Source organism: Aureimonas sp. D3 (genome assembly GCF_001463805.1).
In the GTDB taxonomy this organism is placed as follows: domain Bacteria; phylum Pseudomonadota; class Alphaproteobacteria; order Rhizobiales; family Rhizobiaceae; genus Aureimonas; species Aureimonas ureilytica_A.
Genome location: NZ_BBWM01000002.1, coordinates 54755 through 110914 on the forward strand (window position 1 = coordinate 54755; position 56160 = coordinate 110914).

At 65.2% G+C, this 56160-nt stretch carries 53 protein-coding genes, 2 tRNA genes and 1 other RNA gene (2 of these 56 only partly in view); 27 read left to right on the forward strand and 29 right to left on the reverse strand.

Going from position 1 to position 56160, the window contains the following annotated elements; all coding sequences use genetic code 11:
• The 6 genes from AUL36_RS00420 to AUL36_RS00445 form a co-directional block, all read left to right on the forward strand.
• Nucleotides 1-498 carry the 3' portion of a DMT family transporter gene (locus tag AUL36_RS00420; RefSeq protein ID WP_062216786.1) on the forward strand. Its footprint begins 414 nt before the window's first position, so the window shows 498 of its 912 coding nt (coding positions 415-912); its start codon lies beyond the left edge, outside the window; it ends in the stop codon at nt 496-498.
• Nucleotides 495-1115, forward strand: coding sequence for a molybdenum cofactor guanylyltransferase (mobA, locus tag AUL36_RS00425; RefSeq protein ID WP_062216789.1), 621 nt, complete (start codon nt 495-497; stop codon nt 1113-1115). The genes AUL36_RS00420 and mobA overlap by 4 nt, the downstream gene beginning before the upstream one ends.
• Nucleotides 1116-1221: 106 nt before the next feature.
• Nucleotides 1222-2019, forward strand: coding sequence for an ABC transporter substrate-binding protein (locus tag AUL36_RS00430; protein ID WP_062216792.1), 798 nt, complete (start codon nt 1222-1224; stop codon nt 2017-2019).
• A 219-nt stretch (nt 2020-2238) separates the two neighbouring features.
• Nucleotides 2239-2961: an ABC transporter permease gene (locus tag AUL36_RS00435; protein WP_062216795.1), complete on the forward strand. Its 723-nt coding sequence runs from the start codon at nt 2239-2241 to the stop codon at nt 2959-2961.
• A complete protein-coding gene (locus AUL36_RS00440) occupies nt 2958-3752 on the forward strand; it encodes an ABC transporter permease (RefSeq protein ID WP_062216798.1) in 795 nt (264 codons plus the stop codon). The genes AUL36_RS00435 and AUL36_RS00440 overlap by 4 nt, the downstream gene beginning before the upstream one ends.
• Nucleotides 3753-3804: 52 nt before the next feature.
• The gene (locus AUL36_RS00445) at nt 3805-4674 is read left to right on the forward strand and encodes an NAD(P)-dependent oxidoreductase (RefSeq protein WP_062216801.1); all 870 of its coding nucleotides are present in this window, start codon (nt 3805-3807) and stop codon (nt 4672-4674) included.
• A gap of 40 nt (nt 4675-4714) precedes the next feature.
• Here AUL36_RS00445 and AUL36_RS00450 read toward each other — a convergent pair whose 3' ends face one another.
• Both AUL36_RS00450 and AUL36_RS00455 read right to left on the reverse strand, forming a co-directional pair.
• Entirely contained in the window at nt 4715-5200 is a 486-nt protein-coding gene (locus AUL36_RS00450; protein ID WP_058598993.1) for an Lrp/AsnC family transcriptional regulator, read from the reverse strand.
• A 55-nt stretch (nt 5201-5255) separates the two neighbouring features.
• Nucleotides 5256-5897, reverse strand: coding sequence for a uracil-DNA glycosylase family protein (locus AUL36_RS00455; protein WP_062216804.1), 642 nt, complete (start codon nt 5895-5897; stop codon nt 5256-5258).
• A 184-nt stretch (nt 5898-6081) separates the two neighbouring features.
• On the opposite strand from AUL36_RS00455, the gene AUL36_RS00460 reads away from it, so the two are divergent.
• Genes AUL36_RS00460 through AUL36_RS00470 form a run of 3 tightly spaced genes read left to right on the forward strand, consistent with a single transcriptional unit; the run spans nt 6082 to nt 8524 of the window.
• The gene (locus tag AUL36_RS00460) at nt 6082-7587 is read left to right on the forward strand and encodes a sensor histidine kinase (RefSeq protein ID WP_062216807.1); all 1506 of its coding nucleotides are present in this window, start codon (nt 6082-6084) and stop codon (nt 7585-7587) included.
• A gap of 48 nt (nt 7588-7635) precedes the next feature.
• On the forward strand, nt 7636-7839 hold the full coding sequence (locus AUL36_RS00465) for a DUF1289 domain-containing protein (RefSeq protein ID WP_062216810.1): 204 nt from the start codon (nt 7636-7638) through the stop codon (nt 7837-7839).
• 1 nt (nt 7840) lies between these two features.
• Nucleotides 7841-8524: a retropepsin-like aspartic protease family protein gene (locus AUL36_RS00470; RefSeq protein WP_062216813.1), complete on the forward strand. Its 684-nt coding sequence runs from the start codon at nt 7841-7843 to the stop codon at nt 8522-8524.
• A 191-nt stretch (nt 8525-8715) separates the two neighbouring features.
• Here AUL36_RS00470 and dusA read toward each other — a convergent pair whose 3' ends face one another.
• Nucleotides 8716-9738, reverse strand: coding sequence for a tRNA dihydrouridine(20/20a) synthase DusA (gene dusA, locus AUL36_RS00475; RefSeq protein ID WP_062216816.1), 1023 nt, complete (start codon nt 9736-9738; stop codon nt 8716-8718).
• 316 nt (nt 9739-10054) lie between these two features.
• Here dusA and AUL36_RS00480 point away from each other — a divergent pair, with 316 nt between their 5' ends.
• From AUL36_RS00480 to AUL36_RS00510, 7 genes are all read left to right on the forward strand, one after another.
• The gene (locus AUL36_RS00480) at nt 10055-10336 is read left to right on the forward strand and encodes an acyl carrier protein (RefSeq protein WP_019996367.1); all 282 of its coding nucleotides are present in this window, start codon (nt 10055-10057) and stop codon (nt 10334-10336) included.
• A gap of 130 nt (nt 10337-10466) precedes the next feature.
• Nucleotides 10467-11663, forward strand: a complete 1197-nt coding sequence (locus AUL36_RS00485) for a beta-ketoacyl-ACP synthase (RefSeq protein WP_062216819.1) — start codon at nt 10467-10469, stop codon at nt 11661-11663.
• 66 nt (nt 11664-11729) lie between these two features.
• Nucleotides 11730-13016, forward strand: a complete 1287-nt coding sequence (locus AUL36_RS00490) for a beta-ketoacyl-ACP synthase (RefSeq protein WP_062216821.1) — start codon at nt 11730-11732, stop codon at nt 13014-13016.
• A gap of 18 nt (nt 13017-13034) precedes the next feature.
• Nucleotides 13035-14084: a zinc-binding dehydrogenase gene (locus AUL36_RS00495; RefSeq protein WP_062216824.1), complete on the forward strand. Its 1050-nt coding sequence runs from the start codon at nt 13035-13037 to the stop codon at nt 14082-14084.
• The gene (locus AUL36_RS00500; protein ID WP_062216827.1) at nt 14081-15001 is read left to right on the forward strand and encodes a lipid A biosynthesis lauroyl acyltransferase; all 921 of its coding nucleotides are present in this window, start codon (nt 14081-14083) and stop codon (nt 14999-15001) included. Before AUL36_RS00495 ends, AUL36_RS00500 begins: the two co-directional genes overlap by 4 nt.
• A gap of 101 nt (nt 15002-15102) precedes the next feature.
• Complete coding sequence (locus AUL36_RS00505; protein ID WP_082655380.1) at nt 15103-17058, forward strand: putative bifunctional diguanylate cyclase/phosphodiesterase; 1956 nt, start codon at nt 15103-15105, stop codon at nt 17056-17058.
• A gap of 251 nt (nt 17059-17309) precedes the next feature.
• A complete protein-coding gene (locus AUL36_RS00510; RefSeq protein ID WP_058600639.1) occupies nt 17310-17639 on the forward strand; it encodes a response regulator in 330 nt (109 codons plus the stop codon).
• A gap of 229 nt (nt 17640-17868) precedes the next feature.
• Here the strand turns inward: AUL36_RS00510 and AUL36_RS24115 are convergent, their stop codons facing one another.
• Complete coding sequence (locus AUL36_RS24115; protein WP_192843391.1) at nt 17869-18015, reverse strand: hypothetical protein; 147 nt, start codon at nt 18013-18015, stop codon at nt 17869-17871.
• Between the two features lie 324 nt (nt 18016-18339).
• On the opposite strand from AUL36_RS24115, the gene AUL36_RS00515 reads away from it, so the two are divergent.
• Together AUL36_RS00515 and AUL36_RS00520 are read left to right on the forward strand one after the other, a co-directional pair.
• Nucleotides 18340-19290, forward strand: a complete 951-nt coding sequence (locus tag AUL36_RS00515; RefSeq protein ID WP_062216831.1) for a lysylphosphatidylglycerol synthase transmembrane domain-containing protein — start codon at nt 18340-18342, stop codon at nt 19288-19290.
• A gap of 527 nt (nt 19291-19817) precedes the next feature.
• Nucleotides 19818-21491 carry a hypothetical protein gene (locus AUL36_RS00520; RefSeq protein ID WP_062216834.1) on the forward strand — a complete coding sequence of 558 codons (1674 nt, stop codon included), beginning with the start codon at nt 19818-19820 and terminating at the stop codon, nt 21489-21491.
• 80 nt (nt 21492-21571) lie between these two features.
• Here AUL36_RS00520 and AUL36_RS00525 read toward each other — a convergent pair whose 3' ends face one another.
• The 12 genes from AUL36_RS00525 to AUL36_RS00580 form a co-directional block, all read right to left on the reverse strand.
• Entirely contained in the window at nt 21572-23020 is a 1449-nt protein-coding gene (locus tag AUL36_RS00525; RefSeq protein WP_062217160.1) for an aspartate aminotransferase family protein, read from the reverse strand.
• A 29-nt stretch (nt 23021-23049) separates the two neighbouring features.
• Complete coding sequence (locus tag AUL36_RS00530; RefSeq protein WP_062216837.1) at nt 23050-24063, reverse strand: NAD-dependent epimerase/dehydratase family protein; 1014 nt, start codon at nt 24061-24063, stop codon at nt 23050-23052.
• Nucleotides 24060-24503, reverse strand: a complete 444-nt coding sequence (locus tag AUL36_RS00535; protein ID WP_058600644.1) for an EamA family transporter — start codon at nt 24501-24503, stop codon at nt 24060-24062. Before AUL36_RS00535 ends, AUL36_RS00530 begins: the two co-directional genes overlap by 4 nt.
• 86 nt (nt 24504-24589) lie before the next feature.
• The gene (locus AUL36_RS00540; RefSeq protein ID WP_062216840.1) at nt 24590-25945 is read right to left on the reverse strand and encodes an FAD-binding oxidoreductase; all 1356 of its coding nucleotides are present in this window, start codon (nt 25943-25945) and stop codon (nt 24590-24592) included.
• Nucleotides 25938-27380 (reverse strand): UbiA family prenyltransferase, encoded by a 1443-nt coding sequence (locus AUL36_RS00545; RefSeq protein WP_062216843.1) that lies wholly within the window; start codon nt 27378-27380, stop codon nt 25938-25940. Before AUL36_RS00545 ends, AUL36_RS00540 begins: the two co-directional genes overlap by 8 nt.
• A gap of 235 nt (nt 27381-27615) precedes the next feature.
• Nucleotides 27616-27918 (reverse strand): YkgJ family cysteine cluster protein, encoded by a 303-nt coding sequence (locus AUL36_RS00550; RefSeq protein ID WP_192843755.1) that lies wholly within the window; start codon nt 27916-27918, stop codon nt 27616-27618.
• A gap of 180 nt (nt 27919-28098) precedes the next feature.
• A tRNA-Lys gene (locus AUL36_RS00555) sits at nt 28099-28174 on the reverse strand.
• Between the two features lie 139 nt (nt 28175-28313).
• Nucleotides 28314-28389: transfer RNA gene (locus tag AUL36_RS00560), tRNA-Lys, on the reverse strand.
• 126 nt (nt 28390-28515) lie between these two features.
• A complete protein-coding gene (locus AUL36_RS00565; protein ID WP_062216849.1) occupies nt 28516-28935 on the reverse strand; it encodes a PilZ domain-containing protein in 420 nt (139 codons plus the stop codon).
• Between the two features lie 190 nt (nt 28936-29125).
• Nucleotides 29126-30145 carry a ketol-acid reductoisomerase gene (gene ilvC / locus AUL36_RS00570; RefSeq protein WP_062216852.1) on the reverse strand — a complete coding sequence of 340 codons (1020 nt, stop codon included), beginning with the start codon at nt 30143-30145 and terminating at the stop codon, nt 29126-29128.
• Nucleotides 30129-30812, reverse strand: a complete 684-nt coding sequence (locus AUL36_RS00575) for a TetR/AcrR family transcriptional regulator (protein ID WP_062216855.1) — start codon at nt 30810-30812, stop codon at nt 30129-30131. Before AUL36_RS00575 ends, ilvC begins: the two co-directional genes overlap by 17 nt.
• Nucleotides 30813-30912: 100 nt before the next feature.
• A complete protein-coding gene (locus tag AUL36_RS00580; RefSeq protein WP_058634343.1) occupies nt 30913-32040 on the reverse strand; it encodes an ATP-dependent DNA helicase in 1128 nt (375 codons plus the stop codon).
• A 191-nt stretch (nt 32041-32231) separates the two neighbouring features.
• Between AUL36_RS00580 and AUL36_RS00585 the strand changes: the two genes are divergently transcribed.
• A complete protein-coding gene (locus AUL36_RS00585) occupies nt 32232-33149 on the forward strand; it encodes a TIM barrel protein (protein ID WP_062216858.1) in 918 nt (305 codons plus the stop codon).
• Nucleotides 33150-33192: 43 nt separating this feature from the next.
• Here the strand turns inward: AUL36_RS00585 and AUL36_RS00590 are convergent, their stop codons facing one another.
• From AUL36_RS00590 to miaA, 5 genes are all read right to left on the reverse strand, one after another.
• Nucleotides 33193-33786 (reverse strand): LysE family translocator, encoded by a 594-nt coding sequence (locus AUL36_RS00590; protein WP_062216861.1) that lies wholly within the window; start codon nt 33784-33786, stop codon nt 33193-33195.
• Between the two features lie 78 nt (nt 33787-33864).
• Nucleotides 33865-34446, reverse strand: coding sequence for an acetolactate synthase small subunit (gene ilvN / locus AUL36_RS00595; protein WP_019996390.1), 582 nt, complete (start codon nt 34444-34446; stop codon nt 33865-33867).
• Nucleotides 34447-34508: 62 nt separating this feature from the next.
• Nucleotides 34509-36302 carry an acetolactate synthase 3 large subunit gene (locus AUL36_RS00600; RefSeq protein WP_062216864.1) on the reverse strand — a complete coding sequence of 598 codons (1794 nt, stop codon included), beginning with the start codon at nt 36300-36302 and terminating at the stop codon, nt 34509-34511.
• 204 nt (nt 36303-36506) lie between these two features.
• Nucleotides 36507-37355 carry a DUF1206 domain-containing protein gene (locus tag AUL36_RS00605; RefSeq protein WP_062216867.1) on the reverse strand — a complete coding sequence of 283 codons (849 nt, stop codon included), beginning with the start codon at nt 37353-37355 and terminating at the stop codon, nt 36507-36509.
• 71 nt (nt 37356-37426) lie between these two features.
• Entirely contained in the window at nt 37427-38356 is a 930-nt protein-coding gene (gene miaA, locus AUL36_RS00610; RefSeq protein ID WP_062216870.1) for a tRNA (adenosine(37)-N6)-dimethylallyltransferase MiaA, read from the reverse strand.
• A gap of 18 nt (nt 38357-38374) precedes the next feature.
• Between miaA and serB the strand changes: the two genes are divergently transcribed.
• Both serB and AUL36_RS00620 read left to right on the forward strand, forming a co-directional pair.
• On the forward strand, nt 38375-39256 hold the full coding sequence (gene serB / locus AUL36_RS00615) for a phosphoserine phosphatase SerB (protein WP_062216873.1): 882 nt from the start codon (nt 38375-38377) through the stop codon (nt 39254-39256).
• Nucleotides 39256-39816: a GNAT family N-acetyltransferase gene (locus AUL36_RS00620; protein ID WP_062216876.1), complete on the forward strand. Its 561-nt coding sequence runs from the start codon at nt 39256-39258 to the stop codon at nt 39814-39816. Before serB ends, AUL36_RS00620 begins: the two co-directional genes overlap by 1 nt.
• Here AUL36_RS00620 and AUL36_RS00625 read toward each other — a convergent pair whose 3' ends face one another.
• From AUL36_RS00625 to AUL36_RS00640, 4 genes are all read right to left on the reverse strand, one after another.
• The gene (locus AUL36_RS00625) at nt 39817-41490 is read right to left on the reverse strand and encodes a Do family serine endopeptidase (RefSeq protein WP_058600658.1); all 1674 of its coding nucleotides are present in this window, start codon (nt 41488-41490) and stop codon (nt 39817-39819) included. It abuts the gene before it with no gap.
• A 225-nt stretch (nt 41491-41715) separates the two neighbouring features.
• The gene (gene hflC / locus AUL36_RS00630; RefSeq protein ID WP_062216879.1) at nt 41716-42738 is read right to left on the reverse strand and encodes a protease modulator HflC; all 1023 of its coding nucleotides are present in this window, start codon (nt 42736-42738) and stop codon (nt 41716-41718) included.
• Nucleotides 42735-43928, reverse strand: a complete 1194-nt coding sequence (hflK, locus tag AUL36_RS00635; RefSeq protein WP_082655384.1) for an FtsH protease activity modulator HflK — start codon at nt 43926-43928, stop codon at nt 42735-42737. The genes hflC and hflK overlap by 4 nt, the downstream gene beginning before the upstream one ends.
• Before the next feature lie 184 nt (nt 43929-44112).
• A complete protein-coding gene (locus AUL36_RS00640; protein ID WP_062216882.1) occupies nt 44113-44652 on the reverse strand; it encodes a dihydrofolate reductase in 540 nt (179 codons plus the stop codon).
• A gap of 211 nt (nt 44653-44863) precedes the next feature.
• Here AUL36_RS00640 and thyX point away from each other — a divergent pair, with 211 nt between their 5' ends.
• The 5 genes from thyX to AUL36_RS23085 all read left to right on the forward strand — a co-directional run bounded on the left by thyX (nt 44864) and on the right by AUL36_RS23085 (nt 47933).
• Nucleotides 44864-45805, forward strand: coding sequence for an FAD-dependent thymidylate synthase (gene thyX / locus AUL36_RS00645; protein ID WP_062217163.1), 942 nt, complete (start codon nt 44864-44866; stop codon nt 45803-45805).
• A 270-nt stretch (nt 45806-46075) separates the two neighbouring features.
• Nucleotides 46076-46443: a transfer-messenger RNA gene (gene ssrA, locus AUL36_RS00650) on the forward strand.
• Nucleotides 46444-46495: 52 nt separating this feature from the next.
• Complete coding sequence (locus AUL36_RS00655; RefSeq protein ID WP_062216885.1) at nt 46496-47092, forward strand: SspB family protein; 597 nt, start codon at nt 46496-46498, stop codon at nt 47090-47092.
• Nucleotides 47093-47097: 5 nt separating this feature from the next.
• The gene (locus AUL36_RS00660; protein ID WP_062216888.1) at nt 47098-47283 is read left to right on the forward strand and encodes a DUF4169 family protein; all 186 of its coding nucleotides are present in this window, start codon (nt 47098-47100) and stop codon (nt 47281-47283) included.
• Nucleotides 47280-47933 carry a ribbon-helix-helix domain-containing protein gene (locus AUL36_RS23085; protein WP_082655386.1) on the forward strand — a complete coding sequence of 218 codons (654 nt, stop codon included), beginning with the start codon at nt 47280-47282 and terminating at the stop codon, nt 47931-47933. The genes AUL36_RS00660 and AUL36_RS23085 overlap by 4 nt, the downstream gene beginning before the upstream one ends.
• 127 nt (nt 47934-48060) lie before the next feature.
• On the opposite strand, the gene AUL36_RS00670 is transcribed toward AUL36_RS23085, so the two are convergent.
• Nucleotides 48061-51753: an AsmA family protein gene (locus tag AUL36_RS00670; RefSeq protein ID WP_062216891.1), complete on the reverse strand. Its 3693-nt coding sequence runs from the start codon at nt 51751-51753 to the stop codon at nt 48061-48063.
• A gap of 237 nt (nt 51754-51990) precedes the next feature.
• Here AUL36_RS00670 and AUL36_RS00675 point away from each other — a divergent pair, with 237 nt between their 5' ends.
• Complete coding sequence (locus tag AUL36_RS00675; protein ID WP_062216894.1) at nt 51991-54615, forward strand: ATP-dependent helicase; 2625 nt, start codon at nt 51991-51993, stop codon at nt 54613-54615.
• A 122-nt stretch (nt 54616-54737) separates the two neighbouring features.
• On the opposite strand, the gene AUL36_RS00680 is transcribed toward AUL36_RS00675, so the two are convergent.
• The 3 genes in view from AUL36_RS00680 to AUL36_RS00690 are tightly spaced (at most 50 nt apart) and all read right to left on the reverse strand, a layout consistent with a single transcriptional unit that may run on beyond the window.
• Nucleotides 54738-55334: a hypothetical protein gene (locus AUL36_RS00680; protein ID WP_062216897.1), complete on the reverse strand. Its 597-nt coding sequence runs from the start codon at nt 55332-55334 to the stop codon at nt 54738-54740.
• Nucleotides 55331-55804, reverse strand: a complete 474-nt coding sequence (locus AUL36_RS00685; RefSeq protein ID WP_058600667.1) for a hypothetical protein — start codon at nt 55802-55804, stop codon at nt 55331-55333. The genes AUL36_RS00680 and AUL36_RS00685 overlap by 4 nt, the downstream gene beginning before the upstream one ends.
• Before the next feature lie 50 nt (nt 55805-55854).
• Nucleotides 55855-56160, reverse strand: partial view of a chromosome partitioning protein ParA gene (locus AUL36_RS00690; RefSeq protein WP_153003757.1) — the end only. The gene runs 1080 nt beyond the window's last position; 306 of the gene's 1386 nt are visible here — the last part of the coding sequence; the start codon falls outside the window, past its right edge — the gene reads right to left on this strand; it ends in the stop codon at nt 55855-55857.

Here is a 56160-nt window from a genome sequence, read left to right on the forward strand (position 1 = left end):
TTCGTGGGCGTTCTGGTGATCTTGCGGCCGGCGACGGACGGGTTCAACACCTACGCCGTCTGGGTTCTGATCTCCGTCGTCTTCGCCGCGATGCGCGATCTCGTGACGCGCCGGATGCCGACCTCGATTTCCTCTCTGCAGGTGGCGACGGTCACATCGATTGCCGTCGCCATCACCGGCTTTCTGATGCTGCCGGCGGTCGGCTGGTCGCCCGTCTCCGGAGGGAGTTGGCTGATTCTTCTGTGTGGGGCGTTTGCCATTGGGGCCGGTTACATCATGATCGTCGCGTCGATGCGCGTCGGAGACATGAGCTTCGTCGCACCCTTCCGCTATTCGATCCTGATCTTCGCCATGGCTCTTGGAGCCTTGGTCTTCGAGGAGCGGCCGGACGGCTTCGAGATCCTGGGCTCGCTCATCGTGGTGGGTAGCGGTGCCTACACGATCCACCGCGAAGGGGTGGCCCGGCGCGCGGCGCGCGCGGGAAGCACGGGTCCATGAAGGTCTATGGCGCGCTTCTGGCGGGCGGCGCGGCCTCGCGCCTCGGCGGCGTCGCCAAACCGCTTCTCGATCTGGCGGGCTGCACCATGGCCGAGCGCGCGCTGATGCCACTGCGCGGTCACGTCGAGAGGATTCTCGTCTCGACGGATCGGCACGAATTGTTCGCGCCGTTCGGCTTCGAGACGGTGGAGGACGGACGGCCCGAGCGCCTCGGCCCGCTTGCCGGCCTCGCGGCGCTTTATCGCGCGATCCGACGCGAGGACGACGCGCCCTTCGCGCTTCTGACCGTGCCGGGCGACACGCCTTTTCTTCCCCGCGATCTCGCGCGGCGTCTCCTCAGCCATGCGCGGCCGGGCACCGTGCGCGTCGCCGCGTTCGGCCCGCATTGGCAACCGACTGTCGCGCTCTGGCCGGATACGGCCTTGGAAGACCTGCCAGCCTGGCTCGACAGCGATACGTCCAATATTTCGATTCGCCACTGGATTGCGCACCATCCGCACGAGGTGATCGAGTTTGCGCCGACACTCTCAGCCCCAGGCGGCGATCCCTTCTTCAACGTCAACACATCAGAAGACTTGGAGGCCGCACGCCGCCATCTGAGCGCGATCGAAAGATGAGGGTGATGGTACCGAAGACTTGCCAAGGCCGGAAGCTAAGCCTTATTGCTTGGATAATAGGCATGCTCTTTTGTCGGGCTGCCGCAGACTTGCAAGAAGGTTGACCATGCGATCCATCAAAACGGCTCTGTTCGCTCTGTCCGCCCTGGCCCTCACCACGTCCCTGGCGGCGGCGCAGGAGAGCGACGCCAACAAGACCTGGACCGAGGTCCGCATCGGATCGGAAGGCGCCTACCCCCCCTTCAACGTCCTGGACGCTTCGGGCAAGCTCAGCGGCTTCGACATCGACATCGCCAATGCTCTTTGCGACCATATGAAGGTGAAATGCACCTTCGTGACGCAGGATTGGGACGGCATGATCCCCGCCCTTCAGAACGACCGGTTCGACGCGGTGATCGCGTCCATGTCGATCACGCCCGAGCGTGAGAAGCAGGTTCTCTTCACCAACAAGTATTACAACACGCCAGGCGCGGTGGCCGTCCCCAAGGATTCGACCATTCCCGACACGTCAGCTGCTTCGTTCAAGGGCAAGACGGTCGGCGCTCAAGGGTCGACAACGCATTCGCAAGCCGTGGAAAAGTTCCTGCCGGATGCGGACGTGCGCATTTACCCGACGGCCGAAGAATACAAGCTCGACATCGAGAATGGCCGCCTTGATGCCGTCAGCGACGATATCGTCGTTCTGTCGCAGTGGATCGACAGCCCTGAAGGCGCCTGCTGCAAGATTCTCGGCTCGCTCCCGGCGGACGAAAGCATTTACGGCAAGGGCGCGGGCATTGCGCTTCGCAAGGGCGACACCAAGCTGAAGAAGATGTTCGACGACGCGATCGCCGCGATCCGCGCCGACGGCACCTACAAGAAGATCCAGGACAAGTATTTCAAGTTCGACGTCTACGGGAAGTGATCGCAGCCTGATCTCGGGAAAGCCGGATCGCCCGGCTTTCCCCTTCCACAAACGCCAATACCCGACCCGTCGCCGGTTCGAGAGAGTTTCCAGGCCGAGCTTGAACCTCGGGTGGGATACGCTTTCGCGGGGCTGCGAGAGGTGTTACCAGCAGCTTTCCATTTTGAAGGCCAGGGGAACGATGACATCAGTCCGCAAAGGCGCGTCTCGCCCTGACCGGTGCCCCTCGTGACGACCGATTATCTGTCTCTCCTCTCCTATGGTGCCGATGGCTGGGGCGACGAACTCCTCTCCGGCCTGTTCATCACCTTCTCGCTGGCTCTGGCGACCCTGCCTCTGGGCCTCCTGCTCGGCCTCGGTCTGGCGCTCGCCAAACGCGGCGGCGACCCGGCGCTGGCCCTTTCCGCCAATGTCTACACCACCCTGTTTCGGGGCCTGCCCGAGCTTCTGACGCTCTTCCTCGTGTATTACGGCGGCCAGAATCTCCTGAATTCGGTGAGCACGACGCTCGGCTGGGGCAATATCGAAATCTCCAGCTTTCTGGCCGGCATGATCGCGCTCGGCTTCGTCTTTGCCGCCTATTCGAGCGAAGTGTTCCTATCGGCCTTCCAGGCGATTCCGAACGGCCAATGGGAAGGCGGGCGAGCGCTCGGGCTGCGCGAGCGGCGCATCTTCCGGCTGGTGATCTTTCCCCAGCTTTTGCGCATCAGCCTGCCCGGCCTGTCCAATGTCTGGCTGAATCTTCTGAAGGACACGGCGCTCGTTTCGGTCGTGGGTCTCTCTGATATTCTGCGTCAGACAGGCGTTGCAGCACGTGTGACGCGCGAGCCGTTCTTCTTCTTCGCGCTTGCCTGCGTTCTCTATCTCATCCTCACCTTCGTTTCCTCGCTCGCCCTCGGGCGGCTGGAGCGCTGGACCCGGCGTGGGGAGGCCGCGCGATGACGTCACGGATCGCCGATTTCGCGAAGCGTTCGAGCTGGCTCGGCCTTGCCACGCTTCTTGTCTGGATCGTGGGCGGCATCGGCCTCGTCTGGTACCTTGTGGCCGTCTGGAACCCGGATCTCGTGGCGCGCTACGGCCCGCTTTATCTTCAGGGCTTGCGCACGACGCTGATCCTCGTGTCGCTGTCCTATCTCTGCGGCATGGCGCTGTCCGTGCCGCTGGCCGCCGGCCGTCTGTCGCAGAACCGATTGGCGCGCGGCATCAGCTCGGCCTATGTCGGCTTCTTCCGCGGCACGCCTCTCATCGCGCAGCTCTTCCTGATCTATTACGGCTTCGGCAGCTTCCGCCCGGCCTTCGAGACGGTCGGCCTCTGGTGGTTCTTCCGAGAGGCCTGGTACTGCGCGGTCTTCGCGCTGGCGCTCAACACGGCGGCCTATCAGACCGAAATCCTGCGCGGTGCGCTGCTCAGCATTCCCAAGGGCCAATGGGAAGGCGCGCGCTCCCTCGCCCTGCCGCGCCACGTGACCTTCCGCAAGATCATCGTGCCGCAGGCGCTCATGGTGGCGCTGCGACCCTATGCGAACGAGTTGATCCTGCTGGTGAAGGCTTCGGCCATCGTCGCCATCATCACCGTGTTCGATCTCTTCGGGGAAACGCGCCGCGCTTTCTCGCGCAGCTTCGACTTCCAGACTTATGTCTGGGCAGCGTTGTTCTATCTCGTCATCGTCGAGATCGTGCGCAATCTCACCGCGCTCGCCGAGAAGCGCCTGACGCGGCATCTCGTACGATAGCGCATCTTACGGCCGATCACGGCAGCATCCCATACAGCCAAAAGGACAGAGCATGGCGAAGACCGCTTTCATCGGACTGGGCGTGATGGGCTATCCCATGGCAGGCCACCTCAAGGCCAAGGGCGGGCATGAGGTCACGGTCTTCAACCGCACGCGGGAAAAGGCCGAGCGCTGGGCCGGCGAGCATGGCGGCGCGTTCCGCGAGACGCCGCGCGAGGCGGCCGAGGGCGCCGATTTCGTCTTCGTCTGCGTCGGCAATGACGACGACGTGCGCTCCGTCACGCTGGGCGAGACCGGAGCACTCGCCGGCATGAAGCCGGGCGCGGTGCTGGTGGATCACACGACCGCCTCGGCGGAGCTGGCGCGTGAGCTCGACAAAGCCGCGCGCGAGGGGGGCCAGCGCTTTCTCGACGCGCCCGTGTCCGGCGGACAGGCCGGCGCTGAGAACGGCGTTCTGACCGTGATGGTCGGCGGTGAGAGTGACACGTTCGAGGCCGCGCGCCCGGTGATCGATTCCTATGCTCGCATGGTCGGGCTCATGGGCCCGGCGGGCGCAGGGCAGCTTGCCAAGATGATGAACCAGATCTGCATCGCCGGTCTGGTGCAGGGCCTGTCGGAGGCCATCCATTTCGGGCAGAAGGCCGGGCTCGACATTGGGAAGGTGATCGACGTCCTCTCCAAGGGCGCGGCGGGCTCGTGGCAGATGGAGAACCGGCACAAGACCATGATCGAGGGGCGCTACGATTTCGGCTTCGCGGTGGAATGGATGCGCAAGGATCTCGGCATCTGCCTCACGGAAGCGCGCCGCAACGGCGCATCCCTCCCCGTCACGGCGCTGGTCGATCAGTTCTATGGCGAGGTAGAGAAGCTCGGCGGCCGGCGCTGGGACACGTCCTCGCTTCTGGCCCGGCTGACGCGCTGAGAGCTTGGCGCGCTGAGAGCTTGGGCCGTGCGGCGGGAGATCAACTCTCCCGCTGTTCCTTTTCAAGGATCATGTAATCGAGCGGCAGCTCGGTCGTGGTCTTGATCCGCTCCATGGCGAAGGCCGACGACACGTCGCGAATGTCGATCTTCGAGATCAGGCGCTTGTAGAAGCCGTCATAGGCGGCGATATCGGGCACGACGACGCGCAGGAGATAATCCACGTCGCCGCTCATGCGATAGAAATCAACGACTTCCGGAAACTCGTTCACCACTTCCGAGAAGCGCTTCAGCCACTCGGCCGAATGCGAATGGGTGCGGATCGAGACGAAGACGGTGACGCGCGTGTTGACCTTCTCGGGGTCGAGAATGGCGACGCGGCGCTTGATGACGCCCTCTTCCTCCAGCTTCTGAATGCGCCGCCAGCAGGGCGTCGTGGACAGGCCGACCCGCTTGGCGACATCCGCCACCGCCAGCGTCGCATCCTCCTGAAGCAGTCTCAGGATTTTCTTGTCCAAACGATCCATGGTTCGGCCTCACTCTCGCACAGAGACGTTTTGTACAACAGGACGCACGGCCTCGTCAGACCAGCGCAGCGATCCGGTGGCGCAGTTCGGGCAAAAACATTTCCTCGAACCAGGGATTGCGCAAAATCCATCCGCTATTGCGCCAGGACGGATGAGGCAGCGGCAGAATCACCGGGCCATTGCCGGCCTCATCCTTCCGATCCAGCCACGCATGGACGGTCTGCGTCATGCTTTGACCCGAGATGCTTACCCCGGCACGCGGCAGGTGCCAGCTTTGCGCGGCGCGGCCCACTGCCAGAATCAGGTCCAGTTGCGGCATGGCGGCGAAGACAGATGGATGCCACTGCCGACACTCCGCCCTCGGCGGCCGGTCTCCGCCCTTTGGGTCCGTGCCGGGAAAGCAGAAGCCCATCGGCACGATGGCGACCCGGCTGGCATCGTAGAACACGTCTTCGCCCACTCCCATCCACGCGCGCAGCCTGACGCCGGACGGGTCGGTGAAGGGCCGGCCGGAGCGGTCGGCGAGATTGCCCGGCGCCTGCCCCGCGATGCAGATTCGCGCGGTGTCGGATAGAACGAAGACCGGGTTGGGCTCGCGCTCCAGCGGTGGTCCGATGGGCTGGTCCCGACAGATCCGACATGCGCGAATGTCACGCCGGAGCGCATCGACGCTTGGCCTCGTTCTGCCGTTGTCCATGTTTTTCAAAGGCCTGCCTGCTGTTCGACCCGTCTCGTCCGGGCTTTCGAGGACGCCGCTCGTGCCGCATTTCGAGCGGCAATCGGGGGAAAGACGACTTCTTAATCCAATTTTTTAAGCTTTTCGCAAGAGCATGAGACTCCCGCGCTCCGGTCGCTCGAAACCTCGCTGTGTCTCTCGGTTCATGTCTCTTGCGCCTCCCCCTTCCCTGAACGAGACGCTGCCGCATCGCGGGCCGGCGACGCGTCGCGGCGATGTGACGGAGACCGTGCGTTCGGCGCGAGACCGGCTTCTGTCGCCCGCCGGCCTGCCGCCGCGCATTGAGCTGGCGCTTCTGCGTCAGCATGTCGGGCAGCTCCTGGTCGGGGTGCCGATCGTCTCGGGCCTCGTCGCCGTTCTGGCCATTGCGGCCGGGCTTCGTGAAGCGAGCTTCGCCTGGATCTGGATCGTCTCCCATTTGGTGGCCAGCGGTTTTCTGCTGGGCGTCGTCCTGCGCTTCGAAGCCTCGACGCGGCCGATCTTCCAGGCGCAGTCCTGGAAGCGTCTGTTTCTCGCAGGCCACTTCCTGTCCGGCCTGCCGTGGGCGCTTCTGTGGCTCTGGCCACTCTGCCGCAGCTGCGGCCCGATCGACACCAATGCCCTACTGTTTGCCACAAGTCTGGGCGCGATCGCGACCGTTGCGATGATCGGCGCGGCGCTCGGCGGCGTCGTGATCGCCACCTTCCTGCCGCTGGTCGGCGCGCTGGCCTTCCGCGCGACCACCAGCCAGGACGCCAGCGAGCAGGCCCTCTACGGCCTTCTGATCTGCGCCATCCCCTTTTTCACGCTCGTGGCGGATCGCCTGCGCCGGGGCTCGGTGGAGCGGCTTCGGCACCGGGCCGAGCGCGACCAGCTCGTGTCCGAAATCGAGACGGCCCGCATCCAGTCCGACGAGGCGCGCCAGCGCGCCGAGGAAGCCAATCTCGCCAAGTCGCAGTTTCTGGCCACGATGAGCCATGAGCTGCGCACGCCGCTCAACGCAATTCTCGGCTTCTCCGAGGTGATCAGCAACGAAATTCTCGGCCCGGTCGGCAACGAGACCTATCGGGACTATGTCAACGACATCCACCAGTCGGGCCAGCATCTCCTCGACCTCATCAACGAAATTCTCGACCTCTCGCGCGTGGAGGCCGGCCGCTACACGTTGAACGAGGAGCCGCTGCTTTTGGCCAACAAGGCGCGCGAGGGTATCGGCTATGTCCAGCTCAAGGCGGACACGAAGCGCATTTCCATCGTCTCGGAGTTCGAGCCGAACCTGCCCCAGCTCTGGGGCGATCCGCGCTCGCTGCGGCAGGTCGTGCTCAATCTCCTGTCCAACGCCGTGAAGTTCACGCCCGAAGGGGGGCGGATCGTCTGCCGCGTCGGCTGGACGGCGGGCGGCGGGCAATATGTCTCGGTGAGCGACAACGGGCCGGGCATCCCGGCCGAAGAGCTGCCGACCGTCCTCTCCTCCTTCGGCCAGGGATCGAGCGCCATCAAATCCGCCGAACAGGGCACCGGCCTCGGGCTTCCCATCGTGCAGGCCTTGATGACGCTCCACAATGGCCGCTTCGAGCTCCATTCGGAACTCGGGCGTGGCACGGAGGCCATCGCGATCTTCCCGCATTCGCGCGTTCTCGAAGTCATGCCCGCCATGCAGGACTTCGTCTGACGAAACCGTCACTTGCGCGCCTGAAACCCCACCCCCATTTTGGCTCCCATGTCCGCTGCGCCCGCTTCTGTCTCCTCCCCTTGCGTCCAAATCTGCGTGCTCGACGCCGTCAGCGGGTGGTGCGTCGGCTGCGGGCGCACGATCGAGGAGATCACCTCCTGGGGCGGCCTCAGCGAAGAAAGCCGCTTGGAGATCATGGGCGGCCTGCCGAGCCGGCTGGACAGCATGGAACCCCAGGCGGGAGCCGCCTGAGATGCGCGCCAGCTCTCCTCGCCTCGCCATCCCGAGCGTCCTTCTTCTCCTCGCGCTCGGTGGACAGGCCCTCGCCTTCGATGGCGAGCAGACGGCCTCCGCGCTTTATCTCGGCGTCTGGGCCGTGCTTCTGGCCAGCAGCGTTTTCGTCCTGTTCCGCTATCGTCTCGGCGAGGCGCTGCGCGCCATCGTGATCTGGGCCTTGGCCTTCCTGGTGCTGATCGGGGCCTATGCCTACCGGGACGAGTTCGGCGCGGTGCGCGATCGTATCATGGCCGAACTCTGGCCGGGCTACGCCGTCACATCAGGCACGGCGGGGGAGGTCATGGCTGTGCGCGCCGACGACCGGCATTTCCATGTCGATGCCATGGTGAACGGCCGGCCGGTCTCGTTCCTCGTGGATACCGGCGCCAGCGTCATCGCGATCGACCGCGACGTGGCCCGCAGCATCGGCATCGACCCGGATCGCCTCAGCTATTCGAGCCGCATCCGCACCGCCAACGGCGTGGCGCAGGCCGCCGACGTGACGCTGGACACTGTGCGCATCGGCGGCATCGAACGGCGCAATGTGCGCGCCGTCGTCACGGAAGGCTCCGGCATCGGCACGAGCCTTCTCGGCATGAGCTTCCTCGGCACACTCGGCTCGTTCGAGTTCCGGGGTGACCGGCTGATCATGCGGGATTGAAAGACTATTTCGCGAGACTGCCGAGGAAGAGATAGGCGACGATCGACAGATTGCCGACGAAGCCGATTGCGACCACGGCCCAGATCGCCAGCCAGACCGGCGAGCGCTTCGGCGGTTTGCCAGTGGTTTCGGATTGCGGATTGTGTGTCAGGGCTCGGCCCTCCTCACGTTCGGATTGCGGGAAGGAAGCCTCACGCTGCCGTCTCCGTCGGCGTACCGGTGAGGCTTACATACGAAAAGGCTTCCAGAAGAAGATCGGGCGTCGCATCCGGGCGGACGGCGCGCTCCGACAGGATTTGCCGCCAGCGGCGTGCACCGGGCTGGCCCTGAAACAGGCCCACCATATGACGCGTCACCTGCGACAGGCGCCCGCCCCGCGCCATATGCGCGCCGGCATAATCGGCCATGCGCTGGAGCAGCGCTGGATAATCGACCTCGGCCGGTGGGCGGTCGTAAACCAGCGGCCCCACTTCGGCGAGGTCGGACGGATTGCCATAGGCCCCGCGCCCCATCATGACGCCATCGAGACACTTCAGATGCTCGGCCGCCATGCGAACGCTGGTCAACCCGCCATTCAGCCCGATGAACATATCCGGCAGCCGCGCCTTCAATCTGACGACGCGGCTATAGTCGAGCGGGGGAATGTCGCGGTTTTCCTTGGGGCTGAGACCCTGGAGCCAGGCCTTGCGCGCGTGGACCCAAATCGCAGACACGCCCGCCTCGACCGCCGCGTCGGCCAGGGCGTCGAGCGCGGCTTCGGGGTCCTGATCGTCGACGCCGATCCGGCATTTCACCGTCACGGGAATGGAAACGGCCTGACGCATGGCCGACAGGCATTCGCCGACGAGCGCCGGCTGAAGCATCAGGCAAGCACCGAACGCGCCTGACTGAACCCGGTCGGACGGGCAGCCGACATTCAGATTGATTTCATCATAGCCGAAGCCTTCCGCGATGCGCGCGGCCTCGGCAAGCTTGGCCGGATCGGAGCCGCCAAGTTGCAGCGCCAGCGGATGCTCTTCGGAGTCGAAGCCGAGCAGGCGCTCTCGGTCCCCATGCAGAACCGCGTCTGCCACGATCATCTCTGTATAAAGAAGCGCATCGGGCGCGAGCAGCCGATGAAAGAAGCGACACCGACGATCCGTCCAATCGATCATGGGTGCAACGGCGAAGAGCGGGCCGGAGGCGTAATGCGAAGGACGGGCGGATGCGGGCATGGCGGCGTTCGGCTCTTGGGTTCGTCGGCGGCCATCCGGCAGAAACGGGCATTCCGTCTCTCCCTATTGTCGGGATCGCAGCACGGCTTTGTCTTTTGGCGTCTTTTCTATATGCGCAACAAGACACGCTTGCGCTACCCGTGCGTCGCATTCCACACTGGGGCGATCGTCGCAGGAACGATGAACGGTCCGTGCGCGGCGCGAACGGGGTGCCCGCGCTTTGCAAAATCCTCCCGATTGCCTATAGGGTCGCGACTCGATCAGCTAGAGACCGTGCTTCACAACGGACTCTCAGCCCCTCTCGAAGGAAACCGTTTTGACTTCAACGTTTGACCGGGTTGCCGACATCATCGCCGAAACCAGCGAGATCGATCGGGACAGCATCACCCCGGAAAGCCACACGATCGACGATCTGGGCATCGACTCGCTCGACTTCCTCGACATCGTTTTCGCGATCGACAAGGAATTCGGCATCAAGATCCCGCTCGAAAAGTGGACGCAGCGCGTCAACGAGGGCGAGGCCAACACGGAGGAATACTTCGTCATGAAGAACCTCTGCGCCAAGATCGACGAGCTGCGCGCCGCCAAGGGCGCCTGAAACTCCGATGCGAGGCGGGGCGCCCTTGACCGGCGCATCCGCCCCGAAGACAGGACAAGACGACGGGCGCGGCCCTTCCGCGCTTCAGGTCCGGCGGCGATCTGCCCCGGCTCGCGCTGAAAGACGACCCATGACACAAGCCGCCCGCGACGTACTGATCACCGGACTGGGACTGGTTTCCTCCCTCGGAGAAGGCGTCGAGGCTCATGTGTCCCGCCTGTCCGCGCCGGGTCCGCTTCAGCCGACTATCGAGGCCGAGCGCTTCGCGCCCTCCTTCGTCCATCCGCTGCCGCAGATCGACTGGAGCCGCCAGATCCCCAAGAAGGGCGACCAGCGGCAGATGGAGACCTGGCAGAAGATCGGCGTCTATGCCGCCGGTCTGGCGCTCGAAGACGCCGCCATTCCCGCTGACGAGGCGACCCGCGCCGGGATCGACATGATCGTGTCGGCCGGCGGCGGCGAGCGCGACCCGGATGTGGATGCGCTGGTCATGTCGCGCGCGCGCGGGCTTGATGATCCGCAGCCGCTCCTGAACGAGCTTCTGTCGAGCGAGCTTCGCCCGACGCTCTTCCTGGCGCAGCTGTCCAATCTTCTGGCCGGCAACATCTCCATCGTCCACAAGGTGACAGGCTCGTCGCGCACCTTCATGGGCGAGGAAAGCGCCGGCATGTCGGCGGTTCAGATCGCGAGCGCGCGTATTCGCTCGGGGCAGAGCCGCGTCTGCCTCGTGGGTGGTGCCTTTTCTGCCGAACGGCTGGATCTTCTCACCAATTACGAGCTCGGCGGTTTCCTCCTGCGCGATCACTGGTTGCCGGTGTCCGGCCGCTCGGGAGAGACGGCGGGCCTCGCGCCGGGCAGCATGGGCGCGTTCCTGGTGCTGGAAGACGCAGAACACGCGGCCGAGCGCCACGCGACGGCCTATGCCAAACTTCGCTTCGTGGCGGGCGATCGCGGCTCGCGCGAGGATGGGCCCTTCCGCAAGCGTCTGTCGCGGCTTCTGGATGAGGCCGGCGCGCGCGACGAGGAGCTTCTGGTTCTGTCCGGCGCGACGGGCCTCGACGGTGTAACGCAATCCGAAGCCGAGCTTCTGCGACAGACCTATCCACTGGCTGCGCATCGCGCCTATGGCACGGCGATCGGCCATGGGTTCGAAGCGCATTTTCCCGCCGGCGTGGCGCTCGCCGCCGCGCTTCTGGCGAGCCGCAAGATTCCGGCCGAGGCTGGCGGGGGCGAGGAACGCCCGGCCGATTTCGAGCCCAAGCGCGCGCTGGTGACCGGCGTCGGCCATGTGCGCGGCGAAGGCGTCTGCCTGATGGAAGCGGTCTGAGGCGGGTCTGCCGCCTTTTCTCGAACGATCGGCGCGCATGAGCCGCGCCTGAGACGGAAGACGATCATGGCTTCAAGCGATCTGGATTTTCTTGGCCGCCCGGTGGTCGCCGTCACCGGCATCGGCGTCGTATCCTCGCTCGGTCGGGGCGTTGCTGACAATTGGTCGGCGCTGGTCTCCGGCCGCTCGGGCATCCACACGATCACGCGCTTTGCGACCGACAATCTGCGCACCACGATCGCGGGCACGGTGGATTTCATGGGCGTCGAGCCGTGGAGCGGGATCGACCTGTCCTATGCGCTGGCGGAAGCCGCCGGCACCGAAGCCATCGCCATGGCCGGACTCGACACCTCCGCCTTCGACGCGCCGCTGTTTCTGGCCGCGCCCCCGATCGAACTCGAATGGTCGCAGCGTCTGGCGCTCGACAAGCTGACGGGCGAGGCGCGCGAGGACGCCGGTTATCTTCGGCTAATCGAACTGGCGCGCACGCATCGCTCTCGCAGCATCTACGACCTGACGCTGTTTGGCGGCATTTCGGAGCGGCTGGCCGACAAGCTGGGCACGCGCGGCCTGCCGGTCACACTCTCGACCGCCTGTGCGTCGGGTGCGAGCGCCATCCAGCTCGGCGTCGAGGCCATCCGTCGGGGCGACGCGGATCGCTGCATCGCCATCGGCACGGACGGGTCGGTCGGCGCGGAGGCCTTGATCCGCTTCTCGCTTCTTTCGGCGCTTTCCACGCAGAACGATCGCCCCGAGAAGGCCTCCAAGCCTTTCTCGAAGGACCGCGACGGCTTCGTCATGGCCGAGGGTGCGGGCGCGCTTGTCTTGGAATCCTTGAGCGCCGCGAAGGCGCGCGGAGCGACGGTACTCGGCGTCCTGCTCGGCGTCGGCGAAAAGGCGGATGATTTCCACCGCACCCGCTCCAAGCCCGATGGATCGCCCATCATCGCGACCATTCGCGCGGGGCTGGACGATGCGGGCCTTCAGCCCGGCGATATCGGCTATATCAACGCGCACGGTACCTCGACGCCCGAAAACGACCGGATGGAATATACCGGCCTGTCGGCCGTGTTCGGCGACGCGATCGGGAGGACGCCGATCTCCTCCAACAAGTCGATGATCGGACACACGCTCACGGCGGCCGGCGCGATCGAGGCGGTGTTCTCGGTGCTTGCCATGCGCGAGGGCACGCTGCCGCCCACCATCAACTACGACCAGCCCGACCCGGCCATTCCGCTGGACATGATCCCGAACGTCGCACGCGCGGCCGATGTGTCGGCAGTTCTTTCCAATTCCTTCGGCTTCGGCGGTCAGAACGTCTCGCTCGTCATCGGGCGCGAGCCGCGCGGCTAACCAGAAAAGTCATTTCCCATGCAGGCATTGCAGCTGGTCGGCGACAAGGATCTTCGCCGCGTCGAGATCGATGAGCCGGGCGCGCCGGGTCCGGGCGAAGTCACCGTGCGCATCAAGGTCGTGGCGCTGAACCATATCGACGTCTGGGGATGGCGCGGCATGGCCTTCGCCAAGCGCAAGATGCCGCTGACGATCGGCGCGGAAGCCTCCGGCGTGGTCGAGGCCTTGGGCGCGGGCACGTCCGGTCTCATTCCGGGCCAGCTCGTCTCGATCTACGGAGCGCGCACTTGCGGCCTCTGCAAGGCCTGCCGCGAGGGACGCGACAATCTTTGCGAGCATGTCTCGGGCGTCCACGGCTTCCATCTCGACGGCTTCGCGCAGGAGCGCGTCAATCTGCCGGCGCGGCTGCTCGTCCCCGCCCCTCCGGGCTGCGATGCGGTCGGTGCGGCGCTCGCCCCCGTCACTTTCGGCACGGTCGAACATATGCTCTTCGACAATGCCAAGCTTCAGCCGGGCGAGACGATCCTCGTCCATGCCGGCGGTTCGGGCATCGGCACGGCAGCGATCCAGCTCGCCAAGCGCCACGGCGCGACCGTCATCACGACGGTCGGCTCCGACGACAAGATCGAGCCGGCCAAGGCGCTGGGCGCCGATCACGTCATCAACTATCGCACCGATCGCTTCGAAGGCGTGGTGCGCAAGCTGACCAAGAAAAAGGGCGTCGATGTCGTATTCGAGCATGTCGGCAAGGACACGTTCGCCGGCTCCATGCTCTGCATGAAGCGCGGGGGCCGGCTCGTCACCTGCGGCTCCACTTCGGGCGTCTCCACCGAGGTCAACCTGATGATGCTGTTCCAGCAGCAGCTGAAGCTTCTCGGCTCCTTCGGCTGCCGCATGGAGAACATGGCCGATGCCATGCAGAAAATGGCGCGCGGTCTCGTGAAGCCCGTGATCGACACGGAAGTCGGGCTGGACGACATCGCGGTGGCGCTCGACCGGATGGAAGGACGCCGCGTCTTCGGCAAGATCATCCTCCATATGGATCGCGGGACGCTTCCAGCCGGATGAACCCGACGCTCGCCAAGGCCTGGAAAATCCAGAAGAAGACGCGTGACTATGTCGCCGCGAAGCTTCTCTTCGCCATTCTGCGTGTCCTGCGTCTCTTTCCAGCTCAGAAGGGTCTGAAGGCGGCGGACCGGCTGGCCCGGCTGATCGGCCCCCTCACCTCGCGCCACAAGCTCGCCCTCGACAACCTGGCTCTTGCCTATCCCGAGAAGGACAGAACCTGGATCGAGGCGACCGCACGCGCCAATTGGGGCCAGATGGGGCGCATCGCGGCGGAATACGTCTTCCTCGACGAGATCTTCGATTTCGACCCCGCCCGCCCGCCGGGCGAGGGCCTGATCGAGGTCGAGGGCATCGATCTCTTTCTGGAACTGCGCGACAGCGACAAGCCGATCGTTTTCTTCACGGGGCATCTGGGTTGTTTCGAACTGCTGCCGATCTGCGCGGCGACCTTCGGCCTCGAAGTCACCGCCCTCTTCCGGCAGCCCAATAACCGCTATATCGCCCGCGAGGTGCAGACCGCTCGCAAGACACGCGGCGGCCACCTCGTGCCGTCCAAGGCGGGCGCGGCCTGGGCGCTGGCCAGCATTCTCGACCGCCGCGGCAATGTCGGCATGTTGGTGGATCAGAAATTCGCCAAGGGCGCCCCGACGACCTTCTTCGGCCGCCCCTGCCGTACCAACCCGCTGCTGCCCAAGCTGGTGCGTCAGTTCAACTGCGACGTCTATCCCGCGCGCTCCATCCGTCTGCCCAATGGGCGCTACCGGCTCGAACTCCAGCCGCGCCTCGAACTGCCGAGAACCGAAACGGGCGAGATCGACATTCCCGCCAGTTGCCAGACGCTCAACGACGTCGTGGAAGGATGGGTGCGCGAGCACCCGGAACAGTGGATGTGGTTCCACCGACGCTGGCAGCTATAGAGCAGACCCGAGCGCCCAAGTTCCCATACGTCAGCTCCGCATGAGGCGTTAGAGAATATTAAGCGTTCTCTGGCTAGAGCTTATGTCAGAGGGAACTGCGGATGCTTCTGAAACTTGGGCGCAGATATGCTTCGACCGTCGCAGGGGCTATCAGCCTCCTGACGGTGGTTGGCTGCGCGAGTTATTACGCAAGCCAGATCGCGCTTCGACATCTCTTGGAGGACGAAGTCGGAGCGCGCGGGCAAGCCTTCGCACAGGTTCTTCTTCAGAACGAAACCGAACTCAACGCGTTGCTGACAGGCCTGTCGCGAACCGCCGATGCCGAGGTCAACGCGCGCATTGCCGGCAACGCAGCCAATCTCCTGAATTTCTCCATTTTCAACCGCGATGGCCAGGAGGTCTTTACGCCGCGATCGACGCAGAACGAATGGCTGCTGCGCGAGCGGCCGGGGGGCACGGCGACCGGCGTCACGCTTTCGCAAAGCACTGTCGGCCGGCCCAGCCCATGGATCGCGACGGAAGGGCTGGACGGCCCGCAGCCGACGGCCATCGTCCCGCTCGACCGCGCGGGTGAGAGGATCGGCTTCCTCTCCGTCAGCCCCGATATGGCACAGTCCCGCCAGAACCTTTCGGACATGGTTCGCTGGATGGCCTGGATCGTCGCGAGCGCGGCGGTCGGCGCAGTGGGCGTTCCTGCCGGCCTCATCTGGGCGCGTCGGCATCGCACGCAGCTCGCCAATGAGCGTATTCGGTTCCTGGCGGATTTCGACCCGCTGACGCAGCTTCTCAATCGGCAGCGGATGCAGAAGGACGTCGATCGCATCCTCGCCACCTCGCGCGCCACCCGCGAGCGCATGGCTTTGTGGGCGATCAATCTGGAAGGCCTGTCAGGCATCAACAGCAGCTTGGGCCAGGAGGTCGGCGACGAATTGCTGCGAGTGGTGGCCGACCGGATCGGTCAGGTCATGGCCAAGACCGATCTGTTCGGGCGCATGGGGGCGGGCGATTTCCGCCTCCTTCATCGCAGCATGACGGGGCCCGACGCGACGCTCGACCTCGTGCGCGCGATTCGCCAGCGGATGGAGCAGCCGGTGGAGATCGGCGGACATTCCATCGTTCCACGCGTCTTCATCGGCATCGCACTGGCTCCCGAGCACGGCCGCAGCTTTTTCGAACTCGCGCGTCACAGCGATCTGGCGTTGACCGTCTGCAAGGACACCAAGACAGCCTTCCACACGATCTTCGAGCCTTGGATGGACACGGAGGCCACGCGCCGCCGCCAGATCGAGCAGGACATGCGCACGGCCTTGAAGACGGGCCGGTTCGAACTGTTCTACCAGCCCATCGTGGCGGCCGGCTCCGGCATCCCAAAGGGCTTCGAAGCGCTGATCCGCCTACCCGACAGCCAAGGCGGGTATATCTCGCCGGCAGAGTTCCTGCCCATCGCCGAGGCGCGCGATCTCATCAAGCCGATCAGCGACTGGGTGATCGATGAAAGCATTCGGCAGGTTGCGCAATGGCCGGAGCATCTCTACGTCTCCATTAATCTCTCTCCGGCCCAGTTCCGCGACGACGATCTCTTCGAGATCGTGAAGGCGGCGCTTGATCGACATGGGGTCGACGGACATCGGCTTCAGATCGAAGTCGTGGAAACGCTGCTTCTGGAGCGCTCCGACGCGGTGCTGGGGCAGTTGCGCCAGTTGAAGCAGCTCGGCGTGTCCATCGCGATGGACGATTTCGGCACTGGCTATTCCTCACTGGGCTATCTCTGGCGCTTTCCCTTCGACACGGTGAAGATCGATCAATCCTTCATGGTCGCCTTCGACGCGGGCGAAGCGAATGTCCGGCAGATTCTGGAAACTATCGTCGCGCTCGCTCACAATCTGGGAATGCGCGTAACAACCGAAGGCGTCGAGACGCAGGAGCAGGCGCGCCTGCTGGCCGAGCTGGACTGCGACACGTTGCAGGGCTTCTACTTCTCGCGCCCCAAACCGGCGCAGGCGATCGATTTCGGGTCTCACTCCCCATCTGCAACGCCAGCGATTCGCGCGGCCTGAGGCTTTCGGGCCAGTACCCCGAACGGACCCGCCCTCTCGAAGATTCCCGTCGTCTCGCGCCGTTGATCAGGGCCTGTCGATAAAGCACATGCGGATCATTGGTCGCCCGCAAAACAATACCAACACTTGGATTATTGACGACTATTCATTCTGGTTAATACAGATTTACGATCGACTTGCATTATTTCTACATCCGGGCTGAACCAGATGGGCTACCGCGCATTCTTCTCTCGAGACAAGGGAGTTGTATCATGCGTATCCTGATTGTCGAAGACGAACCGCTGATCGCGATGGATCTGGAAGACATTCTCCAAGAGAATGCAAATGCGGATTGCGTCTGGGCGCGGGATGTCGCGAGCGGTCTTCTCCACGTCGCGCAAGGCGTGGACTTCGCGCTGCTGGATTTCGACCTTGGAGGTCAGACCTCCCTCCCCGTCGCGCTGCGGCTTCAGGCGCAGTCCATCCCGTTCTGCTTCGTCTCGGGCAGCCTATCGGATGTGCCGCCTTCCTTGAGACGCATTCCCAGCATTTCCAAGCCGTTTCGCCCAGCCGATATCAGACGGATTGTCGCGGCCGCTTGATGGTGCGCTCGCGCCATACGCTTCGCATCCGGTCCGAACGACCCAACCGTCTGGTATCCGCTCACAGACGCGCGGATGCCGGACGGCTTTTTTTCAGGATTCGTGAAGATTGGAAAAATGGGACGGCTCGACGCAGCGCCCGTCCTGAGCACACGCGAAAAGGCCGAAGCTCTCGAAGGAAAGCCTCGGCCTGAAAACAGACGTATGGAGCCCCTGAAGGATAAACCGCTTAGCGAGTGACATCCTTCACGGCCGCGCCAGTGGCATCGACCGTGTTGCCAACATCGCGTCCGACACCGCGAACAGTATTGGCACAGGCCGAGAGCGCCAGAACTGCAACAAGGGAGAGGGCGACGGAGGTGACGCGACGGGACATGCTGTGCTCCTTTGGAGGCTTTACGATCCTGCCAGAACGAAGAGCGCATCGTATGGTTCCCACAATTTCGTCACTTTCGCGACATGGCGCGGTCATGCAGGGAAGATAGGCACATTTTGGCTGGTTGATCGTAACGCACTGCGGCTTCGCTTGGGGAGGATATCCATCGGCGGGGACGTGCCACGCGGGGGCGGTTTTCATCAAACTGAAGTGTGCCGCGCCGCGTTTGCTTTGCCTTCACCATTTCAATGGCTTATGTGGCAGGGCGGAGGAAGGCATCAGCGCATCTTGCTGTGCTGAAGGCCTTGGCGGGAAGGGTATTTCATGAAGTTCAAGGATGCCATCTGGCCCCTGATCGGCATCGGTGCGGTGGTCTTTTCCTGCTGGCTCCTGTTCCGCGAAGTGCGCACGATCTCACTGGATCAGATCTGGGCGAGCTTCGTGGCGATCACGCCGCTGCAATGGGTCGGCTCCGTGGTATCCGCCATCGTCGCTTATATCTTCCTCGCCTATTACGATCGACTGGCGCTGCGCCATCTCGGCCGGTCCGTGCCCTTCCCCTTTGTTGCGGCCACGTCCTTTGCGACCTACGCCCTGTCGCACAATATCGGCGCGTCGGTTTTTTCGGGCGCCGTCGTGCGCTATCGCGCCTATCGCTCGCGCGGCTTGTCGGGCTCGGAAATCGCGCTTCTGATCGCCTTCTGCTCCTTCACCTTCGGCCTCGGCGTGCTGCTCGTCAGCGCGACCTCGCTTCTGATCAAACCCGATATCATCGAGCGCTATTTCGACATCCATTCCTCGGTCCCGGTGATCGTCGCGGGACTGATCGTGGTGGCGATCGCCTTCTATGTGTTCGGCAGCTTCAAGGGGTTCAAGCCGCTATCCATCGGCAAGTTCCATCTGCACTATCCCCGCCGCGACGTGGTGGTCCGCCAGTTGATCGCCGCTCCGATGGAGATCGCCGCCGCCGCCAGCATCATCTATTTCGCGCTGCCGCCCGAGCATAATCCGGGCTTCATCGTGGTTCTCGCGATCTTCGTCGTGTCCTTCTCGCTGGCGCTCGTGTCCCATGCGCCCGGCGGCCTCGGCGTTCTGGAAGTGACCTTTCTCGCCGGCCTGTCCGATGTTCCTGAGACGGACGTTCTGGCCGCGCTTCTGGTCTTCCGCATCCTCTATCTTCTGATCCCTTTCGCGATCGCGATCGTTCTGGTTCTCCTGTTCGAACAAAGCGCTCTCTGGCGTCGACGCTCGGCGGACACGCCGCCGCCGGTCTGAGACGCCGAAGCAAGTCTCAATCGAGAGGAATGGGGTGGACCCGACCCAACCCGTCGCTTTCGTGAGGGGACCTTAACCCTGCCGAGCGCAGAATGAGGATGAGCCGCTTGCATCGATCGGAGCTCACCGGATCACTGGCCTGACACGTCAGCCGCGCCCTCACACATCCATCCTGTCGCCAGGAGTGATGGGCGCGGAACGTGATGAGTGGCGCGCCAACCGATCGTCGCCTTGTCCTGATCGACTGAGCCAGCTTCGAGGAAACGGACGTTCTACAAACTCCGGCGCTCGGTCTTTGCGCGCCGATCGATCGGCGCAAGGCCGAACACTGCCGTCCGTGTCTTGGTTCGCCTGCTCGAGACATGTCCGGCGCGCCCATCGCGCCGTGCCTGTCTCAGCTCCTTGTTTTGCCGCAGGGTTCGGTGCGGGAGCCATTCCGCACAGGCCGGCCCTGCCCAGCGCCTGAGCTCCCGGATATGCCGACGCCGCCTCTCCCCCGCCCGATCGCCGGTCGACCGCATTCCGCGATGGGGTGGCTGTTTCAATGGGGCCAGCTTCCCCTTGTTCTAGGCGTTCTCGCCGCCTGCGCGCTCGGGCTTTGGCTGCCGCTCCACCTGCCGCTCGGGCCCTTCAATTGGGATACGGTGCTGTATCTCGACGGCGGCCAGCGTGTTCTCGACGGACAAATCCCCTCGGTGGATTTCTTCGCGCCAGTCGGGCCGTTGGGCTACTGGCTCTTCGCAGGTGGGCTAGCGCTATTCCCCAGCCCGCAGCCGGTGCTTCTGGCGCAGTGGATGCTGTTTGCGGTCACGCTGCCGCCGCTGCTGCCGACCCTGCTGCGCGTGCGCCCGGCGCTGGGCTGGGCATTGCTCCTGCCCTTCCTCTTCTTCCAGCTCGTGCCGCTGAATGTCGAGCAATATGGGCTTTTCCCGAGCTTCGACGGCTATGGCTTCTACAACCGCCATGTCGCGCAATTCCTGTACGTTCTCGTCACGGTGCTTCTGTTCGAACGGCGCGCGGGGCTCATCGTCTTCGCCGTTGCCTGGTGCTGCACGGCGCTATTTCTTCTGAAGATCACGGGCTTCGTCACGGCGGGGCTGATCTGCCTTCTCGCTTTTGCTGCGGGCCGCATCAGCTTGCGCGCCGCGCTCGTGGCCGCCACGCTCTTTGCGGCCGTCCTCGCCGGGCTGGAACTCACGACCGCTCTCGTCAGCCATTACATCGGCGACATCGTCTCGCTGGTGAAACTGAACGAGGGCGGTCTCGCGTCCCGGCTCCTTCAGGCGGCGTCCCTGCATTTCGGCACGTTCGGTTCCGGCTGCGCGCTGCTTCTGGGCCTTGCGATCATCGAGCACCCGGCCGCGCGCACGAGCCTGTCGAACCTTCTGCGGCGGCGCGACCAAGCCTCGCTATCCGCCTTTTTCGATCAGCCGATCGTCTGGCTCGGCGTACTTCTCGCCTGCGGCATTTTCTTCGAATCGCAAAACACGGGCGATCAGGCCTTCATCTTCCTCTGGCCGCTGCTCCTGCGCATTTTCGAAACGCCGGCCGCGCGCCGACTGCCGATCCTGATTCTCATCGGGGCCGTGGCTCTGCCGCCCTTCGTCGGCATCGCGCATCGCCTGTCCCGCGCGCTGGTCGGGCAGATGCAATATGTCGATCTGGACCGGCCGCAGCTCAAGATCCTCGGCCAAGTCGACCAACGGCCCGAATTGCTGGACCGCGCCCGCGAGGGACTCGACATCCTGCGCGGGAACAAGAGCCTTTATGAGGCCTATGCTGGCGTCGGCCTCCTGCCCTTCTACTCGCTCTATGCCGATATCGACTTCCAGATGACTTGGCTGCTGGCGACCGACGATGCGGTGAGCGCCATCAAGGCCTTCGAAGCGCGCGAAGGCGTCCGGTTCGAGACGATCATGGCGCTCAACTTCGTCAATCCCTATCCCTATCTTCTGGATCGCCACGCGACGCGGCGCATTCCCATCGGCGCCGACCCGACGCGCGCCGTCCCGAACCCCGACGCGGACACGATCGAGGCCGTCCGGAACACCGATCTGATTCTTTATCCAACCTGTCCGGTGACGCTCGCCAATATGCGGCTGCGGGAAATCTATCAGGCCGGCCTCGCGAACCATCGCGAAGTGAAGCTGTCGGCTTGCTGGATCGGCTATGTCAGGACCCCGCACCAGCTTCGCCCCTGACGAGCCATCGAAACACCGCCGACAAAAAAGGCCGGGTCTGCGAGGACCCGGCCTTTTTGGATTGGATCGGAGAAGCGCGATCAGCCGATCTGCGTCTTCACGAAATCCTTGACGATCGACACAATGCCCCGGCCGAGAAGCCCGTCCAGCGCGTCGCAGAACTGATCGACATTCTCGTGCGTGCAGATCAGCGGCGGCTCGAGCCGGATGACGTTGCGATTGTATTCGGTGAAGGCGACGAGGCAGTCGTAATCCTTCAGAAGGAGCGCGCCGACGAAGCCCGACAGCGAGCCTTTCAGCTTGTCGTCTAGCAGGGCTACCATGGGCCGCAGCGCGAAGGGCAAGGTCTGCGAGAAGTCGTGGAACTCCAGCCCGACCATCAGTCCACGCCCGCGCACATCCTTGATGATGCTCGGATACTTGGCTTGAAGCGCGGTGAGCCGGTCCTTCAGATAGGTGCCGACGGCCGCCGCATTGCCGATCAAGTCCTCGTCATAGAGCGTGTTCAGCGCTTCGATCGAGGTCGCGCAGCCCTCGCCGATGCCGCCGAAGGTCGCATGGGCATGGATCATCGCCGTCTTCGGCGTGCCATAGGCCTTCATGTAGACGTCACGGCGCGCGACCATGGCCGCCATGGCCGCCTTGCCGCCGCCGAAGCTCTTGGCGAGCGCGGTCACGTCCGGGATGACGCCGTGATGCTCGAAGGCATAGAAGCGGCCGGTGCGCCCATAGCCGCACTGAACCTCGTCGGCCACCCAGATGACCTTGTGCTGGTCGCACAGGGCGCGCACGCCCTGCCAGTATTCGGTCGGCGCCTCGATGATGCCGCCGCCGCCCTGCACGGTTTCCAGAACCACCACGCCGACATCGGGGTCGGAGCGCACCACGGCCGTCAGCGCCTTCAGGTCGCCGAAGGGAACGCGGTACGTGTTTTCGACCAGCTTGAAATCGCCGCGATAGAGCGGCGAATCGGTGAGCGAAAGGACGCCCTTGGTCTTTCCGTGGAACGAGTTCTCGGCATAGACGATCTTGCAATTGGTGCGGCCCGAGGCGCGCTCGGCGACCTTGATCGCCGCTTCCATAGCTTCCGAGCCGGACGAGCCCAGGAACACCATATCGAGATCACCGGGAGAGCAGCTGGCGACGTTCTTCGCCAGCGCCGCCGCATATTGCGATAGGAAGGCGATGGCGATCTCGTGGCGCTTCTCGTCCTGGAACCGCTGGCGCGCGGCCAGGATGCGCGGGTGATTATGCCCGAAGGCGAGCGAGCCGAAACCGCCGAAGAAGTCGAGGATCTTCCGCCCGTTCTGGTCGATGTAATACATGCCCTCGGCACGCTCGACCTTCACCTTGTGAAAGCCGAGCAGCTTCATGAAATGAAACTGGCCGGGGTTGATATGCTCCTTGAACAGATCGGCCATGGTGGCGACATCCATCGCCTTGGCCTGTTCGAGGGAGAGCATGGCAGGCTTGGGCGGCCCGCGGCGAATGGCGGGCTCCTCGGCCGCGTCGAGACGGGGCGTCGGCATGGTCGGGCGATCCAGCATCGAAAAGGTCCTTACTCGGCCGGATGGGGGAAGGCGGAGCCGGGGGCCGAGCGGCCGTCCTTCTTCGCGCGATATTCGGAATAGGCCGCGATCAGCATGTCCTCGTCGCGATACTGCGGCACCCAGCCGAGGTCACGCTTGCCCTTGGAGACGTCGAGAACGCACTCCTCGTCGGCGATCAGATATTGCTCGGGGTCCATGAGTGGCATGTTCAGCCAGTCAAGAAAGTCGAGCGTGCGCTTGACCGCAAAGCCCGGCGTCGGAACGAGAATCGACTTCGATCCCGCATGGCGCACAAGGTCGCCCAAGAGCTTGCGCACCGGCGGGGGGTTGAGCGAGCCGAGATTGTAGGCCTCGTTCGGCACGCCCGCCTTCCAGGCAAGGCGCGCGGCCTCGGCGCAGTCGAACACCGAGATGAACTGATAGGGGTTACGCCCCGAGCCGATCATCGGCACCGGCAGATGGGCGTCGATCAGCTTGAACAGCTTCTCCAGAATGCCGAGGCGCCCTGGGCCGATGATAAGACGCGGGCGGAAAAGCGAGATGCGCATTCCGCGCTCGCGCCATTCGGCCGCCAGATGTTCGGTGTCGAGCTTGGACTGACCGTATTCGCCGAGCGGAGCGACCGGGTGATCCTCGGTCATCGGCGTGGTCACCGTGTGGCCGTAGATCATGTCCGTGGTGAAATGGACGAGCCGGGAGGCACCCGCCTTGTCCATCGCCTCGATGATATGTTTCGTGCCGTCATAGTTGACGGGGTAGAAGAAGTCGTGCCGCTTGGCGCGCACCTGGATCGGCGAGAGCATTTTGGCCGACAGATTGTAGACCATGTCGCCCGGCGCGATGGGCGCCCGCATCACGGCCTGACGGTCGGTCACGTCTAGAGACATATGCCGGGCCTGCGCATAATGCGGCAAGTCGCTCTTGGCGATGTCGAGAACGACCACCTCGGCACCCTCGTCCACCAGCTTCTGCGCCAGATGACGGCCGACGAACCCGTCTCCACCAAAGATGACGTGTTTCATTTGCGGGCTCCTTCGATCGAATGGATTTTCGCTTCGGCAGTCAGCGGGGCGACATCCTCGCCCCCACGCGTGCCGGCCTTGGCGATGAAGACGGTACCGAGGCAGATCAGCGCGATGCCGCCGACACGGGCAAAACTCATTTCCTCACCGAACAACGCCCAGGCCGCAAAGGCCACGACGACATAGGCGAGCGAGAGGAAAGGATAGGCGTAGGAGAGTTCGACCTTCGACAGGACGAAGAGATGCGAGGCCATCGACACGACGAAGGTCAGAAGGCCGATGAAGACGAACGGGCTGAACACGATCTGGAGGATCTTCAAGATCGGGTTGACGCCCGCAAAGCTCAGAGGCCCCAGCTGCATCATTCCGTATTTCAGACAGATCTGCGCCGCGGCGTTGGTGAAAACCGTGAAGAGAATGAAGGGGATGTAGCGGCTCATGGGACTTCCATCCGTTCGGGTCGCCGCAAGATGACGCAGCGTTACCCTTATCATCGTTAACCGAGGCGAGTTTTTTGCCGGCAGCCTCAACAAAGTCTTTCCGAAGTGGGTGCGTGTTGAGCGGGTTGCGGCAGCGCAAGGGCCGTTCGCCGCCAGAAGTCGGAGACAACAGCGGGATCGCGCAGCGCCTCCAACTCTCGCCAGCGCGGAAAGGATGCCTCGAACGTCTGGGCCGACATGCGCGCGTCCTTGTAGGGATTGACCCGCCCGCCCGCCCGGCGAACGATCGCATCCAGCGCCTCCAGAAGGCGCTCCGTGCGCTCGCCCAGATGCGGGAAATCGAGCGTCAGCGTGTAGCCCTCGCGCGGGAAGGACAGGAGCCCCGGACTGATGGACGCTCCGAAGCGCTTGAGTACGGTCAGGAACGAGCCCTGTCCATGCGCAAGTGCGGTTTCCATCAGTTCACGGACATACTCATGCGCGCCTTGCAAAGGCACAACGCTCTGGTGCTGGTGCAGACCCCGCGGGCCATAGAGCCGGTTCCACTGACCGACCCGATCCAGCGGGTAGAAGAAGGCGTCGAAGGGCACGGTGCGTTGGCTGACGCCCGCCTTGGCCTTGCGGAAATAGGCTTCGTTGAAAGCGCGCAGGCCGAGGCCCCGCAAGGGGCTGATCGGAGGTGTGAAGGGCACATTGGCGATCGGCGCGCGGGCAATGCCCACGCGGTCCCCCGCTGGCGCGTGATCCCCACAGATGAGATGCCCTCGCCCGAAGGATCGACCGGCCGCCAACGAGTCGATCCAAGCCACGGCATATTCATGGCTCGTGTCGGCCTCTTCCGCCGCCTCGAAATAATCCGCCAGCCGGTCGAAGCGATGCGTCGTCTCGACAATCGACAGGGAGCCGACGCGCATCAGGCGAAGCCGCAGCCGCGTGACAAAGCCGGTCAGGCCGAGGCCGCCAATGGTCGCGCGGAAGAGATTTCCGTTCTCAGTTTCGGAGCAGTGAAGCACTGCGCCGTCGGAGCGAACAAGCTCGAAGCTCTCGACCCAAGAGCCGAACGTGCCGCGCCGATGGTGGTTCTTGCCATGAACATCGTTGGCGAGCGCGCCGCCCAGCGTCACGAACTGAGTGCCCGGCGTCACCGGCAGAAACCAGCCGGAGGGCGCGACCGCGCGCGTGACATCGCACAGGAGAACGCCCGCGTCGGCGTCGAGCAACCCGGTCGAGACATCGAAACCGTGAATGCGCGGGTGCGCCGACGGCGTCACCAGCCAACCCGAATCGTTGAGGCAGGTGTCGCCATAGGAGCGGCCATTGCCATAGGGCAGCACGGTCGCCACGGCTCTACCAGCGCCAAGCCGTCCCGCGAAGGGCATCCGCTCGCGCCCGCCGGCCGGGGCCGCAATCGTGCGCCCCCAAGTGTCGCCGGTCTCAGCCATAGGCAGCGGCCAGGAAGAGCAGCGCGCCGCAGCCGACCATGATCTGCGAGCGCCAATCGCGCAGGATGAAGACCACCGGATCGTCGTGCATCTCGTTGCGCTTGGCCAGAACCCAGATGCGCACGATGATGTAGAGAACCAGCGGGCAGAGCGGCCAGATGAGATAGGGGTGGGTCTGCAACTGCCGGATGGCGGCGCTATCGATATAGAGCGCGAGAACCACCACCGAGGCGAAGCCCGAGGCCATGCCGGCCTGCGCCAGCGTGTCGAGATCGGCCGAGACATAGCCGCGCCCCGTCGTCTGGCGCGAGGCGCCCTCGCCGAACTCGGCGAGTTCCACATAGCGCTTCACCAGCGCCAGCGAGAAGAAGAAGAAAAGCGAAAAGGCCAGGAGCCAGAAGGAGCCGACCGTATCGGCCGCCGCCGCGCCCGCCAGAATGCGCAACGTATAGAGCCCTGCGAGGGTCAGGACGTCGATCAGCAGCATTCGCTTCAGAGCGAAGGAATAGGCCGTCGTCAGAACGAGATAGATCGCAAGAATTGCGGTGAACTCGATGGGCAGCGCGAGGCTGAGACCAAAGGCCGCCGCAAACAGCGCCAGCCCGGCCGCGACGCCGGTCGGGATCGGTACGAGGCCACTGGCGAAGGGACGCCGCCATTTGGTGCGATGGCGACGATCAGCCGTGAGGTCCAGAAGGTCGTTGAAGATATAGACCGACGAGGCGGCCATGGAGAAGCAGACGAAGGCGAGGACGCCCTGCATCACCATCAACAGGTTGAGGAATTCGTGGTTGAGGCCGATCGGCACGAAGATCAGGACGTTCTTCATCCACTGATGCGGGCGCATGGCTTTCAGAAGTCCGCGCGCGACATGGCCCTCGTCCCGGATCAGGCGGCAGTCGCGCTCGGCCTCGCGGTGCCAGCGCGCGGCGGCGCGGTCCGGCTGCACGACCGTCACCGTCTCGGCCGCATCGAACAGGCAGAGATCGTCGCGCGAATTGCCGACATAGTCGAAGGCCCCGCCCTGCCGGTCGGCGCGGATGCGGTCGAGCTTGCGCTCGGCCGAGAGGTTCTCCTCGCGGCTGCTGGCGATCACCTCGTCGAAGAGGCCGAGATGATCGGCGACGCCCTGCGCCAGCCGCTCGTTCGAGGCGGTCGCCAGAACGATATGCCGGCCAGCCTCGCGCTCGGCCTGAAGAGTCGCGACGACCTCTTGCCGGTAGGGCCAGATCGCGGGATCGACCTCGACGCGCTTCGCCAACTCGTCTTTCAGGATCGCCTTGCCGGCCAGCGCCCAGCCGAGGACCTTCCACGCTTGCAGAGGATGCTGGCGCGCGAACAGGAACAGGCTTTCCCACAGCAGGTCGCTCTGGACCAGCGTCCCATCCAGATCGACATACAAAGGCCGATCGGCTCTCGCCAGAAGCGTATCCATCGCAGACAGCCATCACCCAAGGTGGAATTCGAATTCTATCGTTCCACCCGCAGGGGTTTCAGTCGCGTAAATGCAAGGCTTACTTTCGTGTGAGCTCGGATTGACGTTAAGGAAGTCCTGCGCAGACCGGGCGAATGGGCGGGATAGGCGAGACCGGGCCAGCCCTTGCGGAGCGGAGCCACCGGCGAAGCAAAAGTGCGCATCGGCCCGCCACCAGGCACCGCCCCTATTGGCGTCAGGCCAGTCCCCAAGCGGCGCGGGCCATCAGACATTCCTCGTCGCCCGGCTGGCAGGTGTGGCAGACATGCGGGCGCAAGAGATAGATCCCGCAGGCCGTCCCCTCCCCCACTTTTCCCGTCAACGCACAACAGCGGTCATCCTCGCAGCGCATTCCCGACAGGTCGGCAGCCACGAGCTCGGGCGGAATGCGGTCGAGTTCCTCGTCGGTCTCGGTGGAAAAGCGCGGCCATTCGGCGGAATAGCTGCAACAGGCGCCGCAGCTCTGACAATCGAAACGACCAGGATCGATCGAACTCATGTTTCCTCGCGATCCTCTTAGACGGCCTGCCATGCAGCTTGGCATAGCCGTGCCGAAGGATGACAGCCGACTCACCGCCAGCCATGTGTCTAGGGCTGAGAGCAGCCGAGGCCGATACGGATGGGCCTACCCTGAAAAACGAAAGGCGCCCTATCAGGCGCCTTGCTCGGTGTCGTTAAATGGTGGGTGATGTAGGGATCGAACCTACGACCCGCTGATTAAGAGTCAGCTGCTCTACCAACTGAGCTAATCACCCGGACCAACTAGTTCTTCGCGTCATCGCGAGGCCTCGAAGAAACCTCACGCCAAGCTCGAACGAGACAAAACGTCGTCATTCCTACAGATCGCCTTATCCGACCCCGCAAGACACCATGGCATCCTGTCGTCCAAATAAGTGGTGGGTGATGTAGGGATCGAACCTACGACCCGCTGATTAAGAGTCAGCTGCTCTACCAACTGAGCTAATCACCCGAAGCAGATTGTGATCCGCTCTTCAGTGCCGGTCGGCGTCTGTGAGGCGGTGTATAGGCACGAGAGCCCAACCTGTCCAGCGCTTTTTTGCCGAAGACCCGCTTTTCTTCGAGATCTCCCCCTGTCCTATCGCCCGCTCCAAGGCAAGCGCGAGACGATGGAATAGGGCAGCGGGCGGGCCTGGATGCGTAAGCTGGTTTCCTGTGACACACTGGCTTGCGCAGCGGCGCGGGCGGCCGAGGTGACGGCGATTTCGTCTTCGACATCCTGTTGCGCGTCGAGGAAGTGGATGCCAGCAAACAGCTCGCGGCGATACACCAGCTTGGCCGGACGAAGGTCCTCCTCCCCGATTCGGAACTCGAACTGACGGGGCAGCGGCACGGCCGTATCGATGGTCAGCAGCGCGCCCGTCGCCGATATGTTGCGAACGATGCAGTCGACCGTCGAGTAGCGATTGTTGAAGAGGATTTGCGCGCGCTTGAAGATGCGCGTGCGAGGCGCGACACGGCGCTCGCTTCCGTCCGAGTTCAGCTCTGCCACCGCCATGGTCGTGCCTCATGACCCAATCGTTGACATGTTCTAACAGCTGAATCGTTTTCGGACTCTGAATCCAGTAGTTCGACTTGCCGTGCTTAACGCAACGGAAAAGCCCGCCGGCGCGCTGAGGCATCCGGCGGGCTCATCATGACGAACCGCACCCCGACGAAACGGGGTGCGACCTAGGAGAAGACGAGGCTTAGTTGCGGGCCTTATCGACCAGCTGGTTCTTGGCGATCCAGGGCATCATACCGCGCAGCTTGGCGCCGACTTCCTCGATCTGGTGCGAGTCGTTGACGCGGCGGATGCCCTTGAAGCGGGCGGCGCCGGAACGATACTCCTGCATCCAGTCGGAGGTGAACTTGCCGGTCTGGATGTCCTTGAGGACACGCTTCATCTCGGCCTTGGTCTCGTCCGTGATGATGCGCGGGCCGGTGACGTACTCGCCCCACTCCGCCGTGTTCGAGATCGAGTAGTTCATGTTCGCGATGCCGCCCTCGTAGATGAGGTCGACGATGAGCTTCACTTCGTGGAGGCACTCGAAATAAGCCATCTCGGGGGCGTAGCCGCCCTCGACCAGCGTCTCGAAGCCGGCGCGGATCAGCTCGACCAGACCGCCGCAGAGAACGACCTGCTCGCCGAACAAATCGGTCTCGCACTCTTCCTTGAAATTGGTCTCGATGATGCCCGAGCGGCCGCCACCGACGCCGCAGGCATAGGAGAGCGCGAGGTCGAGCGCATTGCCCGAAGCGTCCTGATGGACGGCCACGAGGCAGGGCACGCCGCCGCCCTTCTGGTATTCGCCGCGCACCGTGTGGCCGGGGCCCTTGGGCGCGATCATGACGACGTCGACGCTCTTCTTCGGCTCGATCAGGCCGAAATGGACGTTGAGGCCGTGAGCGAATGCAATCGCCGCGCCGTCGCGCAGGTTGTCGGCGATCTCGGCCTTGTAGATGTCGGCCTGCAGCTCGTCCGGCGTCGCCATCATGAGGAGGTCGGCCCAGGCCGCGGCTTCCGCGACGTTCATGACCTTGAAGCCGTCGGCCTCGGCCTTCTGGCGCGTGGCGGAACCTTCCTTCAGGGCGATCGCGACGTTCTGCGCGCCCGAGTCCTTCAGGTTCAGCGCGTGGGCGCGGCCCTGGCTGCCGTAGCCGACGATCACGACCTTCTTGGACTTGATCAGGTTCAGATCGGCATCGCGATCATAATACACGCGCATGGACGTTTCCTCTTTCGTTGTTGGATGCGGCCGGAGCCGTTGGATGTGCCCCGTGCAGGGACAGGAACTGCTGCGTCGCGCGCCGGGCGTCCCGGTCGATCTCCGCGTCAGTGATGGGGGTGCGATCGCCGAGCAGAAGGCGGATCTGAAGGTCGCGCACGACGAGGCCGAAGAAGGTTCCGAAGGCCTCGTCCGCCGTCTCGAAATGCAGGAGGCCCGCTTCGCTGGCGAGTTCGAGGAAGGGGCGCAGCCGGGCGCGCAGGGCGACCGGGCCGTTCTCCAGGACGATGAGGCCGAGATCGTGCTTGTCGGTTCCCGCCTGGCCGACGGCGACGCGGTTGAGCGCGATCGAGGTGCGGCTGGCGATGACATGCAGCCAGTCGGAGGCGAACTGCTCCAGCCCCTGCACCAACGATTCCGGGCAAAGCGTCTCGCGCCGGACGGGCAGCGCCCTCACCTTCGCGGCCTGCCATTGCACCGTCGCGGTCAGGAGACCGTCGCGGCCGCCGAACCATTTGTAGAGCGTTTCCTTGGAGCAGCTGGCGCGCCGCGCGACGGCCGTCATGGTCAGCTTGTCGCCATCCTCCACCAGAAGCGACAGGGCCGCGTCGAGAACCGCCTTCTGGCGCTCGCTCAGGGCCTCGTCCATGGGCAGGATCGCACTCATCGCCACTCGCTCTGGCCGGCCGCAGAACACGTACCGTACGTTACGGTTCGCACTACACAAGCCCGCCCGCGGAGGCAAGAGGGGCAGAGCCCCTCCCGCACTATTTCACGATGGTCAGCCGCTCCGCGGCGCGGGTGATGGCGGTGTAGAGCCAGCGCTCGCGCGAATCCTTGAAGGCCCAGCTCTCGTCGAAGAGCATGACATCGTCCCATTGCGAGCCCTGCGCCTTATGGACGGTCAGGGCATAGCCATAGTCGAAATCGTCGTAGCGCCGCTTCAGGGCCCAAGCGACCTCGGCGGTGGGATCTTCGAAGACCTGCTTCAACAGCTTGATCTTGGCCATGCCCTTGTCGATGTCGTCATCGTCGGGCTTCACGAGAAGATTGGTGCCGGGCTTGGTGGTCTCGGGCGAAGCGGTCATGACTTGCCAGAGCGAGCCGTTGAGAAGGCCCTTGGCCGGGTCGTTGCGCAGACAAACGAGCTTGTCGCCCGATTGCGGCAGCGCGCCGGTGAAACCTTTCAACTCGCGCAGGCGGTTGTTGTAGAGCCGCCGCGTCCGGTTGGTGCCGACCAAAACCTGATCGGCCGCCAGAACCTCGTCCCGGTCCACCTCGCGCTTGGTGATGACGCGAGCGGCGCCATAGTCGCCCCATTTCAGTTCGCGGCCCTCGCGCGCGTCGAGCGCCAGTTCCAGAATCGGGTTGTCGCGCGCCTGGCGGTGAATCTCGGTGAGGAGAAAGTCCGGCTCGGCCTCGGTGAAGAAGCCGCCGCCCGACACGGGCGGCAACTGGCCGGGATCGCCCAGCACCAGAATCGGCGTGCCGAAGGACAGGAGATCGCGCCCCAGCGCCTCGTCCACCATGGAGCACTCGTCCACCACGACGAGCTTGGCCTTGGCGACGGGGCTCTGGCGGTTCAGCGAGAAGGTCGGGGAGACGCGGGCCGTGCCCGTCGATTCGTCTTCCAGCGCTTCCTCGCCGCGCGGGCGATAGATCAGCGAATGGAGCGTCTTGGCCGATTTCGCGCCTTTGGAGCGCAGCACCTGCGCCGCCTTGCCGGTGAAGGCGGCGAACTGCACGCCGCCCTCCACGCCTTCGGCGAAGTGACGCGCGAGCGTCGTCTTGCCCGTGCCGGCATAGCCGAACAGGCGGAAGATCGGCTGGTCGCCACGCTTGAGCCAGTCGGCCACCCGCGTCAGCGCCTCGTCCTGCTGCGGAGAAAACTTCATGGGCGGAGGGGTCGCAGAATTCGCGCCTTTTGCCAAGCGGTCTCGTTATGTTCCTTCGAAGATCGAAACGGATTGTAAAACCGTCACGCAAGCGAACTATGAGCACGAGCGCCGCCGGCGGGGTGGCGGGCCTCGATGATGGGGTTCATACCCGCCGGCCTCTCACAGCGTGCGACCCGAAGGATCATCCCATGTCCGGCATCATTTCCGCCGTCGGCTTCTGCAATCACACCGGACCGGGCGACCTGTCCACGCTCGACGCCTCCCTGCGCGCCGTTGCCGACACGGGCGCGGACGCTTGCGAGATCGGCATCTATGGCGAGGAGATCATCGCGGGCGGGCGCATCATCGAGGAGCGGCTCCAGCGCGTCTCCGCCATCGCCAGCCAATATTCCTTCCGCAAACTCTCGCTGCACGGGCAGATCGTGTCCAATTTCATGGACCGCGAGAACCTGCATCTTCAGAAGCGCGTCGTGCGCGCCATGCTCGAACTCTGCGACCGGCTGGGCGCGGGCGTGCTGGTGCAGCATTGCGGCGCGGCCCTGCTGAGCGAGGGCGAAAGCGCCGGGGATCTCGATCAGATGGAGCGCGAGGCGCTGCACGAGATGGCCGAGGTCGCGAAGGGCTACGGGACGCGCATCGTTCTGGAGAACATCTTCACCACCCTGCCCGGTCAATATCGCCAGACACCCAGCGAAGTGGCGGCGACCGTGCGCGCGGTCGGACACAGCCATCTCGCCGCGCTGATCGATTTCAGCCACGCCTATATCGAATCGAGCTTCAAGGGCCTCGACTTCCGCCAGGAGCTTCGCGCCATGGCCGAGGTGGCGGGCCATCTTCATGTGCATGACAGTTTCGGCCTGCCCTACACGATGAAGACCTTCTACCACCGCGCCGAAGCGACGGCGCTCGGCATCGGCGATCTTCACCTGCCGCTCGGCTGGGGCGACATCGCCTGGGAGGACATCTTCTCCGAACTGACCTTCCTGCCCGACACGACCCTCATCATGGAGATCGGCGCCGAGCGCTTCGCCGCCGAGCAGCCCGCCTGCCTAGAGCGCGCCCGCAAGCTGGCCGATCTCGTCAACACCCGCGCGCAGGCCGCCTGACCAAGCGATGTTTCGGCCGAGCCCTCGGTGGGCTCGGCCGGGATCAGCGCAGCATGGGCCAGATCGAGGCGACGAGCGCGAGGCCCATGACGATGTTGAAGATGCGCAGACGCTTGGGCTCCGACAGGAAGCCGCGCAGGGCCACGCCGAAGCCGGCCCAGACCGAAACGCTCGGCAGGTTCACCAGCGCGAAGGCCGTGCCGACGAGAACCACCGACAGAACGGGCGTTTCGACCTGCGTATAGGCCCCCATGGCGACCAGAGCCATGGCCCAGGCTTTCGGATTGACCCATTGAAACGCCGCCGCCTGCCCGAAGGTCAAAGGCTGGCCGCTCGCCTGCGCCTCGCCCATCGCGCCCGAGGTCGCGATCTTCCAGGCCAGCCAGAGCATGTAGACGAGACTCACAACTTTCAGCACCGTCTGGAGCGCGGGGACGGCGTGAAGCAGCGCGCCAAGGCCAAAGCCCACCGACAGAAGCAGGACGAAAAATCCGATGGCGATGCCCAGCATATGCGGGATCGTACGGCGAAAGCCGAAATTCACGCCCGATGCCATGAGCATCATATTGTTCGGCCCCGGCGTGACCGAGGAAACGAAGGCGTAGACGAGAAGTCCGAGAAACCGATCGAACGGCATGGGAAGCTCCGGGCGCGCGCCATCGCGCCGCCCGGATGGGGCGGCGTCAGACGCAGAAAAGGGATCGGTCGAAAATCATCAGCTCTCGTGTGCCGCGTCGCGGCCGCGCGCCATGGCGGCGACGCCCGTGCGGCACACTTCCACGAGGCCGAGCGGCGCCATGATCTGAATGAACTTCTCGATCTTCGAGCCCTTGCCGGTGATCTCGAAGACGAAATGGTCGGTCGTGGAATCCACCACCTTGGCGCGGAACACGTCGGAGAGGCGCAGCGCCTCCACCCGGTCGTCGCCCTTGCCGGCCACCTTCACCAGCGCCAGCTCGCGCTCGATCGGACCGTCGTCGCCAAGGCCCATGGCGGTCTTGGTGAGGTCCACCACGCGGTGAACCGGAACGATGCGGTCGAGCTGGCTCTTGAGCTGCTCGATGACGGGCGGCGCGCCGCGCGTCACCACCGTGATGCGCGACAGATGCTTGTTGTGGTCGGTCTCGGAGACGGTCAGGCTCTCGATATTGTAGCCGCGCCCCGAGAACAGGCCGATGACGCGCGCGAGCACGCCCGGCTCGTTGTCGACCACGATCGAGAGGGTGCGCGATTCGACCGAGGGCTTCTCGTCGGTGATGAAGTAAGCGGAGGCCGGCGGCTGGACGGGTAGGTTCATGACATCAGTCTTTCGATGAGGAAGCGGAGGGCCTGAGCGGGGTTATGCCCCGCCCGGCCGGGTCAGACCAGCGCCTTGCCCTTGGCGTCGATCGCGTTCGCCACCGCCTCGTCGCTTGCCTCGTCGGGAAGCAGGATTTCGTTATGCGCCTTACCGCTCGGGATCATCGGAAAGCAGTTTTCCAGATTGGCGACGCAGCAGTCAAAGATGACAGGCCGATCGACCGCAATCATCTCGTCGATCGCCGCATCCAGATCGCCCGCCTTCTCCGTGCGGATGCCGACGCCGCCATAGGCTTCGGCCAGCTTCACGAAGTCCGGCATCGCCTCCGAATAGGAATTGGACAGGCGGTTGCCATGCAGCAGCTGCTGCCACTGGCGGACCATGCCCATATACTGGTTGTTCAGGATGAAGACCTTGACCGGCGCGCCGTGCTGAACGGCGGTCGAGAGCTCCTGCGTCATCATCTGGATCGAGGCGTCGCCCGCGATGTCGATGACCAGCGCGTCCGGATGCGCGATCTGGACGCCGACCGCCGCCGGCAGGCCGTAGCCCATCGTGCCGAGGCCCCCGGAGGTCATCCAGCGGTTCGGCTCTTCGAAGCCGTAGAACTGCGCAGCCCACATCTGATGCTGGCCGACCTCCGTGGTGATGAAGGTTTTGCGGTCCTTGGTCTTCTCATAGAGGCGCTTGATCGCGTGCTGCGGCAGGATGATGTCGCCTTCTTGGCGATAGGCCAGGCAGTTGCGCGCCTTCCAACGAACGATCTTCGCGTTCCAGTCGGCGAGTGCAGCCTCGTCGGCCTTCGCCCCGGTGTCGCGCCAGATCGAGACCATCGCCTCCAGAACGTTGGCGACATCGCCGATGATCGGCAGATCGACGCGGACGTTCTTGTTGATGGAGGACGGGTCGATATCGATATGGATCTTCTTGGAGTTCGGCGAGAAGGCGTCCAGCCGGCCGGTGATGCGGTCGTCGAAACGCGCGCCGACGCAGATCATGACGTCGCACTCGTGCATCGCCAGATTGGCCTCGTAGGTGCCGTGCATCCCCAGCATGCCCAGCCACTTCTCGCCCGATGCCGGATAGGCCCCGAGGCCCATCAGCGTGGAGGTGATCGGGAAGCCGGTCAGGCCGACGATCTCGCGCAGGAGCTGCGAGGCGCGCGGGCCGGAATTGATGACGCCGCCGCCTGTGTAGAAGACCGGGCGCTTGGCCGAGCGCATCAGCTCGACCGCCGCCTGGATGCGGCCGCGCTCGGCCTCGCGCTTGGGCTGATAGCGCTGCAAGGCGCGCGAGAGGTTCGGCGGCGTATAGGTGCCGGTCGCGAACTGGACGTCCTTCGGGATATCGACGACGACCGGGCCGGGCCGGCCGGAGGTCGCAACATGGAAGGCCTCGTGCAGGATCTCAGCCAGATCCTCGACATTCTTCACCAGCCAATTGTGCTTGGTGCAGGGCCGCGTGATGCCGACCGTGTCACACTCCTGAAAGGCGTCGGAGCCGATCAGCGTGGTCGGGACCTGACCGGTGATGCAGACCAGCGGGATGGAGTCCATCAGCGCGTCCTGCAGCGGCGTGACGGCATTGGTCGCGCCCGGGCCGGAGGTGACGAGCATGACGCCCGGCTTGCCGGTGGAGCGGGCATAGCCTTCGGCCGCATGGCCCGCGCCCTGCTCGTGCCGAACCAGGATATGCTTGACCGCGCTCTGCTGGAACAGGACGTCGTAGATCGGAAGAACCGCGCCGCCGGGATAGCCGAACAGATGCTCGACGCCATGATCCTTCATGGCTTGAACCACCATCTGAGCGCCCGTCATCTTGCGGGTACCCGTCTCCATCATCAAGTCGTTCATGGTGCGGCCTTCGTCTTCTTCGTGCCGGTCGGCGCTAATGCGGGGGAATCTCAGGCAATAAAAAAGGCCCTCCGAGGGGCCTTGGGTTGCGCACACGTGGCATCAGCCGGACGGTTTCTAAACCGTCTCGCGTGTGCGCCTACTTACGAGGAGAATGATCTTCTTCGACATGGTGCGGGACGTTATCCCTCGATCCCCCTCCCGTCAAGCGCCCGAGCGCGCCTTTCGGATCACCTCGCTCGGGTCGAGATCGGGCGAGCGGATGCGCCCGTAGAGCGAGAGCAGCAGCGCGTAGGCCCCGAAGGCGACGAGCCCGAGGCCCGTGGCCGACAGGAGCAACCAGCCATAGGGCCAGGAGCCGATCTCGCCCAAGGCATCCTCCAGCCCCGGCGTGTGGTCCGGTGTCCAGCGCGACGCACCCGTGAAGAACAGGACGGCGATCGCCGCGAACACCATCCCCCGCGCCGCAAGGCCGAAGCGGCAGATCGCGATCATCCAGCGCGCATGGGCTGGCGGCAGCGAGAGAAAGCGCAGAAAGCTGCCGTCCCAGGCCTTCTTCAGCTGCGAACCCGCCACGCCCAGCATGACCAGACCGGCCGGCAGCGTGAACCAAGGCCCGAGGATCGCGCCCCAGCGGTTGAGAACATCCGATCCGCCCTGCCCACCGCCGACCGATACGCCGAACAGGAGCGAGGCGGCATAGAGCGCCAGAAACACATAGGCGAGGCCCGACACGAACCGGCCGATGCGCACGAAAATGCCCTTGGCCCCTGTGCCGTAGCCATCCGCATCGAACACGGCCTGCACGAAACGCCACAGCGCGAAGCATGGCAAAGCGACCACGAGAAGCACCAGCATCACCCCGCCGAAGGGCGAGCCGACGATCCGCGAGATCGCCTCCTCTTCGCTCAGCGTCGTGCCGCCGGCAAAGGCCGTGCGAAAGGCGAAATAGCCGATGGTGATGAAGACGGCGGCGCGCGCGAGATAGCCGAGCCGCGCGCCCTTTTCGATGGCGTCGCGATGATCGCTGATACCGATGGGCGTGGTCGACATGGCGCGCTCCCCCTGCAAGCCCAACGAAACGATAGGGAATGCTGACGGTTCCAGCCCTTGGCGCGTCGCCCTTAGGCCAGGCCGGGTAGCCTCGCCTCCAGCGCTGCCAGCGCCTCGGCCGGGTCGGCAAAGCGCAGCCAGGTCTCGTCGAACTGGTGCCGGAACCAGGTTTCCTGCCGTTTGGCATATTGGCGGGTGCGGGTGACCGACAGGTCGCGTGCTTCGGTCGGCGTCAACTCGCCCGCGCGCATACGGGCGAGTTCCGCAACGCCGATCGCGTTGGCGGCCAGACCCGTCGCCGCGCCCGGCCGGGCGGAGAAGGCCTCGGCCTCTTCCGCCGCGCCCTCCGCCAGCATGGCGTCGAAGCGCCGCGCGATGCGCTCACGCAACAGCGCGCGGTCGGGCGTCAGCACGAGTTTCAGCGCCTTCGCTCTCTCCACCAACCCAGCCCCCGCGCCGCGTTGCAGCTGACCGAGCGGCGCGCCCGTCGTCTCGAACAGTTCCAGCGCGCGCAGGATGCGCTGCGGATCGCTCGGCCGAAGGCGCGCGGCGGCCTCGGGGTCGAGCCGCGTCAACACGCGGTGCAGAGCCGTTGGCCCCTCCTGCGCCATGCGCGTGCGCCAGCGCTCGCGGATGGTGGAGGGGATTTCCGGTAAATCGTCGAAGCCCCCAAGCAATGCCTTGAAATAGAGACCGGTGCCGCCGCAGAAGACGGGAATCTGCCCGCGCGCGCGAAGCTCCGGCAGAAGCGCTTCCACCTCGCGCAGCCAGACCCCGGCCGAATAGGGCGCGTCCGGCGGCACATGGCCGTAGAGCCGGTGCTCGACGCCGCCCATCTCATCAACGGACGGACGCGCGCTCAGGATGCGCAAACCGTCATAGACCTGCATGGAATCGGCATTGACGACGGTGCCCCCGACACGGCGCGCGAGCGCCACCGCCAGCGCCGACTTGCCGCTCGCGGTCGGCCCCGCTATCAGGATCGCCTCCGGCTGTTCCATCGTCAGGCCCCGCTTCCCATGTATGTCGTCACCCTTCTGTCGTCGCGGCAAGACCCCCGCGTTTCGCGCACCCTCGTGAATGCCGCCGCCGACGAGATCGGCGAAGCGGAGATCACTTGGCTGGAGCCCGATATCGCCTGCGATCTCGTGACATCCGAAAAGCCCTCCGCTGCCACGATCGAGCGGCTGAAGCGGCTGGCGCTGGACGAAGCTGTGGACTGCGTGGTGCAGGACGTCGGCGGGCGGCGCAAGCGGATTCTCGTGGCCGACATGGACTCCACCATGATCCAGCAGGAATGCATCGACGAACTCGCCGCCGCCATCGGTATCAAGGATCAGGTCGCCGCCATCACCGCGCGCGCCATGAACGGCGAGATCGCCTTCGAGCCGGCGCTGCGCGAGCGCGTCGGCCTCCTGCGCGACCTGTCGGTTTCCACGATCGGAGAGGTCATCGAGAGCCACATCACGCTCGCCCCCGGCGGGCGCGAACTCGTCGCCACCATGAACGCCCACGGCGCGCATACCGCGCTGGTCTCGGGCGGTTTCACCGCCTTCACGTCCGTCATCGCCGGCCGGTTGGGCTTTGCGGAGAACCGCGCCAATATCCTGAACCTTGCGGATGATCGGCTGGACGGCACGGTGGCCGAGCCGATCCTCGGCGCCGAAGCCAAGCTCCAGGCGCTGCGCGAAATCTCCGCCGGGCTCGGCCTCACCCCGGCCGACGCCATCGCGGTTGGCGACGGGGCCAATGATCTGCCGATGATCCTGGCGGCCGGCACGGGCGTCGCCATCCACGCCAAGCCAACGGTGGCGGCGCAAGCCCCTTTCCGCATCGACCATGGCGATCTGACCGCGCTTCTTTTCATCCAGGGCTACCGCGCGAGCGAATTCCGCGCCTGATGGACGGGCTGCGCACCGAGCGCCTGGTTCTTCGGCGCTGGATCGAAAGCGATCGGCCGGTCTTCCATCGCCTGAACAATGACCCCGCCGTCATGCGCTTCTTTCCGATGCGCATGAGCGAGGCGGAGGCGGACGCCACCATGGACCGCTGGAATGCCGATCTGGAAGCGGACGGTATGGGCTTTCTGGCGGCGGTACGCCTGACGGATCGGCGCGTCGTCGGGGTGATCGGCCTCTCGCCCGTCACCGAACCCGTGTTCGATTTCGCGCCGAACGTTCAGATCGGCTGGCGTCTCCTGCCCGAGGCCCAAGGTCAGGGCCTCGCTTCGGAAGGGGCGCGCGCCTGTCTCGCCTTCGGCTTCGACAGATTGGCCTTGGCCGACATCGTCTCGCAATGCGTGGTGGAGAACCGCGCGTCCGAAGCGGTGATGCAGCGGATCGGCATGAGCTTCCGCCGCAGTTTCGATCATCCGCGCGTGCCGCGCAGCCACCCGCATCTCGTCCGCCACAGCCTCTACGGGCTGCGGCGAAGCGAGTGGCAGATGATGACGAGCCGCTGATCAGTCGATCGGCACCACGACGAGGCGCAGGTCTCCCGCCTTGTCGGCGACGAGCAGCAGAGCGTTCTTGCGCCCGTCCGCCTTGGCCTTGGCGAGCTTCTCGCGCGCCTCCTCGCCATTGGCGACTTTCTCCTGGCCGATCTCGCGCACGGTCATGCCCGATTCCAGCCCCTTGTCGGCCGAGGCCGAGTTGGGCTCGACCGCCGAGATCACCGCGCCTTGCGCCTCGGCCGGCAGGTCGAACTGCTTGCGCGACTCGTCGCTGAGATCGGTGAAGGAGAGACCCAACAGCGGGCCTTCGGTCACGACATCCTCGTCGGGCGCGTCCTCGCCCTGATCGGTCTGGTTGTCGGCCGCCTCGCCGTCCTCAAGCCGGCCGAGCGTCACCTCGACCTCGACCGGCACGGCCGGCGCGTCGAGGCTTTGCTTGCGCAGGATTTCCAGCTTTACGACCTTGCCGACCGGCGATTCGGCCACCATTCGCGGCAGATCGCGCGAGGTCGCGACGGGCTTGCCGTCGAACTTGCGGATCACATCGCCGATCTCGATCTTGCCGGTGTCGGACGGCCCCTGTGGCACGACGCCCATCACCAGCGCGCCCGCCGCGCTTGGCAGGCCGAGGCTTTCGGCGATCTCCTCGCTCACCTCCTGCAGGCGCAGGCCCAGCCAGCCTCGGCGCGTTTCGCCGAAATCGCGCAGCTGCGCCACGACATTCTGCGCCAGGACGGCGGGAATGGCGAAGCCGATGCCAATGGAGCCGCCGGTCGGCGAGATGATCGCCGTGTTGATGCCGATCACACGGCCATACATGTCGAAGAGCGGGCCGCCCGAATTGCCGCGATTGATGGCGGCGTCCGTCTGGATGAAATTGTCATAGGGGCCGGCATTGATGTTGCGCCCGCGGGCCGAAACGATGCCGACCGTCACCGATCCGCCGAGGCCGAACGGATTGCCGATCGCCATGACCCAGTCGCCGATGCGCACCTGCTCGCTGTCGCCGAAGGGCACGGCGGCGAGCGGCGCTTCCGGCTCCACCTTCAACACGGCGATGTCGGTCTTGGTATCCACGCCGACGATCTTGGCGTCGAGCTGCTTGCCATCCGCGAAATTGACGGTGATCTCGTCGGCGTCGGCGATGACGTGATTGTTGGTGACGATGATGCCCGAGGGGTCGATCACGAAGCCCGAGCCGAGCGACTGGACCTTTCGCGTCCCGTCCTTGCTGTCGCCCTGCAGGAGATCGTCGAAGAACTTCTGAAGCGGCGATCCGTCCGGCGCGTTCAGCTTCGGCACCGCAGGCGCGGCCGGCGCGTCCTCACCATTGTTGCCATCGCCATCGCCGTCTTCGTCGTCTTCGTCATCCGCCGTGCCGCGATCGACGGTCTGAGACGTCGAGATATTGACGACCGCGCCCAGAAGCCGCTCGGCGAGATCGGCGACGGAGGCCGGCCCCTGCGCGCGGGGCTGGGCGGCGTTCGGCGTGGGCGGCACGCCCGCCGCATCCGGGTTCAGCGTGCCGGCGGCCGGCGGCTGGGGCGCGATGGGCTGGCCTTCGGATGGCGGCGCGATCACCCCTTGCGCGAAGGCCGGCAGCGGCGAGATCGCGACCGTCGAGAGAAGGACGGCGAATGCGCGAAGGCGCCGATACGGGCGGCGGGGATGTGTTGCGGTCATCAAGCAATCCGGTGCCGTTGCAGCCAAACGCCCTCGCCGCACATGGGCGAGGGATCAAAGGCCAAAGCACGCGGCATACGGGATTCGGCCGGAAACGAGTCCAGCGGATAAAAGCGACCGAATCAAGAAGGCGCGCGCGCCATCCCCCGGTCTCTGCCGGGTCCGATGCCCAAAACGAAACCGCCCGCGACCTTTCGGACGCGGGCGGCAGGGGAATGGACCGGATCAGTTGGCCGGTGCGGCCGGGGCCGGTGGCGGCGCTGCGGGCGCGGGTGCGGCCGGTGCCGGGTTGGCTAGTGCCGGGTTGGCCGGGGCACTCGGCGGAGGCGCCGCGTTGGTCGATGCCAGCGGCCGGGGTGGGAAATTGCCCTTCACGTCGCCCGAGTTGAAGTAGCGGAAGAACTCGGTGTCGGGCGACAGCACCATGGTCGTGCCGCCCTTGGCCATGGCCTCGCGATACGCCTGGAGCGAGCGGTAGAATTCGAAGAATTCCGGGTTCGCCTGATAGGCATTGGCCGAGATGGTGTTGCGCTCGGCCTCGCCCTCACCCTGAAGGATGGTGGCATCGCGCCGCGCGCCGGCCACCAGTTCCGTGACCTCACGATCGACGCCGGCGCGGATCTCCCGTGCCGAAACGCGGCCACGGGCGCGCACGCGCTCGGCCTCGGCCAGACGCTCGGCCCGCATACGGGCATAGGTCTGCTGCGAGACTTCCTGCGTCAGGTCGGTGCGGCGGATGCGCACATCCACCAGATCGAGGCCCAGCGAAGCGGCATCGGGGCGAATCTGGTCGCGAACCTCGACCATCATCTGCAGACGCTCTTCCGAGAGAGCGGACTGGAAGTCGCGCAAGCCGTAGACCCGGCGGATGGCCGCGTCGAAGCGCGTGCTCAGACGCTGCTCGGCCTGGGCGATCGAGCCCGACAGGGTGCGGCGGAACACGGCCGCATCCGAGATGCGGTACACGAGGAACGCATCCACCTGATAGAAGGCGCCGCCCGCGACCTGAACGCGCTTGTCGTTGAGGTCCAGCCGCAGAAGGCGGTTGGGCAGCATCTGGATCGTATCCGCCCCGGCGAAGCTGAACGGCATCTTGAAATTTAGGCCGGGCTGCGTGACGACGCGCTGGATTTCGCCGAAGCGCGTGACCACGGCCTGCTCGCCCTCGCGAACGATGAAGACCGAATTCCAGAGAACGAAGAGAACAAGGGCGATCGCAATGAGAACGCCGTAGAAACGGTTGCTCATCGGCTATTCCCCTGCGCAGGCGTGGACGCGGCGGCACCCGTCAATTGCGAACGGGTGACGTTGGACGCGGCGGGCGCAGCCGAGGTCGGCTGAGGCGCAGCGTTGGGGGCGGGTCGCTGCTGCAACTCGCCGAGCGGCAGGTAGGGCACGACGCCCTGGCCGCCCGAGGTCTGACCATCCATGATCACCTTGTTGGAATTGGCCAGAACCGATTCCATCGTCTCCAGATACAGGCGCTCGCGGATAATCTCCGGCGCGCGCTCGTATGCGGTCAGAATGGAGGTGAAGCGTTGCGCCTCGCCCTGCGCTTCCTGCACGACGCGGTTCTTGTAGGCGGCGGCGTCCTCGCGGATCTGCACGGCTTCGCCCTGGGCGCGGCCGAGCTGCTCGTTGCGATACAGGCGCGCTTCTTCGATGAACTGCGACTCGTTCTGCTCGGCGCGCTGCACTTCCTCGAACGCATCGGCGACTTCGGGCGGCGGCGCGGCTTCTTCGATGGAAATCGCGTTGACCGTCAGACCCGCATTGTAGCTATTGAGCGTCGCCTGCGTGATTTGGCGAACCTGCTCGGCAATGCCGGCGCGGTCGTTGCGGAACACGTCCTCGACCGGGCGACGGCCGACGACCTCGCGCATGGCGCTTTCTGCGACTTGCCGCAGAACGCCCTGCGGGTCCTGCACGTTGAACAGATAGGCGACCGGGTTCTCGACGGAATAGAGAACGGCGAACTGGACATCCACGATGTTCTGGTCGCCCGACAGCATGAGGCCGGAGGAATCGCCGCCTCGCTGGCCGCTGCCGATGGTGATCTGGTTTTCCACGATCGGAACGGTCTCGACCGTCTCGAAAGGCCACATCATCACATGCAGGCCGGGCTCGGAGAGTTCGGCGCGCGGCTTGCCGAACAGAAGCTCGACGCCGACTTCGTCCGGCTGCACGGTATAGACCGCGTTCAGAAGCCAGACCACGGCAAGGCCCGCGACCGCGAGGCCGCCCAGGGCCAGGCCACCGCCCGAACCGCCGGACCCGGACCCGCCGCCGGGCATCGCTCGGCGCAATCGGTCCTGCCCACGGCGCAGAATATCCTCGAGATCAGGCGAGTTGTTGCCGCCGGGCCGCGGTCCTTGCGGCCCCTGGCCCCATGGGCCGCCGCCACCGCCCCCTTTCCCCGTCTGATTGCTCCAGGGCATGTAGATCCTTCCACTCAGGTCCGGTCGCGGGCGATACGTCGCCGCGACGCGAGAAACTCGTCGAAATGCTTATAGGAACTCGAAAAACCGCTTTCAACGCGCGGGCCGCCGTTTCGGCCCGGCGAAGGCGCGCATGGTTAGCGCGCGGCAACGCGCCTTGCGGGCGCTTCGACGCGCCGTGGCGTCACCTCGGTGGCGCGTCCGTGCGCTCCCAGGTCTCGAAGCGCATGGGCGCGCTATCCCTCGGATTTTGCGGCGGAGTCCGCTCGCTGCGCCGCTCGAACCCCTCGTTCTCGAAATCGGGAAAGAACGTGTCGCCCGCCGGATCCGCCTCGACGCGCGTCAGCTCGATCCGGTCGATCTGGCCGAGAAAGTGTTGATAGATCTCGCCTCCCCCCGCAATCACGATTTCGTTCGATCCGCGCGAGGCCGCCATCATGCGCGCGGCCTTCAAAGCCGTTTCGGCATCTGCCACCGTCAGGACATCAACGCGCTCGATCTCAGGGCCACGCGACAGGACGATCGTGTCGCGCCCGTCCAGCGCCTTGCCGATGGCCTCAAAGGTCTTGCGGCCCATGATCATGGGCCGGCCGAGCGTCAACTCGCGAAAATGTCGGAGATCGCTCGGCAGCGTCCAGGGCATCGCCCCCCGCGCCCCGATCACACGGTTGCGCGCCATGGCGACGACGGCGACGAGGCGGGGCGGACGATCGGTTTCGGACATGGTGATAAATGACTCGCTTCCAGAGCGCCTCCAGATAGAGAGAGCCGCCTGATAAGGAAGCGCGGGTCACCGAGTCGCATCCTCATCGCAAGACGCTCGTAAGGCCGCCTTAACCACGGCTACGAGATAAGACAGGGCTGGAGGCGCTGCGCAGGCAGGCGGCCGAATGGAGCTGACGCCAAGCCAGCCACCGCAACAGGAGACCGATCCCTTGAGCCAGTTCACCAGCGAGCAGATCGCGGAGATCGAGCTCCTGCGCTCGACGCGCTCCAGCACCATCCGGCCCGTTTCCGAGGGGCTCGAAGAGGTTCTCTATCGACCCATTCCGGTGCTCGACCACGGCTTCGTGCGCGTCATCGACTATATGGGCAATGACGACGCTGTGGTGCAGGCGGCCCGCGTGTCCTATGGGCGCGGCACCAAGCGCGTGTCGGAAGATCGCGGCCTCATCAACTATCTCCTGCGCCACTGGCACACGACGCCTTTCGAGATGGCCGAGATCAAGCTGCATGTGAAACTGCCGATCTTCGTCGCGCGCCAATGGATTCGCCATCGCATGGCGAGCGTCAACGAATATTCGGCGCGCTATTCGGTGCTCGACCGCGAATTCTACATTCCCGCGCCCGAGCATCTGGCCGCACAATCGGCCTCCAACCGGCAAGGCCGCGGCGAGATTCTGGAAGGCGAAGAAGCGGCGGCCGTTCTTGACATGCTGCGTCAGGACGCCGGCCGCTCCTATGACGATTACGCCTTCATGCTGAACGAAGGCGGCGAGGATGAAAGCCGCAAGGGTCTGGCGCGCGAGTTGGCCCGCATGAACCTCTCGCTCAACTTCTATACCCAATGGTATTGGAAGGCGGACCTCCACAATTTCATGAGCTTCCTGCGCCTGCGCGCCGACCCGCACGCCCAATATGAAATCCGCGCCTATGCCGATGTGATGATCGACCTCCTGAAGCGTTGGGTGCCGATCACGCACGAAGCCTTCATGGAGCATCGCTTCGGCGCGGTGCAACTGTCCGCGACCGCGATCCAGGCCGTGCGCCGCATGATTGCGGGCGAGACGCTGGATCAGGTGTCGAGCGGGCTGACCAAGCGCGAATGGGGCGAGCTATGCGCGGTGCTCGGCCTATCCGAGACCGCCACGAAGTAAGACGCATTGGAAAGGAGCCGAAGACCCTCGGCTCCTTTTGTGTTTGGGTCGGATCACTTCGCCGGCTAGGGCCGCTTTTTCGATTACCGTAGTGAAGGCTGCGGCCCTGACCGATTCGCGAGGTCGGTCCCTCAATCGAGATGGACGGCCTATTTCCCGATCTGGCGGAGCGGGTTCACGCGCTGCATCGCGCGATGGCACGCGGATCAGCCCAGCCGGCCTCAGCGAAACGGCGCAATCTTACGCAGAGATTGCATGTTCTCATGTCGGGGCCTTTTCACCAATGCCGCGAGTGCCTATATTCGCGGAGCCGGACTTGATCCGGCTATGGCAATAAACGGCCGATGTAATAAACCTTTCGGACCCGGGGGCGGTACCCGGCGCCTCCACCTGAGCCCACCCCGGCGATCGTCGCGCCGTGGGTTGAGGCGGGGGCGAAATAGGATCGACGAGGGCGTAAAAATCGGACTTTTGCTCGGCATGGTACCACCGTCATCGGGCTGTAAAAGTAGTTGCCAACGACAACTATGCGGAAGTCCGTCTCGCCGCGTAATGCGGTGCGATAACTTCGAATCAAGCCCTAGTGGTTCGCACTTCTAGGCGGGGCTCGGAGGCGCCTGGCAACAGAAGCCTCCACCTTCTTATACGGCGCCAGCCCGGCTGCCATGTCTGCGAGTTCAGGACGACCGAATGGGTCAGGATCTTATCCGTTACGATGTTCTGGCGCAGGACGCTCTGCGCGGCGTCATCCGCAAGGTATTGGGCGAGGTCGTCAAGACCGGTCTGCCCGGCGATCATCATTTCTTCATCACCTTCCTCACCTCCGCTCCGGGTGTTCGCATCTCGTCCCGGCTGCGTGAGAAATATCCCGAGCTGATGACCATCGTCATCCAGCATCAGTATTGGGACCTGTCGGTGACAGACACCTCCTTCGAGGTCGGCCTGTCCTTCTCCGATATCCCCGAGCGCCTGCTCATTCCCTTCAGCGCGATTCGCGGGTTCTACGACCCGGCCGTGAACTTCGAACTCGAATTCGACGTCCGCGATATGGACGCGGCCAATTCGCAGACCGAGGACAGCCCGGCTCCGACCGCGCTTGCCCCTGTCCCGACGGCCCCCGCCCCTGTTGCGGTTGCCGCTCCCGCCAAGCCCGCTGCGGCCGCGCGCAAGGAGACGGCGGCCAAGAGCGCGAGCGAGCCGAGCAAGGACGCCGAGAAGGCCGAGGACAAGCCGGCCGAGAAGAGCGCCGAGGTCGTATCCCTGGACGCATTCCGCAAGAAGCCCTGAGCGCGATGGGCGAGGTCGTCAATCTTCGGATGGCCCGCAAACGGTCCGAGCGGGCGGCGGCCGAATCCAAGGCCGCCGAGAACCGCACTCGCCACGGCCGCAGCAAGGCCGAGCGGGAACGCCAGGCGATCGAAAAAGAGCGCATGGAGCGTCAGCTTGACGGGGCGCTTCGCGATCCACCGGCCCCATGATCGAGAAGCATTCGCTTTCGATCAGAGGCCATCGGACATCGATCAGCGTCGAAGCGCCGTTCTGGGCCGAGTTGAACCGCCTTGCGAACATGGCGGGATGCGCCGTCGCCGAGCTTGTGGCGCGCATCGACAGCGAGCGCCTGCCCGAGACCAATCTCTCCTCCGCCATCCGCCTGCATGTTCTCCAGGAGTCGTTGCGAAAAGCGCAGACGCCCGCGGAGCGCGGCGACACGTCCCACGTGATCCTGTCGCATGTCTATCTCGGCACGGATGATTTCGAACGCTCGCTTCGCTTCTGGGCTGCGATCGCGCGAGAGATGGGCCTGCGCTTTCGCTTCGAGGATGGTGAGCGCGGCTGGGCGGGATGGCAGCCGGCCGACGCCGATCGCCCGCTTTTCCTGATCGGCCGGCCGGAGAATGGCGCTCCCGCCTCCATTGGCAACGGAACGATGATCGCCTTCAACCTCGGCAGCCATGCCCTCGTGGACCGCGTTCACGCGCTGGCGTTGGCGCTCGGCGGCCGCGACGAAGGCGCGCCGGGCCTGCGGCCGCATTATCACCCGAACTATTACGGCGCGTATTTCCGCGACCGCGACGGCCACAAGATCGGCCTTGCCTGCCATCGGCCAGATGGTGGCTCGTCTCCGTAGCGAGAGCGGCCTGCCGCTTTGGCGGGGGCTCTGCGGCGCTCACAGCGCTCACGAGAACCATCCCTCACACGACCGAAGCGGCTCCCAAGTTTTTGGTGCAAGCTCGTCCGACCATCCAAGCGCGCCTTCAGAACCGCTGAAGCGGCTCGACGCCCGGCAGATTGCGGAAGCCTTCACTCGGCTGCGGCGGCGGCACGGCGACGGGCGGGGCTTCGAGTTCGAGCGCGGCCGGCGCGGGGGCCGAGCGCTGCGGCGCAGGTTGAGGACGCGCGGCCGCCTCCTCGGCGCGCCGCCGTTCCGCCTCTGCCGCCTCGCGTTCGCGCTGCTCGGTCTCGGCTCGGCGCGCGTCTTCTTCGGCTTTGATGCGCGCGTCGCGAAGGGTCTGACGGGTCTTCTCGCGCGCCTCGTAGAAGCGCGTTTCCCGGCGCAGACGAACCGTTTCCCGCAGCGCCTCCTCCAAGCTCCGCACGCGTGCCTGCTCCAACTGATAGGCGCGAGAGGCGAGATAGCTGGTCAGGGGCTCGACACCCATCGCCCGGCGCGGCGTGGCGAGCGTTCCCGAAAGGTCGTAGATCAGGGCGGGATCGGGCGCGTCCACCACGTCCGCCTCCTCGGGCTTGGGCAGCGCCAGTTCGAATCGACCGGACAGAGCGCGATCGGCGAGGCCGATGCGGGCCTCCCCGGACAAGACCTCTCTGGCTGCGTCCAGACGGATCGGCCCGATCTGCAAGGCGCCATTGGCAAGGCGCAGCGGAGCCGTGATGGAACTCGCAGTCAGGCTCTGGCCGCGCTGAGCGGCGTCGACGAGACGCGTCACGGCGTCCGATGTCGCCGAGAAGCCCGGTTTGCCGGCTTCCTCCAGCACCGAACCCATGAGGCTCGGAGCAACCGCGGAAATCTTCGCATCCGTCAGAGTCGCCTCGCCGGTTCCGTCCACCGATAGCCGCAGCGCATCGAAACTCTGGCCGCCCGCCTTGAAACTCAACCGACCGCCGAGAACACCTGAGAGGATGGCATTCTCGCCCTCCCCGAACCGGACCGGACGCCCCTCGACATCGAGCGTCCACTCCGTGCCGACCAGACCGCCGACATTGCTGAATCGGCCGCGCCCTTCCAGTCGACCCTCGCCGATCCTGGCAACGAAGGTCGGCACTGACAGCTCGGTCGCGGAACTGTTCAACTGCGCGCTGATATTGGTCATCTCAACCGGCGCACCCTCCAGCGCGCCGGCTTCCAGCGACAGGCGGAGGGGCCGCTGCGGCAGAAGCGGCGCGGCGAAGGCGCGCGCTCCCACGCCCTCCCCCTCGGGAACGATGCCGGTGAGGATGGTCTGGAGCCAGTCCAGCGAGAGGTGGTCGAGCTTCAGGCGGCCAATCATGTCGCTGCCGCCGGCGGCGGACAATTGCCCCTCGACAGGCTGTCCGTTCACATGCCCTCGAACATCGCTCAAGACCCAATCGCCGCCGAACCAGCGAACCTGTGCCCCGCCCTCCACCGGCAGAGTCTCGAGCCCCTGGCCGGCTGCGATGCCGAGCGTCGTCAGCCAAAGCGCTGCGTCGTCACTGCTGAGGGTCAGGCGTCCGTCGAGCGAGCGGAGCCCGGCTGGCGAGAGCGTCGCCGTCCCCTCCAACGCCACGCGGCTGCCGGGCGCTTCGCCGCTCAGCGACACCGCCGCGCCCTCGCCAGGATTGCCGGAACTGGTGAGGCGCACCGACAAGGGACCGGGCGCGCCGAGGTCGAGCGCGGAGATGCCGAGCTGGCCGAGAAGCTCCACCGGCTTTTCGTTGCGCAGCCCCATCTCCAATCCGAAGCTGCCGTCCTTCCAGGCGGCGGCGAGACCGTTTTCGAGCGCCAGCCGCACGGTGAGATCGGTTCTCGCCGCTGTGCCCGCAAGCTCGGCCACAAGATCGGTGCGCCCCGCGATTGCGGTGGGTGAGACGGTCCCGCTTAGAGACAGAGGCCCGAGCGAAGCCGCTCGCGCATCGGCCAGTTGCAGAAGCGGGCTGTCCGGCAGGCGCGCGCGCAGGAAGGCGAGGAAGCGGGCCGGCTCATCGGCCGAAACATCGAGGCTGAGATCGGGCACCGGCGCGCTGGAAAGGTTCGCGACCGTGCCTTCCACATGAAGATCGGCCCCGGCCAAGCCGTCCGCGTCGAAGGAGCCGATATCGAGAGCGTCACCCGAGAGCGCCATATCCGCCTCGACATGATCGGCCACCACGCCAGCGTAGCGCATCGGGCCGGCGGCCCATTGCAGCTCGATGCGCTCGGGAACACCGCCCGCCGGCTGCGGGCGAAGCCGGGCCAGCGCCAGCAGCGGTTCGAGATCCACCGCACCGCCGCGCAGCTCCGCATTGGTTGTGACGCCTTCGGGGCGCACCGCGCGGTCGATCGCGCCGCGCAGCGTCTGGCCGCCGAGATTGAGTTCCAAATCGTCGAGGCTCTGGTCGCTCGCGCTAAGATTCACCTTAGCCTGTAGGCCGGCTTGATCGAGCTGCGCCAGCGCGGGGATGCCGCCCAGCCCGGCCCAGCCGAAGAAGCTCGCCGGCTGGCGCGCCGCCACCAGAAGCGAGCCGCGAAAGCCCGGCTTGGCGCTGAGATCGGCGAGGCCGGATGCTTCCACCAGGGTGCGGCCGGGAAACTCGCCGCTCAGCTTGTCGATCGACCAGCCCTCCTGCGAGGGCGAGCCGGCAAAGCTGACATCGCGGATCGACGTGTCGCCGATCGTCACGATCGGCAGCGACAGGCGCAGACGGCCGGGCAAGGGGCTGGCTGGAAGGCGCGCCAGCGCTTCACGAATGCCGGCGATCCGCTCCGACAGGCTCGGGACCGTGCCGCTCGTGCTCTCGGCGGGCGCGAGCCGGTCGAGATCGACTTCCTGCCCGGACAGGTCGACGTCGAAATGCGGAATGGGCCCGAAATTCAGGCTCGCCGCGCCGGTGACGAGATAGGGCGCTTCTGCCGCCCCGACCGAGGCGCGCAGATCGGACAAGGCGACGAGTTGCGACGACAGCGTGAAACCCGCCTGCATCTGGATCGGCGGCGTGGACGCGCTCCCGGTCTCGCCCTGCCCCGCCGCCCGCTCCTTCTGCACGGCCAAAGGCGTGCGGAACGTCATCGTCCCGTCCAGCATGGGCTTGCCCGGCACGCGGGATGCGGTCCCCGACAGGCTGACCGACAGGCTCGGCGCGTCGGATTCGGCGGTGACGCGCAGAGGCAGCGTCCCGTCGCCGGGCGCAACCCCGGTGGAGAGGCTGACGCGCAGGAGCCGGCCGTCGAGACGCAGCGTGCCCGCGCCCGTGATCGGGCCGAGCAGCGAGCGCGCCGAGAGATCGGCGTCGATGTCGCTCAGTTGAATCCGCCGATCCACCCGTTGATCGGTCAGAGCAACGGAGCCGCCGGCGATCCGCACTTTTTCGAAGACCACCGGCAGATTGGCGGGAAGCTGCGAGGCGGCGACGGGCCAGCGAACCTGTCCGGCCTTATCGATATCAAGCGACAAATTGGGCCGGTCCATCTCCGTGTTGAAAATGCGGACCTCGCCAGACAAGAAGGGCGCCAACTCGGCGTCCATCCGAAACGCACTCAGCGTCAGGATCGGATCGCCGGCATCCCCCACCACCACATCGTTGAAGGCAATGGAGGGGAAGGGCAAAAGCCGCGCCGACACCGCGCCGCGCACCTCGACCGGCTGGCCGAGCAGGCGCGAGGTTTCCGTCTCGAAGGCCGAGCGATAGGTCGTCCAGTCCACGAAGCGCGGGCCGACCCAGAGCGCCAGAAGACATGCGATCAAGACGCCGCCGAGGATGATGAACAGCCGCAAGCCCGCAGGTCCCTTTATGTCGAATCATTCGGGCCGCTGGCCCTAGCTTTCGGAAATCCTAACAGTTTTGGCGCTCGCCGGTCATGCGGCTTGGCGCGCGGCGGTTAAGATCGCGCTTTAGAAGCCCCTCTCTCTCCACAAGGGCGGGGCGACGTGCCACGCGCTCCTCCCCTCTTTGCCGCAAGGCCGCCGACATGTTCCCCTAGTGTTCCCTGCAGAATCCATTAAGTAGTCGGCATGACCGAACTCTCCGATCCGTCCGCCCCCGGCCCGAAGAAGCCCTCCGGCATCGCCGCCCGAGCCCTTGCGGCGCGCGGCGGGCCCGTGGCTGCGCCCGCGCCCGACTATCTCGCAGGTCTCAATCCCGAGCAGCGCGCGGCGGTCGAGACGACGGAAGGGCCGGTTCTGGTGCTGGCCGGCGCGGGCACCGGCAAGACGCGGGTTCTGACGACGCGCATCGCCCATATTCTCAAGCTGCGCCTCGCCTATCCCTCGCAGATTCTGGCCGTGACCTTCACCAACAAGGCCGCGCGTGAGATGAAGCAGCGCATCGGCCTTCTGGTCGGCGGCGAGGTCGAGGGAATGCCCTGGCTCGGCACGTTCCACTCGATTGGCGTCAAGATCCTGCGCCGCCATGCCGAACTGGTGGGGCTGAAGTCGAACTTCACGATCCTCGATACGGACGATCAGATCCGCCTGATCAAGCAGCTGCTCCAAGCCGAGAATCTGGACGACAAGCGCTGGCCGGCGCGCACCTTCGCCAATCTTCTGGATGGCTGGAAGAACAAGGGCCTGACGCCCGATACGATTCCGGAAGGCGATGCGCGCTCCTTCGGCAACGGCAAAGGGCGCGAACTCTACCGCGCCTATCAGGCTCGCCTCTCCACGCTGAACGCGACGGATTTCGGCGATCTCCTGCTCCATCCCATCGCGATCTTCCGCGACCACCCGGACATTCTGGCCGATTATCACAAGCGCTTTCGCTACATTCTGGTGGACGAGTATCAGGACACCAACGTCGCGCAATATCTCTGGCTGCGGCTTCTGGCTCAGATGTCGGATTCCCGCCGGGACGCCGGCCAAAGCGCCGTGAATGTCTGCTGCGTCGGCGACGACGACCAGTCCATCTATGGCTGGCGCGGCGCGGAGGTGGACAATATCCTGCGTTTCGAGAAGGATTTTCCGGGCGCGACCGTGATCCGGCTGGAGCGCAACTATCGCTCGACCGCCCATATTCTGGGCGCGGCCTCCGGCCTCATCTCCGTCAACGAGGACCGGCTCGGCAAGACGCTGTTCACCGACCTCCACGATCCCGAGCACGAGAAGGTCTCGGTCAATGCGGGCTGGGACTCGGAGGAGGAAGCGCGCACGATCGGCGAGGAGATCGAGCAGCTTCAGCACAAGGGTCATAAGCTCAACGACATGGCGATCCTGGTGCGCGCCTCGTTCCAGATGCGCGAATTCGAAGATCGCTTCGTCACGCTCGGCCTGAATTACCGCGTCATCGGCGGTCCGCGCTTCTACGAACGGCTGGAGATCCGCGACGCGCTCGCCTATTTCCGCTGCGTCTGCCAGCCGGCCGACGATCTGGCCTTCGAACGTATCGTCAACACGCCCAAGCGTGGCCTCGGCGATGTGGCGATCAAGCTCCTGCATGAATATTCCCGCGCCAAGGGCCTGCCGCTTCTGGCCGGCGCGGCCGATCTGGTGCAGGGCGACGAGCTGAAGCCGCGCCCGCGCGCGGCGCTGGCCGAGGTCTTGCGCCATTTCGACCGCTGGTCCGGCCTTCTCTCGACCACGCGGCACACCGATCTCGCGGAAATGATTCTGGACGAGTCCGGCTATACCGAGATGTGGCAGGCCGACCGCTCGGCCGAAGCGCCGGGGCGGCTCGAAAACCTGAAAGAGCTGATCCGCTCCATGGACGATTACGAGAGCCTGCCGGGCTTTCTCGAACATATCGCCTTGGTGATGGACGCCGAACAGAACGCCGAAACCGACGCCGTATCGATCATGACGCTGCATTCGGCCAAGGGACTGGAATTCGAGACCGTGTTCCTGCCCGGTTGGGAGGAGGGCCTGTTTCCGCATCAGCGCTCCCTCGACGAGGGCGGTCGCTCCGGCCTCGAAGAAGAGCGCCGCCTCGCCTATGTCGGGATCACGCGCGGCAAACGGCGGGTGAAGATCACCTTCGTCTCGAACCGGCGCATCCATGGCATGTGGCAATCCACCATTCCCTCGCGCTTTCTGGACGAGTTGCCGGAAGATCATGTCGAGGTGATCGAGGCCTCCGCCTCCTATGGCGGCTACGGAGCCGGCGGCATGGGCGGCTATGGCGCGTCGCGCTGGGACGCGAACGCCTTTTCCGCCTCCTCCTATGGCACCCCCGGCTGGCGGCGCGCGCAGGCGGCAGGCGGCATGGGCGACACCTATCAGGGCGGGCGCGGGCGCAAGATCGAATATAACGAAGGCGGCGTATCGGGCTCGGGCGCACGCGCGGCCAGCACGGCCGACAAATATATTGCGCGGGATGGTGGGGCAGGCTCTCAGGGGCGCAGCGGCTTCGCCGGGCGCATGGACGACGCCTTCTCCGCGCAGCACTCGCGCGGCTCCAACCAGCCGCCGCGCAAGGGCGGCGGGCTCTACTCCTCGGCGCAAAGCGGCGGGCCGCGCGAAATCGAAGGAACGCTGGTCGCGAAATCGGTGTCCGACGAAGCCAGCCCCTATGGTGTCGGCGACCGCGTGTTCCACAGCAAGTTCGGCAACGGAACGGTGTCGCTCGTGGAAGGCAACAAGCTGACCGTCGATTTCGACCGCGCTGGCCAGAAGCGGGTGCTGGACGGGTTCGTTACGCCGGCCTGACGGCCTTCACCTCAGGCGGCCAAACGGATCTGCCGCGTCGTCCCTGGGGGTGGGCATACGAAAAACCCGCCCTGCTCCCGAAGGCGCAGGGCGGGTTTCGTCTGTTCAAAACGACGGTAGGATCAGGACACGCCAGCCATCAGCTCATGGACGCGGCGCAGATAGGCTTCCGCCTGTCGGGCGCGGGCCTCGGCCTCTTCGGCGCGCTGCTCCGCGCGCTTGGCGCGAACGCTCGTTTCCCACTCGTTGTATTCGGAATTGCGCAAGGCGACTTCCGCGCCGGCCAGCTTCTCGTCGGCCGCCTTCAAGCGCTCTTCGAGAACCTGAATCTGGGCCTGGGCGCGCTGGTGCTCCTCGGCCGCGCGATCGGCCAGGGCGCGGTTCTGCTTCTCCAATTGGGCGAAGCGCTTTTCGTAGCTGCGGATCGTGCCCGCTGCCTGCTCCACCATGGAAAGAGTCTGTGTCCAGTCCCCGCCCGGCGCATCGACCGGCATGGTTCCGGTCATCGGCTCGATCAATTCGCCCGAAGACGCGACCGCGACCGCGCTGCCTTCATTAGCCGGCGCGGGGATTTCGCCCTCGCGCAGCGGCAGCGGCTCGGCGCCGCGGAACATGGCACTGAGCTCTTCGGCCGTGGTGTCGAACAGGGCCGAGGGCGCGTCCGGCTGGGCCACGTCGATCTCGATTTCGCCGGCCAACTCGTTGCGGATCGCGCTCATTCTTCGTCCCCTTCACGATTGCTGAGGAAAGCGGCGCGCAGATCGGCCTCGACCTGCGCATCGCTGTCCGATCCCATGACCTTGCTGAAGCTGCCGATGATGGCATCGTGCATCTTCGCCAACCAGGCTTCGGCCTCGCTGGCGCGGGCCTCGGCGCGCCGCGCGCGGGCCTCGGACTCGGCCAGCCGGACTTCGGTCTCGTCCAGCTGCTCCTGGAGCGCGCGGATTTCCTCGCTCGCGCGCTCGGCGTCCAGCCGGTGCTCGATTTCCATCTCGGTCGCGCGTTCGTCGCGAATGCGAATGGCTTCGCTGGCTTCGCGCACGAGATCGAGCGCGGCCGACCAGTCGCGCTTGGGCTCCGCGCCGGCCGAAACCAGCGAGAAATTCGGCTCGCCGGTTCGCTCGTCCGCCGCGTCGGCCAGACTCTGGCGAAGGCTGAAGCCGATCTCCTCGTTCCCTCTGATGGTCATCCCTGCGTTTCCCCTCGTCCCTTACCGCATTTCGAAACGCCCGGAGGCGTTCAGTCGTTCTTGTCCAACGCCGAGAAGGGCCGCACGTTCGAACTCTTTCCTTCTCGCGGCGGCTCCGGCGGCAGTTCTCCCCCCAACTCACCATGCCGGCTTCTCGTGGCGCGCTTAAGGCTTTCGTTCTGGCGTTGCAGGGCCGAGCGGCTTTCCCGCGCGATATCGAGCGCGCCTTGAGCGAGTGTGCGTTCGGCGCGCTCGTTCTGCAACTCTTCGATCAGGCGACGGTTAGCGACCTCGAGTGCCATGCGCTCCTGCTCGAAGCGCAGCGTCAGCGTTTCCACGCGATCCGACAGGTTGGC

Coding starts and splice junctions, on each gene's coding strand:
- mobA (WP_062216789.1), top strand. CDS start 495: ATGAAGGTCTATGGCGCGCTTCTGGCGGGCGGCGCGGCCTCGCGCCTC.
- AUL36_RS00430 (WP_062216792.1), top strand. CDS start 1,222: ATGCGATCCATCAAAACGGCTCTGTTCGCTCTGTCCGCCCTGGCCCTC.
- AUL36_RS00440 (WP_062216798.1), top strand. CDS start 2,958: ATGACGTCACGGATCGCCGATTTCGCGAAGCGTTCGAGCTGGCTCGGC.
- AUL36_RS00445 (WP_062216801.1), top strand. CDS start 3,805: ATGGCGAAGACCGCTTTCATCGGACTGGGCGTGATGGGCTATCCCATG.
- AUL36_RS00450 (WP_058598993.1), bottom strand. CDS start 5,200: ATGGATCGTTTGGACAAGAAAATCCTGAGACTGCTTCAGGAGGATGCG.
- AUL36_RS00455 (WP_062216804.1), bottom strand. CDS start 5,897: ATGGACAACGGCAGAACGAGGCCAAGCGTCGATGCGCTCCGGCGTGAC.
- AUL36_RS00460 (WP_062216807.1), top strand. CDS start 6,082: ATGTCTCTTGCGCCTCCCCCTTCCCTGAACGAGACGCTGCCGCATCGC.
- AUL36_RS00465 (WP_062216810.1), top strand. CDS start 7,636: ATGTCCGCTGCGCCCGCTTCTGTCTCCTCCCCTTGCGTCCAAATCTGC.
- AUL36_RS00470 (WP_062216813.1), top strand. CDS start 7,841: ATGCGCGCCAGCTCTCCTCGCCTCGCCATCCCGAGCGTCCTTCTTCTC.
- dusA (WP_062216816.1), bottom strand. CDS start 9,738: ATGCCCGCATCCGCCCGTCCTTCGCATTACGCCTCCGGCCCGCTCTTC.
- AUL36_RS00485 (WP_062216819.1), top strand. CDS start 10,467: ATGACACAAGCCGCCCGCGACGTACTGATCACCGGACTGGGACTGGTT.
- AUL36_RS00490 (WP_062216821.1), top strand. CDS start 11,730: ATGGCTTCAAGCGATCTGGATTTTCTTGGCCGCCCGGTGGTCGCCGTC.
- AUL36_RS00495 (WP_062216824.1), top strand. CDS start 13,035: ATGCAGGCATTGCAGCTGGTCGGCGACAAGGATCTTCGCCGCGTCGAG.
- AUL36_RS00500 (WP_062216827.1), top strand. CDS start 14,081: ATGAACCCGACGCTCGCCAAGGCCTGGAAAATCCAGAAGAAGACGCGT.
- AUL36_RS00505 (WP_082655380.1), top strand. CDS start 15,103: ATGCTTCTGAAACTTGGGCGCAGATATGCTTCGACCGTCGCAGGGGCT.
- AUL36_RS00510 (WP_058600639.1), top strand. CDS start 17,310: ATGCGTATCCTGATTGTCGAAGACGAACCGCTGATCGCGATGGATCTG.
- AUL36_RS24115 (WP_192843391.1), bottom strand. CDS start 18,015: ATGTCCCGTCGCGTCACCTCCGTCGCCCTCTCCCTTGTTGCAGTTCTG.
- AUL36_RS00515 (WP_062216831.1), top strand. CDS start 18,340: ATGAAGTTCAAGGATGCCATCTGGCCCCTGATCGGCATCGGTGCGGTG.
- AUL36_RS00520 (WP_062216834.1), top strand. CDS start 19,818: ATGGGGTGGCTGTTTCAATGGGGCCAGCTTCCCCTTGTTCTAGGCGTT.
- AUL36_RS00525 (WP_062217160.1), bottom strand. CDS start 23,020: ATGCCGACGCCCCGTCTCGACGCGGCCGAGGAGCCCGCCATTCGCCGC.
- AUL36_RS00530 (WP_062216837.1), bottom strand. CDS start 24,063: ATGAAACACGTCATCTTTGGTGGAGACGGGTTCGTCGGCCGTCATCTG.
- AUL36_RS00535 (WP_058600644.1), bottom strand. CDS start 24,503: ATGAGCCGCTACATCCCCTTCATTCTCTTCACGGTTTTCACCAACGCC.
- AUL36_RS00540 (WP_062216840.1), bottom strand. CDS start 25,945: ATGGCTGAGACCGGCGACACTTGGGGGCGCACGATTGCGGCCCCGGCC.
- AUL36_RS00545 (WP_062216843.1), bottom strand. CDS start 27,380: ATGGATACGCTTCTGGCGAGAGCCGATCGGCCTTTGTATGTCGATCTG.
- AUL36_RS00550 (WP_192843755.1), bottom strand. CDS start 27,918: ATGAGTTCGATCGATCCTGGTCGTTTCGATTGTCAGAGCTGCGGCGCC.
- AUL36_RS00565 (WP_062216849.1), bottom strand. CDS start 28,935: ATGGCGGTGGCAGAGCTGAACTCGGACGGAAGCGAGCGCCGTGTCGCG.
- ilvC (WP_062216852.1), bottom strand. CDS start 30,145: ATGCGCGTGTATTATGATCGCGATGCCGATCTGAACCTGATCAAGTCC.
- AUL36_RS00575 (WP_062216855.1), bottom strand. CDS start 30,812: ATGAGTGCGATCCTGCCCATGGACGAGGCCCTGAGCGAGCGCCAGAAG.
- AUL36_RS00580 (WP_058634343.1), bottom strand. CDS start 32,040: ATGAAGTTTTCTCCGCAGCAGGACGAGGCGCTGACGCGGGTGGCCGAC.
- AUL36_RS00585 (WP_062216858.1), top strand. CDS start 32,232: ATGTCCGGCATCATTTCCGCCGTCGGCTTCTGCAATCACACCGGACCG.
- AUL36_RS00590 (WP_062216861.1), bottom strand. CDS start 33,786: ATGCCGTTCGATCGGTTTCTCGGACTTCTCGTCTACGCCTTCGTTTCC.
- ilvN (WP_019996390.1), bottom strand. CDS start 34,446: ATGAACCTACCCGTCCAGCCGCCGGCCTCCGCTTACTTCATCACCGAC.
- AUL36_RS00600 (WP_062216864.1), bottom strand. CDS start 36,302: ATGAACGACTTGATGATGGAGACGGGTACCCGCAAGATGACGGGCGCT.
- AUL36_RS00605 (WP_062216867.1), bottom strand. CDS start 37,355: ATGTCGACCACGCCCATCGGTATCAGCGATCATCGCGACGCCATCGAA.
- miaA (WP_062216870.1), bottom strand. CDS start 38,356: ATGGAACAGCCGGAGGCGATCCTGATAGCGGGGCCGACCGCGAGCGGC.
- serB (WP_062216873.1), top strand. CDS start 38,375: ATGTATGTCGTCACCCTTCTGTCGTCGCGGCAAGACCCCCGCGTTTCG.
- AUL36_RS00620 (WP_062216876.1), top strand. CDS start 39,256: ATGGACGGGCTGCGCACCGAGCGCCTGGTTCTTCGGCGCTGGATCGAA.
- AUL36_RS00625 (WP_058600658.1), bottom strand. CDS start 41,490: ATGACCGCAACACATCCCCGCCGCCCGTATCGGCGCCTTCGCGCATTC.
- hflC (WP_062216879.1), bottom strand. CDS start 42,738: ATGAGCAACCGTTTCTACGGCGTTCTCATTGCGATCGCCCTTGTTCTC.
- hflK (WP_082655384.1), bottom strand. CDS start 43,928: ATGCCCTGGAGCAATCAGACGGGGAAAGGGGGCGGTGGCGGCGGCCCA.
- AUL36_RS00640 (WP_062216882.1), bottom strand. CDS start 44,652: ATGTCCGAAACCGATCGTCCGCCCCGCCTCGTCGCCGTCGTCGCCATG.
- AUL36_RS00655 (WP_062216885.1), top strand. CDS start 46,496: ATGGGTCAGGATCTTATCCGTTACGATGTTCTGGCGCAGGACGCTCTG.
- AUL36_RS00660 (WP_062216888.1), top strand. CDS start 47,098: ATGGGCGAGGTCGTCAATCTTCGGATGGCCCGCAAACGGTCCGAGCGG.
- AUL36_RS23085 (WP_082655386.1), top strand. CDS start 47,280: ATGATCGAGAAGCATTCGCTTTCGATCAGAGGCCATCGGACATCGATC.
- AUL36_RS00675 (WP_062216894.1), top strand. CDS start 51,991: ATGACCGAACTCTCCGATCCGTCCGCCCCCGGCCCGAAGAAGCCCTCC.
- AUL36_RS00680 (WP_062216897.1), bottom strand. CDS start 55,334: ATGAGCGCGATCCGCAACGAGTTGGCCGGCGAAATCGAGATCGACGTG.
- AUL36_RS00685 (WP_058600667.1), bottom strand. CDS start 55,804: ATGACCATCAGAGGGAACGAGGAGATCGGCTTCAGCCTTCGCCAGAGT.